The sequence below is a fragment of the Castellaniella defragrans genome, from assembly GCF_014203015.1.
Classification (GTDB): Bacteria; Pseudomonadota; Gammaproteobacteria; order Burkholderiales; family Burkholderiaceae_B; genus Castellaniella; species Castellaniella defragrans.
The window spans coordinates 1-57671 of record NZ_JACHIB010000002.1 but is presented as its reverse complement, the minus strand read 5'-3'; the positions used below and the strand labels follow the sequence as shown (position 1 = coordinate 57671).

The window sequence follows — 57671 nt, the reverse complement described above, 5'->3', positions numbered from 1 at the left end:
GGTGCAGGGCTTCCGCCCCGGCAAGGCGCCCCTGTCGGTGATCGAGCGCAGCCACGGCCCGTCGGTCCGCTACGACGTGATCAACACCCAGATCGGCAAGTCGCTGGACAAGGTCATCCAGGACGCGAACCTGCGCGTGGCCGGCACCCCCAGCCTGGAACCCAAGGTCGAAGGCGCCGAGGACGGCGTGATGGCGTTTTCCGCCACCTTCGAGGTCTATCCCGACATCCAGCTGCCGGACCTGTCCTCCCTGAAGATCACCCGCAACACCGTCGAGGTGGGCGAAGCCGAAGTGCAGAAGACCCTCGACATCCTGCGCCGCCAGCGCACGGTCTTCAAGCCGGCGGCCGACCGCGCCGCCCAGAGCGGCGACCGCGTCACCCTGGACTTCACCGGCACCATCGACGGCGTGGCCTTCGAGGGCGGCAGCGCCCAGGACTTCCCCTTCGTGCTGGGCCAGGGCCGCATGCTGCCCGAGTTCGAGGCCGCCGCCACCGGCCTGAAGGCCGGCGAGACCAAGACCTTCCCGCTGGCCTTCCCGGAAGACTACGGCAGCCCCGCCGTGGCCGGCAAGCAGGCTGAATTCACCATCACCGTGAAGGAAGTCGCCGAGCCCGAACTGCCCGAACTCGACGCCGACTTCGCCCGCGCCCTGGGCCAGGCCGAAGGCGACGTGGACGCCCTGCTGGCCGACGTGCGCGCCAACGTGGAACGCGAGGCCCAGGCCCGCGCCAAGAACCGCACCAAGGCCAGCGTCATGGACGCCCTGGCCGCCGCCTGCGACTTCGACCTGCCCAAGGCCCTGGTGGACAACGAGATCGCCAACCGCACGGCCGCCGCGCGTGAGGAACTCAAGCAGCGCGGCCTGCCCAACGCCGACAGCATCCCCATCCCGGAAGACACCTTCCGCGCGGAAGCCGAGCGCCGCGTGCGCCTGGGCCTGCTGGTGGCCGAGCTCATCAAGTCCGCCGACCTCAAGGCCAGGCCCGAGCAGGTCCGCGCCCGCATCGAGGAATTCGCCAAGAGCTACGAGCAGCCCGCCCAGGTCGTCGCCTACTACCTGTCCGACCGCCAGCGCCGCGCCGAGATCGAATCGCTGGTCCTGGAAGACAACCTTGTCGAGCACGTCCTGGCGTCCGCCCAGGTCACCGACGAAGCCGTCGATTTCGATACTCTGATGGGTGCCCGCTGACATGAACCGGTTCACCGATTTCTACGCGTCGATGTACGGCGGGGACTCGGTCGTCCCCACCGGCCTGGGCTACGTGCCCATCGTGATCGAGCAGTCCGGCCGCGGCGAACGGTCCTACGACATCTATTCGCGCCTGTTGCGCGAGCGGGTGATCTTCTTCGTGGGCCCGGTCAACGACCAGTCGGCCAACCTGGTCGTGGCGCAGCTGCTGTTCCTGGAATCGGAGAACCCCGACAAGGACATCTCGCTCTACATCAATTCCCCGGGCGGCTCGGTCTACGCCGGCATGGCGATCTTCGACACCATGCAGTTCGTCAAGCCCGAGGTCTCCACCCTGTGCACCGGCCTGGCCGCGAGCATGGGTGCGTTCCTGCTGGCCGCCGGGGCCAAGGGCAAGCGCTACGCGCTGCCCAATTCCCGCATCATGATCCACCAGCCTTCGGGCGGCGCGCAGGGCCAGGCCTCGGACATCCAGATCCAGGCCAAGGAAATCCTCAGCCTGCGCGAACGCCTGAACGGCATCCTGGCCGAGCGCACCGGCCAGGACATCGAGCGCATCGCCGTGGACACCGAACGCGACAACTTCATGTCCGCCGACGATGCGCGGGAATACGGACTGATCGACAAGGTACTGGTTTCGCGCACCGACGAAGCCAAGTGATTGGATAGCCATGACCGAAAAAAAGGGATCCAGCGAGGACAAGGCGCTGCATTGCTCCTTCTGCAACAAAAGCCAGCACGAAGTCCACAAGCTGATCGCCGGGCCTTCCGTCTTCATCTGCGATGAATGCATCAGCCTGTGCAACGACATCATCCGCGAGGAGTCCCAGGACGCGGCGCGGGCCGCCGTGCGCAAGGAACTGCCCACGCCGCAGGAAATCAAGTCCTTCCTGGACGGCTACGTCATCGGCCAGGAAACGCCCAAGCGCAACCTGGCGGTGGCGGTCTACAACCACTACAAGCGCATCCGCTACCAGGACGCCAAGGACGGCGACGTCGAGCTGTCCAAGAGCAACATCCTGCTGATCGGGCCGACCGGCTCGGGCAAGACCCTGCTCGCCCAGACCCTGGCGCGCATGCTGGACGTGCCCTTCGTGATGGCCGACGCCACCACCCTGACGGAAGCCGGCTACGTTGGCGAGGACGTCGAGAACATCATCCAGAAGCTGCTGCAGAACTGCAACTACGAAGTCGAGAAGGCCCAGCGCGCCATCGTCTACATCGACGAGATCGACAAGATCGCGCGCAAGTCCGACAACCCGTCCATCACCCGCGACGTCTCGGGCGAGGGCGTGCAGCAGGCCCTGCTGAAGCTCATCGAAGGCACGGTCGCCTCGGTGCCGCCGCAGGGCGGGCGCAAGCACCCGAACCAGGACTTCGTCCAGGTGGACACCACCAACATCCTGTTCATCGTGGGCGGCGCCTTCGACGGCCTGGAAAAGATCATCCGCGATCGCAGCGAACGCTCCGGCATCGGCTTCGCCGCCACGGTGCGCGCGCGCTCCGAGCGGGGCGTGGGCGAACTGTTCGCCGAGGTCGAACCGGAAGACCTGATCAAGTTCGGCCTGATCCCGGAACTGGTCGGCCGCCTGCCGGTGGTCGCCACCCTGGAGGAACTGAGCGAGGACACGCTGGTGCGCATCCTCACCGAGCCGCGCAACGCCGTGGTCAAGCAGTTCCAGAAGCTGTTCGAGATGGAGGACGTCGCGCTGGAAGTGACGCCCGAGGCCCTGACGGCGATCGCCCGCCGGGCCATCAAGCGCCGCACCGGCGCCCGCGGCCTGCGCTCCATCATCGAGCAGGCGCTGCTGGGCACCATGTACGAACTGCCTTCGCGCCAGGACATCAACCGCGTGGTCCTGGAAAAGGACGCCGTCGAAGGCCTGACCTCGCCGACGCTCATCAAGGGCCCCCGGCCCGACCGCCACGCCGAAGACAAGCCCCTGCGCTCGGCCGCCGCCTGAGCGCGGCCCGGACCCCGCCCTTCGTTCTTCCCGCCGGAAGGGCGGCCGGCGCCGCGCCCATCTTCCGGGCGGGGGCGTTTCGCGCCCGCCGGACGGCCGGTTCCCGTATACTGGCAGTGTGCCCCCAGCTCTTGAAAAGCGTCTGTACGGCACCATATTCATCAGCAGGCACAATACGAAAAAGGAAGCCCGCGCTTCCTTTTTCTTTCAGATTCAATAGTTTGAGGAATCAACCATGTCTGCTAGCCAGATTCTGACCCAGGAACCTGTGGAACTGCCGCTGCTGCCGCTGCGCGACGTCGTGGTCTTTCCGCACATGGTCATCCCCCTGTTCGTGGGGCGGCCGCGTTCCATCAAGGCGCTCGAGCTGGCGATGGAAGCCGGCAGCAGCGTGATGCTGGTGGCCCAGAAGTCCGCCGGCAAGGACGAGCCCACGCCCGACGACCTGTACGAGATCGGCTGCGCGGCCAACATCCTGCAGATGCTGAAGCTGCCCGACGGCACCGTCAAGGTGCTGGTCGAAGGGCTGCAGCGCGCCCGCGTCCATGAAGTCACCGACGCCGAAACGCATTTCGCGGCGCGCGTCTCGGGCATCGACGAAGACCAGTCCGACCAGGCCGAGGCCGAGGCCCTGCGCCGCGCCGTCGTGGCCCAGTTCGAGCAGTACGTCAAGCTCAACAAGAAGATCCCGCAGGAAATCCTGACCTCGCTGGCCGGGATCGAGGACGCCGGCCGCCTGGCCGACACCATCGCCGCCCATCTGCCCCTGAAGATCGAGCAGAAGCAGTCCCTGCTCGACATGCCCGGCGCCGCGCGCCGCCTGGAAGCCCTGCTCGCCCAGCTGGAATCGGAAATCGAGATCCTGCAGGTCGAGAAGCGCATCCGCGGCCGCGTCAAGAAGCAGATGGAAAAGAGCCAGCGCGACTACTACCTGAACGAGCAGGTCAAGGCCATCCAGAAGGAACTGGGCGAGGGCGAGGAAGGCGCCGACATCGAAGAGCTCGAACGCCGGATCGCGGCCGCGCACCTGCCCAAGGAAGCCCGCAAGAAGGCCGACGCCGAGCTGAAGAAGCTCAAGCTGATGTCGCCCATGTCGGCCGAGGCCACCGTGGTGCGCAACTACATCGACACGCTGCTGGGCCTGCCGTGGCGCAAGAAGAGCCGCGTCAACAACTCCCTGAAGAACGCCGAGGAAGTCCTCGACGCCGACCACTACGGCCTGGAAAAGGTCAAGGAGCGCATCGTCGAGTACCTGGCGGTGCAGCAGCGCGTGGACAAGCTCAAGGCGCCGATCCTGTGCCTGGTCGGGCCCCCGGGCGTGGGCAAGACCTCGCTGGGCCAGTCCGTGGCCCGCGCCACCAACCGCAAATTCGTGCGCATGGCGCTGGGCGGCGTGCGCGACGAGGCCGAGATCCGCGGCCACCGGCGCACCTACATCGGCTCCATGCCCGGCAAGATCCTGCAGAACATGGCCAAGGTGGGCGTGCGCAATCCGCTGTTCCTGCTCGACGAGATCGACAAGCTGGGCGCGGATTTCCGCGGCGACCCGTCCTCGGCCCTGCTCGAAGTGCTCGATCCGGAACAGAACCACACCTTCCAGGACCACTACATCGAGGTCGATTTCGACCTGTCGGACGTGATGTTCGTGGCCACCAGCAACACGCTGAACATTCCGCCGGCCCTGCTGGACCGGATGGAAGTCATCCGCCTGTCGGGCTACACGGAAGACGAGAAGGTCCACATCGCCTTCGATCACCTGCTGCCCAAGCTGATGAAGAACAACGGCGTCAAGGAAGGCGAGCTGAGCATCTCCGAAAACGCGGTCCGCGACATCGTGCGCTACTACACGCGCGAGGCCGGGGTGCGCGCGCTGGAACGCGAGATCTCCAAGATCTGCCGCAAGGCCGTCAAGCGCCTGCTGAGCGCCGGTGCCGAGGGCCGTGAGCTGAAGCATGCCGACGGCCAGGCCGCGATCGTGGTGGATTCCTCCAACCTGAACGACTTCCTGGGGGTGCGCCGCTTCAATTTCGGCGTGGCCGAAAAGGAAGACAAGATCGGCCAGGTCACCGGCCTGGCCTGGACGGAAGTCGGCGGCGACCTGCTGACCATCGAGGCGGCGGACATGCCGGGCAAGGGCGTGGTCCTGCGTACGGGTTCGCTGGGCGACGTGATGAAGGAATCGGTCGAGGCCGCCCGCACGGTGGTGCGCGCCCGCGCCCGCAAGTGGGGTATCGCCGATCAGGCCTTCGAGAAGCGCGACCTGCACATCCACTTCCCGGAAGGCGCCACGCCCAAGGACGGCCCCTCGGCCGGGGCCGCCATCACCACGGCCATGGTGTCGGCGCTGACCGGCATCCCGGTGCGCGCCGACGTGGCCATGACGGGCGAGATCACCCTGCGTGGCGAGATCCTGGAAATCGGCGGCCTGAAGGAAAAGCTGCTGGCGGCGCATCGCGGCGGCATCAAGACCGTGATGATCCCGGAGGAAAACGTCAAGGACCTGGCGGAAATCCCGGACAACGTGAAAAACCACCTGGAGATCATCCCGGTGCGCTGGATCGACCGGGTGCTGGAAGTCGCCCTGCAGCGCATGCCCGTGCCCCTGTCGGACGAGGAAGTCGCCCGCCTGGCGGCCGAGGCGGTCGCCGCCGCCAAGCCGGCGGAAGCCGGCGGCAGCGGGGTGATGAAGCACTGAGGCGAACCTGGCCCCGGGCCGGTCCCCGTTCGGACCGGCCCGAGCCCGGCGGATCGGAACGGCTTCCCCTCCGTGCGCGGCGCGGTTCAGCGGCCGCAGAAGGGCCGGCGAAACGACCAAGGGCTCCCCGAAAGGGAGCCCTTGCCGCTTCTGGCCCGGATGAGCGCAGGGGAGCGCCGGCGTTTTTCAGTGCAGCGCGGTGGTGCGGATCAGGCCGACGGCGATGCCTTCGATGGCGAAGTCGTCGCCCGGACCCACGTCGATGGGCTGGAAGTCGGGGTTTTCGGGCAGCAGCCGGATGCGGCGGCCCTGGTGGTCCAGCCGCTTGACGGTGACGTCGTCGCCCAGGCGGGCCACCACGATCTGGCCATGGCGCGCCTGGGGCGTGCTGCGCACGGCCAGCAGGTCGCCATCGAGGATGCCGGCGTCGCGCATGCTGCTGCCGCGCACGCGCAGCAGGTAGTCGGGCGCGGACTCGAACAGGTGGGGGGCCAGCGGGATTTCGCGTTCGATGTGTTCGGCCGCCAGGATGGGGCTGCCGGCGGCGACGCGGCCGACCAGCGGCACCAGGCGGCTGTCGGACGGCGCGAGCCAGACCGGGGCGCCGGGCAGGGGGCCGGGCAATGCGCCAGGCGGCGCGCCGGACGGGGCATGGAGCCCGTGGGCCGGGCCGGCGCCGGCGGGGATGCCGTCCGGCGCGGGGCGGATAGCGGCGGGCGCGCCCGCCGGATCGACGTCGGGGCTGCGGGCCTGCTCCGTGAGCTGGATGCCGCGCGAGGTGGCCGCCGACAGGCGGATGTAGCCCTTGCGCTCCAGCGCGCGCAGGTGGTCTTCGGCCGCGTTGGCCGAGCGGAACCCCAGCTGGCGGGCGATTTCGGCCCGGGTGGGAGGGCGGCCGGCCTGCTGGATGGATTGCCGGATGAGGTCCAGGATCTGGGACTGCCGGGCGGTGAGTTTCAGGGCCATGACGCGCTACTGGATGGAAACACAGCCCGTATTGTGACCGAAGGGCGCGCGCCGCGCAAGCGGCAGGACGGCCGTCCTGAAACGGCGGCGGGGCCCCGCAAGAGGCCCCGTCGTGCGCCCTATCGCGGCGCGGGCGGGCGGGTCAGTGCCCGATCACGCCTTGATCATGCCTTGATCACGCGGGCGATCGCCTCGGCCACGTAGTCGATGTTGCCGCTGTTCAGGGCGGCCACGCAGATGCGGCCGCTGCCCACGGCGTAGATGCCGAATTCCTCGCGCAGGCGCTCCACCTGGTCCTTGGTGAGGCCGGAGTACGAGAACATGCCGCGCTGCGCCTTGACGAAGCTGAAGTCCTGGCTCACGCCCTGGGCCTGGATCTTTTCGACCAGCTGGTGGCGCATGGCGCGGATGCGGTCGCGCATGCTGGCCAGTTCCTCGGCCCACAGCGCGTACAGCTCGGGCGTGTTCAGCACGGTCGAGACCAGGGCGCCGCCGTGGGTGGGCGGATTGGAGTAGTTGGTGCGGATGACGCGCTTCAACTGGCTGAGCACGCGCGTGCTTTCCTCGTCGCCGCCGGTGACCAGCGTCAGGGCGCCGACGCGCTCGCCGTACAGCGAGAAGGACTTGGAGAACGAGGAGCTGATGAACATGGTCATGCCCAGGTCCGCGAACAGGCGCACCACGGCGGCGTCTTCCTCGATGCCGGCGCCGAAGCCCTGGTAGGCGATGTCCAGGAAGGGCACCAGCTGGCCGGCCTGCAGCGTGCGGGCGATGTCCTGCCATTGTTCCAGGGTGGGATCGACGCCCGTGGGATTGTGGCAGCAGGCGTGCAGCACCACGATGGTGCCGGCGGGCAGGGCGCGCAGCGAGGCCAGCATGCCGTCGAAATTCAGCCCATGGGTGGCGGCGTCGTAGTAGTCGTAGCTGACGACCGGGAAGCCGGCGGCGGCGAACAGGGCCTGGTGGTTGGCCCAGCTGGGGTTGCTGATGGCGACCTGGGCGTTCGGCAGGATCTGCTTGAGGAAGTCGGCGCCGACCTTCAGCGCGCCGGTGCCGCCCAGGGTCTGGACCGTCAGCGAGCGGTGCTCGGCGATCAGGGGCGAGCCGGCGCCCAGGAGCAGGGCGCGGGCGCCGTTGTTGTAGCCGGGAATGCCGTCGATCGGCAGGTAGTTGCGCGGCTCGGCCTGCTCGAACAGGCGGGCCTCGGCCTGGCGGACGGCCTTCAGCAGCGGGATGCGGCCCGCGTCGTCGTAGTAGACGCCGACGCCGAGATTGACCTTGGTGGGCCGGGTGTCGGCCTTGAATTGTTCGTTCAGGCCCAGGATGGGGTCGCGCGGAGCGAGTTCGACGGATGCGAAGATGGAGGACATGGGATTCCGTAGGGACAAGGGGAAAGGTCTGGAGACGCCATGCACCGGTCCGCCCGTCCGCCGGCCATCCCGGCAAGGAGCGCGTCGGACGTGGGGAGACTGATGCAAAGGATTCCTTGGTCGCGAAGGCCAACGATGAGATAATAAGGGGTTTACCCGAATAGTGTCCAGGCGAACCATGGAGAGCCGCGCAAATACCCCGGACCCGGTGGAGGACTCGCCGGGTTTCGTGCATTTTCCAGACAGTCCGTTTCAGCTTTTCCAGCCCTATCCGCCCGCCGGCGACCAGCCGGCCGCGATCGACACGCTGGAGGAGGGCGTGCGCGATGGGCTCATGTGCCAGACGCTCCTGGGGGTGACGGGCTCGGGCAAGACCTACACCATGGCCAACCTGATCGCCCGCACCGGGCGGCCGGCCATCGTGCTGGCGCCCAACAAGACTCTGGCCGCCCAGCTCTACGCCGAGATGCGCGAATTCTTCCCGCGCAACGCGGTGGAATACTTCGTGTCCTACTACGATTACTACCAGCCCGAGGCCTACGTGCCCTCGCGCGACCTGTTCATCGAGAAGGACTCGTCCATCAACGAGCACATCGAGCAGATGCGCCTGTCGGCCACCAAGAGCCTGCTGGAGCGCCCCGACACCATCATCGTGGGCACGGTGTCCTGCATCTACGGCATCGGCAACCCGGGCGACTACCACGCCATGGTGCTGACGCTGCGCACGGGCGACCGGATCGGCCGCCAGGAAATCCTGGCGCGGCTGGTGTCCATGCAGTACGAGCGCAACGACACGGAATTCTCCCGCGGGACCTTCCGGGCGCGCGGCGAGGTGATCGACGTCTTCCCGGCCGAGCACGCCGAGCATGCCTTGCGCATCACGCTGTTCGACGACGAGATCGAGTCCCTGGACCTGTTCGATCCCCTGACGGGCAAGCCGGTGCAGAGCCTGGTGCGTTTCACGATCTTTCCCAGTTCGCACTACGTGACGCCGCGCGAGACCGTGCTGCGCGCCATCGATACGATCAAGGACGAACTGCGCGAGCGCCTGGCCGAACTGACGGCGGCGGGCCGGCTGGTCGAGGCCCAGCGGCTGGAGCAGCGCACCCGCTTCGATCTGGAGATGCTGCAGGAACTGGGATTCTGCAAGGGCATCGAGAACTATTCCCGCCACCTGTCGGGCGCCCTGCCGGGCGAGCCGCCGCCCACGCTGATCGACTACCTGCCGGCCAACGCCCTGATGTTCATCGACGAGAGCCACGTCACCATCGGCCAGCTGGGCGGCATGTACCGGGGCGACCGCTCGCGCAAGGAAACCCTGGTCCAGTTCGGCTTCCGCCTGCCATCGGCGCTGGACAACCGGCCCCTGCGGCTGGAGGAATTCGAGGCGCGCATGCCGCAGTGCGTGTTCGTCTCCGCCACGCCGGGGCCCTACGAGGCCGCGCACGCGGACCAGGTGGTCGAGCAGGTGGTGCGCCCGACCGGCCTGGTGGACCCGGAGGTCGAGCTGCGCCCGGCCGCCACCCAGGTCGACGATCTGCTGGGCGAGGCCAAGCTGCGCATCGCGCGCCACGAGCGGGTGCTGGTCACCACGCTGACCAAGCGCATGGCCGAGGACCTGACCGAATACCTGGGGGAAAACGGCCTCAAGGTGCGCTACCTGCATTCGGACATCGACACGGTGGAGCGCGTCGAGATCATCCGCGACCTGCGCCTGGGCGCCTTCGACGTGCTGGTCGGGATCAACCTGCTGCGCGAGGGCCTGGACATTCCGGAAGTCTCGCTGGTGGCGATCCTGGACGCCGACAAGGAAGGCTTTCTGCGTTCCGAGCGCAGCCTGATCCAGACGATCGGCCGCGCGGCGCGCAACCTGAACGGGCGCGCCATCCTGTATGCGGACCGGGTGACCGATTCCATGCGCCGGGCCATGGACGAGACGGCCCGCCGCCGGGAAAAGCAGCAGGCCTTCAACATCGAGCACGGCATCACGGCCCGCGGCGTCAGCAAGGCGGTGCGCGACCTGATCGACGGGGTGTCCGCGGCGGCGGCCGCGGCGCCGGTCGCGGCGGGCTACGACGAATCGGCCCTGCACGACGAAAAGTCCCTGGCGCGGGAGATCCGCCGCCTGGAGCAGCGCATGAACGAGCACGCCCGCAACCTGGAGTTCGAGCAGGCGGCCTCGGTGCGCGACGCCCTGCGCGCCCTGAAGGCCCGCGCGCTGATGGAGTGACGCCCGGCGCCCGAATGCGCCGGCGGCGCCGGGCCTGGCCTCGTCCCCGGTTTCGCGCGGACGGCGCCGGGTCTCCCGTCCGCCCGTCGCGGGCCGGCCTGTTGCGGGCCGGCCTGTTGCGGGGCCGCTTCGGAAGTGCTTCAAGTGTCAGGTTTTTTTGCGGTTTTCCACAGAAAATGCTTGCCTATTTCCGGGTTTTCCCGCACACTTTCATTCATCATGCATAAGGTACTTTTTGTCTGTACGGGCAATATCTGCCGCTCCCCCACCGCCCAGGGCGTGTTCCAGCACCTCGTCGACGAGGCCGGGCTGTCCGATGCGATCGCCGTCGATTCCGCCGCGACCCACCACTTCCACGTGGGCGAGGCGCCGGATGCGCGCGCCCAGACGGCCGCGCGCAAGCGCGGCTACGATCTGTCGGGGCTGGTGGCCCGGCAGGTCCGCGCCGATGATTTCCGCGACGCCGACCTGATCCTGGCCATGGACTGGGAAAACCTGTCCGCGCTGCAGCAGCAATGCCCCAAGGTCTACCAGCACAAGCTCATGCTGCTGATGCGCTTCTCGAACGAATTCGAGGAAGCCACGGTGCCCGATCCCTACTACGGTGGTCCCGAAGGCTTCAACAAGGTCCTGGACTACATCGAAGACTCCTGCCAGGGCGTCCTCGAACTGGTGCGCAAGCGCGCGCTGCAATACCAGGCCGCCTGAGGATCCTTCCCTTCCATGCCGGGGCGCCTGCGGGCGCCCTTCGCATTCATGGGCGCGGGCCCGCGGGCCTGCGGTTCCCGGCATGCGGTTCCGGGCGTCAAATTTCCGGCGGCGCGGCTCTGCGGGCGTGACCGTTTCCGGAGGCGAAGGCTTGGGGTGGGCCCGTGTGCGGGCAGGCTCGCGGTGCGGAGGTCCGGGGCGCGACCTCGGCCGATGACCACTGCGGACAGTGGGAATTGACAACCATCAAGTTCCGCTGATTTTCCCGATCTAAAACCGAGTATTTTAGTCGGGTAAAAGGGTACACTTGACTCAAATAGTCGGGTATTAGAGTTGCCCGGAAATTTTCCGCACCCACAGAGGACTTCACCATGCGTTTGACGACCAAGGGACGTTTCGCCGTCACGGCAATGATCGATCTGGCCCTGCGCCATCACAGCGGCCCGGTCACGCTGGCCGCCATCAGCGCGCGCCAGAACATTTCCCTGTCCTACCTGGAGCAGCTGTTCGGCAAGCTGCGCCGGCACGAGCTGGTCGACAGCGTGCGCGGCCCGGGGGGCGGCTACACGCTGGCCCGGCATGCGCGCGACGTCTCCGTGGCGGACATCATCTTCGCCGTGGACGAGCCGCTGGACGCCACCAGCTGCGGCGGCAAGGAAAACTGCGACATCGGCCGCAACGGCCACAGCGGCAAGTGCATGACCCACGACCTGTGGGCGACTTTGAGTCGTAAAATGCTGGAATACCTGGACTCGGTCTCGCTGCAGGACCTGGTCGACCAGCAGCGGCTGCGCGAATGGCAGGAATCCGGCCACATGCGCAACGGCCGCCCGACGATCCCGATCACGCCGGTGGCGGCCGACTCCCGGGTCCAGGAGCCCGTATCGGCCTGATTTCCCGGAGTTTCGATGCCACAGGACCCGCTTCCGATCTACCTGGACCATTCCGCCACCACGCCCGTCGACGCCCGCGTCCTCCAGGCCATGCTGCCCTGGCTGACCGAACGCTTCGGCAATCCGGCCTCGCGCAGCCATGCCTGGGGCTGGGACGCGGAAGAGGCCGTGGAGCGGGCCCGGGCCCAGGTCGCGGGGCTGATCCACGCCGATCCGCGCGAGATCGTCTGGACTTCCGGCGCCACCGAATCCGACAATCTGGCGATCAAGGGCGCGGCCCATTTCCATGCCGGCCGGGGCCGGCACATCGTCACGGTCCGCACCGAGCACAAGGCGGTGCTGGATCCCTGCCTGGAACTCCAGCGCCAGGGTTTCGAGATCACCTGGCTGGAGGTGGACGCCCGCGGCCTGGTGAGTCCCGAGGCCCTGGCCGCCGCGCTGCGCCCCGACACGATCCTGGTGTCGGTGATGCTGGTGAACAACGAAATCGGGATCATTCAGGACATCGCCGCGCTGGCCGCGCCGTGCCGCGAACGCGGCATCCTGTTCCATACCGACGCCGCCCAGGCCACCGGCAAGCTGCCGATCGACGTCCAGGCGCTGGGCGTGGACCTGATGTCCCTGTCGGCGCACAAGACCTACGGCCCCAAGGGCGTCGGCGCGCTGTACGTGCGCCGCAAGCCGCGCGTGCGCCTGGAGGCCCAGATCCACGGCGGCGGCCACGAACGCGGCCTGCGCTCGGGCACGCTGCCCACCCACCAGATCGTGGGCATGGGCGAGGCCTTCGCCCTGGCGGGCGAGCTGATGGACGCCGAAGTCCCCCGCATCCGCGCGCTGCGCGACCGCCTCTGGGACGGCCTGCGCGACCTGCCGGACGTCTACGTCAACGGCGACCTGGAGCGGGGCGTGGCGCACACCCTGAACATCAGCGTGGCCCACGTCGAGGGCGAGGCCCTGCTGATGTCCGTGCCGGAGCTGGCCGTCTCCTCGGGCTCGGCCTGCACTTCGGCCAGCCTGGAGCCGTCCCACGTGCTGCGCGCCCTCGGGCGCAGCGACACCCTGGCGCACAGTTCGCTGCGCCTGACGCTGGGGCGCGCCACCACGCAGGACGAAGTGGACCGCGCCGTGCGGCTGCTGCGCACCCAGATCGGGCGCCTGCGCGAGCTTTCCCCCCTGTGGGAAATGCGCCGGCAGGGCACGCTGGGCGCTTGGGCGGAGCACTGCTGATGGCGGGTCCGTCGTACGGGCCGCAGGTCCTGGAACACTACCTGCATCCGCGCAACGTCGGCTCTTTCGACGCGGCCGATCCCCGCGTGGGCACCGCGCTGGTGGGTTCGCCCGAGCTCGGCCAGATCCTGAAGCTGCAGATCCGGCTGGATGGCGCTACCATAGAGACCGCCTGCTTCCGGGCCTTCGGCTGCGGCGAGGCCATCGCGGCCGGATCGCTGGCCACCGAATGGCTGCCGGGGCGCAGCCTGGACCAGGCGCTGGCCATCGGCAGCCAGGACTTCGTCCAGGCGCTGGGTCTGGCCGCCGACAAGCTGCATTGCGCGCTGCTGGCTCAGGACGCCATCCGCGCGGCCGTGGCCGACTACGCCCGCAAGCACCCGAATCCATCGACAACCACCGTTCCTGAGGCACATCATGGGAATCACGCTGACGCAACAGGCCGCTGAACACATCCAGCGCCATCTGGACAAACGCGGCAAGGGCCTGGGCCTGCGCCTGGGGGTCAAGCCCTCGGGCTGCTCGGGCATGTCCTACCACTTGGAATACGTGGACGATCCCTCCGCCGAAGACCAGGTCTTCGAGCAGTTCGGCGCGCGCGTGTACGTGTCGCCCGACAGCCTGCCCTACCTGCAGGGCACCGAGCTGGACTACGCCCGCGAGGGCCTGAACGAGGGCTTCCGCTTCAACAACCCCAACGAAAAGGCCGCCTGCGGCTGCGGGGAATCGTTCACCGTCTGAGCGCACAGGCCGGCCGCGCCCGCCTTGCGCGGCAGGCGCGGGCCGGGACCCGGACAGGGGATCGGCCCGCGGATCGGACAGCGAAAAGGCCGGATTTCCGGCCTTTTCGTCGTGGTGCGCACAGGATGCGCCGTTCCCGCGGGACGCCGATCAGTCCTCGGGCCGCAGGTGCGGGAACAGGATCACGTCGCGGATGTTGGGGCTGTCGGTGAGCATCATCACCAGCCGGTCGATGCCGATGCCGCAGCCGCCGGTGGGGGGCATGCCGTATTCCAGGGCGCGCACGTAGTCCGCGTCGTAGTACATGGCTTCCTCGTCGCCGGCGTCCTTGGCGGCCACCTGGGCGTGGAAGCGCGCGGCCTGGTCCTCGGGATCGTTCAGCTCGGAGAAGCCGTTGGCGATCTCGCGCCCGCAGGCGAACAGCTCGAAGCGCTCCGTGATGCCGGCCTGCGTGTCGGAGGCCCGCGCCAGCGGCGAGACTTCCACCGGATAGTCGATGATGAAGGTGGGATGCCAGAGCTTCGCTTCGGCGGTTTCCTCGAACAGCGCCAGCTGCAGCGCGCCCAGACCCGCGTGGGCCAGGGCCGGGCCGTCCATGTCCGCGCCCAGGCGGCGCAGTTCGCCGCGCAGCCAGGCTTCGTCCTGCAGCTGGGCGGGCGCGTAGCCGGGCGCGTGCTTCAGGATGGCCTCGGTGATCGTCAGGCGGTCGAAGGCGCGTTCCAGGTCCAGGGGCTGGCCCTGGTAGCTCAGGCTGGCGGTGCCGCAGGCGCGCCGCGCGGTCTCGCGGATCAGGGACTCGGTGTAGTCCATCAGCCAGCGGTAGTCGGTGTACGCCGCATAGAATTCCATCATGGTGAATTCCGGATTGTGGCGCGGGCTGACGCCCTCGTTGCGGAAATTGCGGTTGATCTCGAACACCCGCTCGAAGCCGCCCACGATCAGGCGCTTCAGGTAGAGCTCGGGCGCGATGCGCAGGTACATCTGCATGTCCAGCGCGTTGTGGTGGGTGACGAAGGGCTTGGCCGCCGCGCCGCCGGGGATGGGGTGCAGCATCGGGGTCTCGACTTCCAGGAAATCGGCCTCCGACATGATCTGGCGGATCGCCGTGACGATGCGGCTGCGCGCCAGGAAGGTCTCGCGCGTGCCCTCGGTCATGATCAGGTCCACGTAGCGCTGGCGGTAGCGCAGTTCCTGGTCGGCCACGCCGTGGAACTTGTCCGGCAGGGGCCGCAGGGATTTCGACAGCAGGCGCAGCGACTGCACGCGCAGCGACAGCTCGCCCTTGCGCGTCTTGAAGACCTCGCCTTCGGCGCCGACGATGTCGCCGATGTCCCAGGCCTTGAAGGCGGCGTAGGCCTCGTCGCCCAGCACGCCCCGGTCCAGGTACAGCTGCAGGCGCCCGCTGGCGTCCTGCAGCGTGGCGAAGCTGGCCTTGCCCATGATGCGCTTGAGCATCATGCGCCCGGCGACACGAGCGCGCCGCCCCAGGGCCTGCAGGGCGTCCTCGTCCAGCGCGCCGCAGTCCCGGTGCAGGTCGGCGGCGCGGGCGTCGGGACGGAAGTCGTTGGGGTAGGCGGGGCCGGCCTGGCGCAGCGCGTCGAGTTTGGCGCGGCGCTCGGCGATCAGGCGGTTCTCGTCGGGGGCTTGGACTGGGGTGTCGTTCTGCGAGGTCATGTCGTGCAATGAGTGGGAGAGGACGAGGGCGGCCGGGAAGGCCCGGCCGCGGCGGCCGGAGGCGTCCCGTGCGCGCCGCGGGCTAGACGCCCTGCTTGAGGCTGGCCGTGATGAAGGGGTCCAGGTCGCCGTCCAGGACCTTCTGGGTGTTGGAGATCTCGACGCCGGTGCGCAGGTCCTTGATGCGGCTCTGGTCCAGGACGTAGGAGCGGATCTGGTGGCCCCAGCCCACGTCGCTCTTGGCGTCTTCCAGCTTCTGCTGCTCGGCCATGCGCTTGCGCATTTCGAGTTCGTAGAGGCGCGACTTCAGCATCTGCATGGCTTCGGCGCGGTTGCGGTGCTGGGAGCGGTCGTTCTGGCACTGCACGACGATGCCGGTGGGCTGGTGCGTGATGCGCACGGCCGAGTCGGTCTTGTTGATGTGCTGGCCGCCGGCGCCGCTGGCGCGGTAGGTGTCGATGCGCAGGTCCGCCGGGTTGATGTCGATCTCGAAGGAGTCGTCGATCTCCGGATAGACGAAGACGCTGGCGAAGGAGGTGTGCCGGCCGTTGGACGAATCGAAGGGGCTCTTGCGCACCAGGCGGTGCACGCCGGTCTCGGTGCGCAGCAGGCCGTAGGCGTATTCGCCCTCGAACTTGATGGTGGCCGACTTGATGCCGGCGACTTCGCCCTCGGATTCTTCCAGGATCTCGGTCTTGAAGTCCTTGCGCTCGCCGTAGTGCAGGTACTGGCGCAGCAGCATGGAGGCCCAGTCCTGGGCCTCGGTGCCGCCGGCGCCGGCCTGGATGTCGACGAAGCAGTTCAGGGGATCGGCCGGGTTGTTGAACATGCGGCGGAATTCGAGCTCTTCCAGGCGCTCGCCCAGGGCGGCGCAGTCCTGCTCGATGGCGAGCAGGGTGGCGTCGTCGTCATCGGCGCTGGCCAGCTCGAACAGGTCGCGCGCGTCGTTCAGGCCGCGTTCCAGGTCGGCCAGGGTGTGGACGACGGTTTCCAGGGATTTCTTTTCGCGGCCCAGGTCCTGGGCGTGCTGCGGATCGTTCCAGACGTCCGGGTTTTCCAGTTCGGCGTTGACGACGAGCAGGCGTTCGGCCTTGGCATCGTAGTCAAAGATACCTCCGCAGCAGACCCTGGCGCTCGGTGTAGTCGTCGATGCGGGCGATGATCTGGTTCTGGCGTTCGGCTTCCATGGAGGTGTCCTGTGTGGGGCGCGCGCAGGAGCGTCCGGTGTCTGGTTCCAGGGCCGGGCGCGCGCATTAAAATGCGGGTCAATCCGCCATTTTAGCGCGCTCCGGGCAGGGGCGCCGGAGGGCGGCGCAGCGCCAAACCAGAAGGAGGCCCCCGCCATGCAAGCACCGGAACCGGACCGCCGCGTACCCGCTCCCGCCGGCCCGCGCGGGCTCAAGCCCGCGGACACCGCGCCGCCGTGGTGGCAAGAACCCCTGCGCGGGCTGTCGCCGGCGTATTTCGGCCTGGTGATGGCCACCGGCATCGTTTCGCTGGCCTCGGACATGATGGGCCATCCGCGGCTGGCGCGGGCGCTGTTCGCCCTGAACGCGGTCCAGTACGTGGCGCTGTGGCTGGCCTACCTGCTGCGCGCGTGGCGGTTCCCCCGGCGCTTCTTCGGCGACATGATCGACCACGCCAAGGGGCCGGGCTATTTCACGATGGTGGCGGCCACCGGCATCCTCTCCAGCCAGTTCGTCCTGCTGCGCGACGACCTCGCCACGGGCTTCGCCCTGTGGGTGCTGGCCGTGGTCCTGTGGGTGGGGCTGACCTACACGATCTTCACCGCCTTCACGGTGAAAAAGGACAAGCCGCCGCTGGACCGCAGCATCAGCGGCGCCTGGCTGCTGGCGGTGGTGGCGACCCAGGCGCTGGCGGTGTCCAGCGCGCTGCTGGCGGCCCGCAGCGGACAGCCCTTCCGCCTGGAGCTGAACCTGATGGCGCTGTCGATGTGGCTGTGGGGCGGGATGCTGTACATCTGGATGATGTCGCTGATCTTCTACCGCTACAGCTTCTTTCCCTTCTCGCCGGGCGACCTGTCGCCGCCGTACTGGATCAACATGGGCGCCATGGCGATCTCCACCCTGGCCGGCTCGCTGCTGATCCTGAACGCGCCCCAGGCGCCGTACCTGGTGTCGCTGCTGCCCTTCCTGAAGGGCTTCACGGTGTTCTACTGGGCCACCGGGACCTGGTGGATCCCGATGCTGCTGCTGCTGGGGATCTGGCGCTACGTCTTCCAGCGCTTTCCGTTCAGCTACGATCCGCTGTACTGGGGCGCGATCTTCCCGCTGGGCATGTACGCCGCCTGCACCTGGCAGATGAATCATGCGATGGGCTTCGACTTCCTGGGCTTCCTGCCCCCCGCGTTCCTGTACGCGGCCTGGCTGGGCTGGCTGCTGACCTTCGCCGCGATGGTCCGCCGCCTGCTGCGCCTGGCGCGGGGGCGGCCGGCCCCGGGTTGAGGCCGGCCGCGTTCCGGTCCCGGGGCCGGCCGCGGGCCGGATCAGGCGGTGCCGATCAGGCGGTGCCGTCGAGCCGGGCGCAGTCGGCCGTCAGCTCGTCCAGGGCGGCGTCGTCCAGCAGGCGGGCCGCCATGGGCAGCAGTTCCTCGTCGGCGCGCGTCAGCCAGGCCAGGTAGTCGCCGGTCCAGGCGGCGAGGGCTTCATGGGCGTCGCGGACTTCATGGGCGTCGCGGGTATCACGGGCTTCACGGGCATCAAGGGCTTCACGGGCGGCGAGGGCGTCGCGGGCATCACGGCCGGCCGCATCGGCACGCCCTTCCAGGACGGGGCGGACGGCCTGGCGCCAGCGCCGGTCCAGGTCGGCGCGGCCCCGCGCCAGGCCGCCGGTCATGCCCTTCAGGCACACGGCGTCGGATCCCGCCATCGATTCGATCAGGGCGGGAAACAGGCGCTGCTCCAGGATGTCGTGCGCGATGCGCGCGGGGCCTTCGATCCAGGCGATGGCGGCGCGCGGGTCGGACGCCTCCGCGCCGGCGAGCGCCTGGAGGCGCCGGCGGGTCCCGGCATGGACGGCCAGCAGCCGGGCGAGCGGATCCGGAGAGGACGGACTGGACATGGGGAAGGGGGTTCCAGGGTGGCGGATGCCCTATCGTAGCGCCGCGGCCCGCTTCCGTTCCAGCCGCGGTCCCTTCTTTATATTCCCATAAGAAATAAAGAAATGGTGAATGAATCGTTGTTGCTCATTAAGCTGGATCGTTAAAGTATCGAACATCCTTGATACCGATTTCTTTCCCGCCGGCCGCGCATATGAATCTCTCTTTCCAACAGGTTGAAAAGCATTTCGGCGACCTGCGGGTGGTCGAACACTTCGAGCGCGACATCGCGCCGGGCGAGCTGGTGGCGCTGGTCGGGCCGTCGGGCTGCGGCAAGTCCACCCTGTTGCACATGGCTGCGGGCCTGGAAAAGCCTTCGTCCGGCCAGGTGCTGGCCGACGGGCGGCCGGTGCGCAAGCCCGATCCCAGCCGCATGCTGATGTTCCAGGAAAACGCGCTGTACCCCTGGCTGACCCTGGTGCAGAACGTGGCCATGGCTCTGGAGCTGCAGAAGGTCGGCCGCGCCGAGGCGCAGCGCCAGGCGCGGCTGTGGCTGGAGAAGGTCCGCCTCAAGGGCTTCGAGGACTATTTCCCGCACCAGGTCTCGGGCGGCATGCGCCAGCGCTGCGCCCTGGCGCGCGCCTTCATCACGCACCCCGAGGTGCTGCTGCTCGACGAGCCCTTCGGCGCGCTGGACGCGCTCACCCGCATGACGCTGCAGGACGCCCTGCGCACCCTGATCCGCGAAACACGGCCCACGGTGCTGCTGGTGACCCACGACGTGGACGAGGCGCTGTTCCTGGCCGACCGCATCCTGGTGTTCAGCGCCCGGCCGTCGCGCGTGCTGAAGGAATTCCACCTGTCGGACACCGACAAGACCCACGACCTGTCGAACTTCGCCGCCATGCGCCGGGAAATCCTGGGCCTGCTGGGCATCGTCGACGACACCGAACACGCATCTTCCATTTCCGAGGAACTCGCAGCATGAAAATTCGTTTCCTGATTCCCCTGCTCGCCGCGCTGACGCTGGCGTCCCAGGCGCAGGCCGCCGAACCCTTCAAGGTCGGCTACATCCGCGTCATGGACGACGCCCAGGCCATCGCCGCCTACGAGGGCAAGTTCTACGAGAAGCAGGGCCTGGACGTGCAGCTGATCGAGTTCAAGTCGGGCACCGATCTGATCAAGGCCATCGTCGGCGGTCAGCTCGACACCGGCGTGCTGGGCTTCACCAACGCGGCCTCCTGGTCCTCGCGCGGCGCGGACCTGAAAGTGGTGGCCGGCGCGCAGCGCGGCTTCCACGCGCTGGTGGTGCGCGAGGACACGGGCATCAAGGACGTGGCCGGCCTGAAGGGCCACACCCTGGCTTCCCAGAAAGAAGGCAGCACGGCCGATACGGTGCTGCGCGGCGTGGTGCTGAAGAACGCCGGCCTGGCGCCCGAGGACGTGACGGTGATGGGCGTGAGCCCGCAGGTGGCCGTGCAGTCCCTGGTCGGCAAGCGCGTGGACGCCGCCTTCCTGTTCGAGCCCCAGGCCAGCATCGCCCAGTTGATCGCGCCGGTCAAGCAGATCTACGAGGTCGGCGAAGTCTGGCCCTTCCCCTGCATGGTGACGATCACCTCGGGCGAGACCCTGAGGAACAGGAAGGACCTGGTCTGGAAGTCGCTGGATGCCCAGCGCGAGGCCATCGATCTGCTGCAGAGCAAGCCCGACGAGGCCGCCAAGCTGATCGCCGGCTACTTCATCGCCGAGCCGACCCTGAAGACCCTGGAGCATGGCGACCTGCCGCGCGAGCAGATCATCAGCAAGGCGATCCAGACCCAGACCTTCAATGCCGCGCTGACGCCGCAGGATCTGGCGCGCATGCAGGAAGTGGCCGACATCATGCAGGCCCAGGGCGCGCTCAAGACCCAGGACGGCAAGCCCTACGAGGTGAAGTCCATCGTCGACCTGGACTGGCAGCAGACCCGCAAGCTCTGATGCGCCGGACGGCGGGGTGCGCGATAATGGCACCCCGCCCGTAGGCTCCTCCACGCGGCGCGGCGGTGCGCCGCCGCGCATGAACGAGCCTGAAACTTCTCGATGGCCGGGCAGGGAAACGCTGGATGGGCCGAGCGGCGGGCGGATGCCGCGGCTCGTGGATTCGTCCAGCGCTTCCCCGATCCCGGCCATGCCGTGTCTGGAATCCATGAGCAAAAAACGACGCCTCTCCCCGGCCGCGCGCAAGCTGGCCATGCTGATCGCCATCGCCGCCATCCTGCTGTTCTGGCAGATGGCCGCCTGGACCCTGCCGGACTTCCTGATGCCCGGCGTGCCCAAGGTGCTGGAGCGCGTGTGGCACGACATCCAGACCGCCGAATTCCGCGCCATCCTGGCCGGCAGCATGGGGCGGCTGGGCGTCGGCTACGGCTTCGCGCTGCTGTTCGGCATCGGCTTCGGCCTCGCGGGGGGGCTGCTGGTGTTCTTCCGCGAAGTCCTGAAGTCCGCCATCATCGTGCTGCAGTCGATCCCCTCGATCGCCTGGGTGCCGCTGTTCCTGATCCTGATGGGCTTCGGCAATGTGCCCATCATCGTGGTGATCGCGCTGGCCGCGTTCTTCCCGGCGGCCCTGTCGGTCATGAACGCGACCGAAAGCGTGCTGCAGACCCACGTGTCGGCGGCCCGGGTCATGGGCGCCAATCCCTGGGACATGCTGCGGCGCGTCTACCTGCCCGCCGTCATGCCCGAGCTCATCACCGGCGCCCAGCTGGCCTTCGGCAACGCCTGGCGGGCGCTGATCTCGGCCGAGATGCTGATCGGCTTCGGCCAGGGGCTGGGCCGCTCGCTGGCCTATGCGGGCGAGACGGCCGACATGGTGGGCGTGATGGCCAACATCCTGACCATCGCCATCCTGGCCACGCTGATCGACCAGGTGTTCCTGGAAAACATCAAGCGCAAGGTGCTGCGCTATCAATACGTGTGAGGCCCGGCCGGCGGCCGGGAGGGGCGAAGCCATGAAGGAAGCTGCGAATCCATTCCCGCGGACCGGTCCATTCCCGCGGACCGGTCTGCCGAGGGGGCCGCTGGCGGGCCTGATGACGGGGCTGCTGGCGAGCCTGGTGGCCGGGGCGCTGGCGCTGCCGCGGGCCGGCCTGGCGGCATCCGCCGGGGATGCGCCGGCGGCCGCCGCGGCGGCGGGCGAGGGCTGGGTCCTGGGCGTGGCGGCGGTGCCGGCGCCCCAGGCGCCGGGCGCCAAGGTCCGCACCCCGGCCCGCATCGAGGTCCTGGCGGGGCGGGCGGAGCAGGGCGGCGGCACCCTGCGGGCCGTGGCGGCCGGGCAGGCCGCGCGGCAGGTCGCCGAGGGCGCGCTGGATGCCTGGGTGGGGGTGTGGTCCGGCGACGATGCCGTGCCGCCGGCGGGCGTGCGCGCCGCGGCGCTGGCCTGGTCGGCCAGCCCCATGGCCATCATGCGCACCGATACCGACATCCGTGCATGGTCCGACCTGAGCGGCCGGACCGTGTGCCTGAGCGCCGACGGCCGCGCCTCCGGCGAACTGTCGGCGCGTTTCGGCGCGATCGAGCAGCTTTACCCCTCCGCGGCCGACGCGCTGCTGGCGCTGCGGATCGGCCAGTGCGACGCGGCCGTGCAGGACGAGGATTTCCTCAAGGCGCTGCTGGCGTTTCCCGAGTGGAAGAAATTCTCGGCGCAGCTGGCGCCCTATCGGACGCTGACGCTCACCCGCCTGACGCGCGATGGTCTGGCGGCGCCGCGCGAGGCGGCCATGCGGCAGGCCACGTCGCCGGAGCGGCTGCGCGCGCTGGCGCGCCTGCAGGCCCGGGACATAGCGTTCGAGGTGTATCTGGATCAGACGGTGCCGGACTGCCACTGAGTCCGGGACGGGCGGCGGGCGATGCCGGAGGATCGCCGGGCGCGGAGGACGCGGACCCGGTCCGGCGGTTGCGCCGGAGAAGGGGCGCGGGCGGGATCAGTGGCGGCGGCGGGGAGCCGGCGCGCTGCTGGCGCCGGGACCGCGGTTCAGGTGGCGGAAGGTGATGCGGCCCTTGGTGAGGTCGTAGGGCGACATTTCCAGGGTGACCTGGTCGCCCGCCAGGATGCGGATGTGGTGCTTGCGCATCTTGCCGCCGGTGTAGGCGATGACCGGGTGCCCGTTGTCCAGCGTCACGCGGAAACGGGAATCCGGCAGGACTTCCGTCACGGATCCGTGCATTTCGAGCAGTTCTTCTTTGGCCATGGTGGTGCGCTCCGGTGTAGGGACAAAAAATCAGCGGGCACGCGGTGCGCCGGGGGCGCGGCATGCGGACGGGGTCGCGGGGGCGATCGGAATCCGGGCAGGGGCGTAAAACCCCCGAAGGGACGGCGGGAAAATCCCGCGTAGACCGGCAAAAAAGCTGCCAGAATTGAAAACCGCTGATTATCAAGTACTTATAATCATAGTGCTTGAGGCATCTTATGTCAAGAATTCATCAGGGAATTCATCAGGGATTCGTCAAGAATCCATGACGGGGATTTCGGGTGCATGGCGCGGCGTTTCGCCTGCGCGGTGGGACGCGGAGCCGGCGCGCCGGGCGGTGCGGGTAGCGGTGCGGGTAGAATTCCGGCTGAGTTCCTGTTTCCCGATCCGCATGAATGAACGAATGAGCCCCGGCACAGCGGCCCTGTTGCTGATTCCCCCCCTGTTGTGGGCGGGCAACGCCGTCGTCGGCCGGGCGGTGGCCCAGATGGTGCCTCCCCTGACCCTCAATTTCCTGCGCTGGGCGGTGGCCCTGCTGCTGCTCCTGCCCGTGGGCTATCGGGTGCTGCGCGCGGGCAGCGCCGTCTGGCGGGAATGGCGGCGCTACGCCGTGCTGGGCCTGCTGGGCGTGGGGCTCTACAACTCGTTGCAGTACCTTGCGCTGCATACCTCGACGCCGGTGAACGTGACGCTGGTGGCGGCCAGCATGCCGGTGTGGATGCTGATCGTGGGCCGCGTGTTCCACGGCGTGGCGATCCGGCCGGCCCAGGTGGCGGGCTCGGTGCTGTCGCTGGCGGGGGTGGCCGTGGTGCTGTCCCAGGGAAACTGGGAACAGCTGCTGACGCTGCACTTCGTCGCCGGGGACCTGCTGATGGTGCTGGCCACCATCGTCTGGGCCTTCTACAGCTGGCAGCTGACGCGGGTGCCGGCCGACGCGCCGGTGCGGGCCCATTGGGCCGGCTTCCTGCTGGGGCAGGTGGTCTACGGCGTGGCCTGGTCGGGCCTGTTCGCGGCGCTCGAATGGGGGCTGACGGACTGGCGGATCGACTGGGGCTGGCCGCTGGCGCTGACCGTGGCCTTCGTCGCCGTCGGCCCGGCGGTGATCGCTTTCCGCTGCTGGGGCGCCGGCGTGCAGCGCGTCGGCCCCACCCTGGCGGGCTTCTTCAACAACCTGACGCCGCTGATCGCCGCCCTGCTGTCGCTGGGGCTGCTGGGCGAGCACCCGCGGATTTTCCACGCGCTGGCCTTCGCCCTGATCATCGGCGGCATCGTCCTGTCCTCGCGGCAGCCGCGCGAGTGAGCGCGCCATGAGCCTGGATGCGCGGGGAGACGGGCCGCCGCCGCTGCTGTCCTACGGCAGCCTGGCGGCTAGCATGTTCGTGGTCGGCGCCTGCGTGGCCCTGAGCAAGCCGCTGGCGGCCGTGTTTCCCGTGTTCCTGCTGGGCTGGCTGCGCTTCGGCATCGGCGGCGCCGGCATGCTGCACTGGCTGCGCCGGCCGGCCGCGGAGCCCGCGCCCACCGCGCGCGTGCGCCTGCTGGTGTTCCTGGAAGCCTTCATCGGCAGCTTCCTCTTCACGGTCTTCATGGTGCTGGGCGTCAGCCTCAGCGGCGCCGTGGCGGCCGGGGTCGTGATGTCGGCCATCCCGGCCGCGATCGCGCTGCTCAGCCGCGTCGTGCTGCGCGAGGCGATCCGTCCGCGCGTGCTGGCGGCCATCGCCTGCGCCGTCTCCGGCATCGCCCTGCTGGCGCTGGCGCGGCCCGGGCCGGCGCAGGCGGCGGGCGGTCCGGCCGGCAGCGGGGAGGACCTCTGGCTGGGCTACGCGCTGCTGGGCGGCGCGGTGCTGTGCGAGGCCTGCTATGCCGTGATCGGCAAGCGCCTGACGGCGGTCCTGTCGTCGCGGCGCATCAGCGCCCTGATGAACCTGTGGGGTTTCGCGCTGATGCTGCCGGCGGGCGCCTGGGCCGCCTGGCGGTTCGACTTCGGCGCGGTGTCCTGGACGGTGTGGGGGCTGCTGCTGTTCTACGGCCTGGCGTCGAGCTGGACCATCTGGCTGTGGATGACCGGCCTGCGCCGCGTGCCGGCCTCGCGCGCGGGGGTGTTCACCGTGATGCTGCCGGTCGGGTCGGCCTGCGTCGGGGTCTGGATGCTGGACGAGCCCTTCGGCGTGCCGCAGGCCCTGGCCTTCGGCCTGGCCCTGGCGGGCCTGCTGCTGGCCGCGTGGCCGACGCGCTCCGGCGCCGCGCCGGGCTGAACGGCGCGGCCGCGGTCCGGGGGGCCGGCCGCGGCTGCGCGGCTATTCGACTGCGCGGCTTGCGGCGGGGCGGCCGCGGCGCGCGGCGATCCCCGGGCCGCCCTCAGGCCGCGTCCCGCGCGTCCTCGATCAGCAGCTGCACGCTGCTGCGCCCTCCCCAGGTATTGCAGTCCAGCCGGTAGACGGCCTCGATGGCGTCGGGCAGGAGGTCGGCGTGATTGAACCAGATGGCGTCCAGGCGCAGGCCGTCGCGCTCCAGGAACAGTTTCAGGTGCCTGTCCTTCAGCAGGCGCTGGTGCAGGACGCGGAAGCGGTCCTGGAACAGGGGCGGCGGGAATCCGGCGCCCCAGATCTGGTCGGCCAGCAGGCCGGCGGTTTCCACGGTCAGGTAGTCCGGTTCCAGCGAACCGTCGGTGTCCAGGCGCGGCTCGAAGGATTCGCGCCCGCCCAGGGTGCGCACGGCGGCGTCGAACTGCCGCGAAAAATCGTCGAAGGCCGCCGTGCGCAGCGTCAGGCCGGCCGCCATGGCGTGGCCGCCGAACTGCAGGATCGCGCCCGGCAGCCGCTTGCTGACGAGGTCCAGCGCGTCGCGCAGGTGGACTTCGGGAATCGAGCGGCCCGAGCCGCGCAGGGTGTCGCCGTCGTCCGGCGCGAAGGCCAGGGCGGGGCGCCAGTAGGTTTCCTTCAGGCGCGAGGCCACCAGGCCGATCACGCCCTGATGCCAGCCCGGCTGCCAGACGCAGACGCTGGCGGCGCGGGCCTGGGCGGTCGCGTCCAGCTGCGCCAGGGCTTCGTCGCGCATGACGGTTTCCCGGACGCGGCGTTCGCGGTTGATCTCGTCCAGCGCCCGGGCCAGTTCCAGGGCGCGGCCGGGATCGTCCTCCAGCAGGCAGTGGATGCCCAGGCTCATGTCGGCCATGCGGCCGGCGGCGTTGATGCGCGGCCCCAGGGCGAAGCCCAGGTCGTCCGTGCCGGCCCGCGCCGGATCGCGGCCGGCGACCTCGAACAGGGCCGCCAGCCCGGCCTGCATGCGCCCCTGGCGGATGCGCCGCAGCCCCTGGCCGACCAGCAGCCGGTTGTTGGCGTCCAGGCGCACCACGTCGGCCACCGTGCCCAGGGCCACCAGGTCGGCGTAGGCTTCGAGCTTCGGGCCGCCCTTGGGGGACAGGACGCCGCGCGCGCGCAGCGCGGCGCGCAGGGCCAGCATGACGTAGAAGATCACGCCCACGCCGGCCAGGTGCTTGGAGGGAAAGCCGCAGCCGGCCTGGTTCGGATTGACGATGACCAGGGCGTCGGGCAGGTCGGGGCCGGGCAGGTGGTGGTCGGTGACGATGACCTCGATTCCCGCGTCGCGCGCGGCGGCGACGCCTTCGATGCTGGCGATGCCGTTGTCCACCGTCACCAGCAGGTCCGGCTTGCCGGCCGGATGGCGGCAGGCCAGCTCGACCACCGCCGGGGACAGGCCGTAGCCGGTCTCGAAACGGTTGGGGACCAGGAAATCGACCCGCGCGCCCATCTCGCGCAGGGCGCGCACGGCCACGGCGCAGGCGGTGGCGCCGTCGCAGTCGTAGTCGGCCACGATCAGCAGCCGCCGTCCGGCCTGGATCGCGTCGGCCAGCAGCTCGCCGGCCTGATCGACGCAGCCGAGCCGGGCGGGGGGGATGAGGGCGGCCCATTCGGTGGGGCCGGCCTGTTCCAGGCCGCGGGCGGCCCACAGGCGGGCCAGCAGAGGGTGGGCGCCGGCCGCCGCCAGGGCCCGGGTGCGGGCCGGGTCGGCGGTGCGCGCGAGGATCAGCGGGCGCACCACCAGCGCCTCCAGTCGTGCGGACGCAGGCGCCGCAGCCAGCCGCCGCGCGCATCCAGTTCCACGGTGCGTTCGCGCCCGGTCAGCACCAGCGTGGGCGCGGCGCCGGCCAGGGGAGCGAAGCAGCGCCGCTCCAGGTCCGCCAGCGCCTCGATCCAGCCGCCCCAGTCCTGGGCCGCGGCATGGGCCTGCAGCGCGGTCTCGATGCGCAGATCATCCGGCAGCGGGCGGCTCAGCTGGCTGCGGCGCGCGCCGCCGTACAGCCACAGGCTGTTGACCGGCGCCAGGCCTTGCGCCTGGCGCTGCTGGTTGACCGGATGTTCGTACCAGGCCATCTGCAGGCCGTTGACCAGGCGGCGCCAGGGCCGCGCCGCCGGGTCCTGCGGCCACCAGTCGTTGACGGCGCTGACGGCGACCAGCGCCGGGCTGGCGCAGGCCAGGCGGACCGGTTCTGGCCAGTGGACCCGCCAGGTATCGGGAGTGTCGGGCGTCAGCCCGATGCCGCTGTCGGCGATCAGTTCGCGGGCGGCTTCCATCAGGGCGGCGGACTGCTCGGCCGTGATCGCCAGCGTGTCGGCCGGCAGCAGGGCCGCGCCGTCGCGCGAAGGCGCCATGTGGATCAGCTCGGCCAGCCAGACGGGCTCGTCGTCCGCCCCGGGCAGGCGCAGCGGCCCCAGTCCTGCGCTAATATGCTCGTCTTGTGCCGGCGTGAATCCGCTTGCGCGAAGCAGCCAGTGTTCCAGCGGCGTGCACCAGGCGTCCGAGGCCGGACAGGCCGCCGTCTTCGGCGTGCCCAGGCCCAGCCAGCGGGCCAGGGTGGGGGCGCGTTGCGCCAGGTGGGGCGCCAGTTCGGCGGCGACTTCGGGTTCGGGCAATGCCCCGGGGATCACGATGTGCATGGCGGAATTGTAGGGTATCAATCGGACGAGGATGGCGATACGCATGGCGTATGAATGGTGGATAGGGGCGCGCTACGCGGGCCTGGCCCGCGCGGGGCGGGGCGGACGCCGCGGCGACCGCTTCGTGTCCTTCGTGGCGGCGAGTTCCATGGCCGGCATCGGCCTGGGGGTGGCGGCCCTGATCATCGTCCTGTCGGTGATGAACGGCTTCCAGACCCAGGTGCGCGACCGCATGCTGTCGGTGCTGCCGCACATCGAACTCTACGTGCCCGGCTCGGATCACGCGCAGGTGCTGGAGCATTGGCGGGACCTGGCCGACGCCGCCCGCCGGGACCCGGCCGTGCGGGGCGCGGCGCCGTTCGTCGCGGCCCAGGGCATGCTGGCGCGCGGCCAGGGCCTGAGCGGCGTGCAGGTGCGCGGCATCGATCCGGCCATCGAGCCCGAGGTCTCCGACCTGGCCGGCCAGATGGCTTCGGGCAAGCTCGACAGCCTGGCGCCCGGCTCCTTCAACATGGTGGTGGGCAGCCAGATCGCCCAGTCCCTGGGGCTGATGGTGGGCGACACGGTGCTGCTGCTGGCGCCGCAGGGTTCGATCTCGCCGGCCGGCTTCACGCCGCGCATGCGTCAGTTCACGGTGTCGGGAATCTTTTCCTCCGGCTACTACGAATACGATGCCTCGCTGGTGTTCATCGACGTGCGGGACGCCGCCCGGGTGTTCCGCGACAGCGGCGTGAGCGGCGTGCGTCTGCGCATCGCCGACATGCAGCGCGCCCCCCAGGTGGCCCATTCCCTGCTGGAGCGGATGCCGGCGGGCGTGCGGGCCATGGACTGGACCCAGAACAACCGCACCTGGTTCGCCGCCGTGCAGACCGAGAAGCGCATGATGTTCCTGATCCTGACCCTGATCGTGGCGGTGGCGGCCTTCAACCTGCTGTCCTCGCTGGTGATGGCGGTCAAGGACAAGCGCTCCGACATCGCCATCCTGCGCACCCTGGGCGCCACCCCGGCCGAGATCGCGCGCATCTTCCTCATCCAGGGCGCCCTGATCGGCGTGGTGGGCACGCTGGTAGGCATGGCGCTGGGCACGCTGGTGGCCTACAACATCGGCGTGATCGTGCCCTGGATCGAGCATGCGCTGGGCATCCAGTTCCTGCCCCAGCAGATCTATTTCATCAGCGAGCTGCCGTCCAATCCCCAGGTGGGCGACATCGCCGTGATCGGCGGAACCTCCCTGGTCCTGTCGCTGCTGGCCACGCTGTATCCCAGCTGGCGGGCCTCCCGCCTGCAACCCGCCCGAGTGCTGCGCCATGACTGATTCCGCCGCCCCCGACGCCGTGCTGCGCGCCGAGCACCTGGCCAAGACCTACGACGAGGGCGCCGGGCGGGTCGAGGTCCTGCGCGATGTCAGCCTGGCGGTCCACGCCCACGAGATGGTCGCCGTCGTCGGCGCCTCGGGCTCGGGCAAGAGCACGCTGCTGCACGTGCTGGGTCTGCTGGACGAGCCCGACGCGGGGCGGCTGTGGATCGCCGGGCAGGCCGCCACGGGGCTGGACGAGCGGCGCCGCAGCCGCCTGCGCAACCAGGCCCTGGGCTTCGTCTACCAGTTCCATCACCTGCTGCCGGAATTCACCGCGCTGGACAATGTCGCCATGCCCCTGATCGTGCGCCGCTGCTCGCGGGCGCAGGCCCGGGCGCAGGCCGCCGGGATCCTGGACCAGGTCGGCCTGGCGGACCGGGCCATGCATTTCCCCGGCCAGCTCTCGGGCGGCGAGCGCCAGCGCGTGGCCCTGGCGCGGGCATTGGTGACGCAGCCGGCCTGCGTGCTGGCCGACGAACCCACCGGCAACCTGGACCGGCACACGGCCGACGCCATGTTCGCGCTGCTGGCGCGCGTCAACCGGGAACTGGGCACGGCCTTCGTCATCGTCACCCACGATCCGGCGCTGGCGGCCCTGGCGCACCGGCGCTTCCACATGCAGGCGGGGCGGCTGGATGAGGCCGGACATGGCGCAGTCCCTGCGGACTGCGCCATGCCTGACGAATCCGAGCCGCTTGCAAGCGGCGAGGTGGATAGGGCCGGACATGGCGCAGTCCCTGCGGACTGCGCCATGCCTGACGAATCCGAGCCGCTTGCAAGCGGCGAGGTGGATAGGGCCGGGTAGGCCGCGGGCCTGGACGGGCCGGGTCAGGCGCATGCTGCATCCGGTCGCCCGCGGCGCTGCCGCGGTGCGGCCCGGGGCGGCCGCTTCCGGCCATGCCCGGTCGCCCGGCGGTTTGACCGGCGCCGGGCCGCAGGCCCGCTACCCGAACGGAGAGCCCATGCTGATCGACACCCATTGCCACCTGGACGCCGCGGAATTCGACGCGGACCGGCCCGCCGTGATCGAGCGCGCGCGGCGCGCGGGCGTCCGGGGCATCGTGATCCCGGCCGTGGCGCGCGCCAACTTTGCGGCCGTCCGGGACCTGGCGCATGCCACTCCGGGCGCCTGCTACGCCCTGGGCATCCACCCGCTGTACGTGGAGCGCTCGGCCGAGGCGGACCTGGACGCGCTGGATGCCGCCCTGGCGGCGGCGCGCGACGATCCCAGGCTGGTGGCGGTCGGCGAGATCGGGCTGGATTTCTTCGTCGAGGAAGCCAGGGCGCCGGAACGGCGCGAGCGCCAGGAACGGTTCTACACGCGCCAGCTGGACCTGGCGCGGCGCCACGGCCTGCCGGTGCTGCTGCACGTGCGCCGGTCGCAGGACGTGCTGCTCAAGCATCTGCGCCGCCGCCCGCCGATCGGCGGCATCGCCCATGCCTTCAACGGCAGCTTCCAGCAGGCCGGGCAGTTCATCGCGCAGGGCTTCGCCCTGGGGCTGGGCGGGGCCATGACCTTCGAGCGCGCCCGGCAGATCCGCCGTCTGGCCGCGCAGTTGCCGGCCGAGACCCTGGTGCTGGAGACCGACGCGCCCGACATTCCCCCCGCCTGGCTGGGGCGCGGCGCCGACGGCCGGCCGCGGCCCGCGCGCAACGAGCCGGCGCAGACGGCCGGCATCGCCCGCGTCCTGGCCGGGCTGCGCGGTCTTGATGCCGAGGCGCTGATCGCGCAGTGCGCCGTCAATGCCCGCCGGGTGCTGCCCCGGCTGGCGCGCGCCCTGGGTGAGGCGGATGGCGCGTAGCTATTCGTGCTGAAGAATATTGACGAGCGTACCGAGCGGGTCCCTGACGTAGAACCGGCGGACGCCCCACGGCTCGTTGGCGGGACCGTATTCCACCCGGATCCCGCCTTTCCGCACGCGTTGCAAGGCCTCATCGAGGTCATCCACCTCGATGGACAGGTCCGGTACGGGCGTGTCGGAACCGCCCTGGCTTGCGAAGCTGACCTGGACCGTCATCTTGCCGGGGCCTGTGTATGTGCGGAGCCAGCCGTGGTCCATGGCGAGTTCGAGATCCAGAATGTCCCGGTAGAACGCATCCACCGCGGCGGGTTCGGGTGTCGGGATGTTGGCGACGATTCGTTTGACCTTCATGGGATCTCCAGATGTGCGGGTTGCCAATCCGACAGCTTATTGAAGCCGGACGCTTTTCCACAAGCGGGTCTTGCCAGGCACTACGTGGTTTCCCCCCTGGACCGGAATGCGCGTGAGGCGTTCCGGCGGCCCGTTCACCCCATAAGCTGAAAGAGGATTCGTTTTCGGGGGAAGGCATGCTCGGGCGCGCGATGACGGCGGCGGGACTGGGCGGCGTGCTCGGCGCCCATCGGCTGGCCGATCTGCCGGGGGGCGGTGCGCTGGCGCTGGTTTCCTGCATGGCGGGGCTGGCGGCATGGGCGGCGTGGCGGGCCGGTCGTGGGACCGTCCGGAACGGCGGTGCGATGCGGCGCGTGGGGGCGTGCTGGGCGGAGCGGCCAGGTGCGGCCGATCATCGCGCCGGTCCGATGGAATCGGCCTGGAGGCGCGGTTCGGGTCCGGGGCGCGGCGTCCTGCTGCGCGCGTCGATCCTGTGCCTGCTGAGCGCCTGGGCCGGTTTCGTCTTCACCGTGCTGTGCGCCCAGGCGCGGCTGGCACAGGCGCTGGCCGACGGCAACGTGGACCGCGTGTCGCGGGTGACGCTGCGCGTCGACAGCCTGCCCCGGCTGCGGCCAGACCTCGTGGCTTTCGAGGCCGTGGTGCTGGACGCGCATCCCGGCGGCGTGCCGGAGCGCGTGCGGGTGCGCTGGCCGGCCGCCGGCTGGCGCGGCCCCTATGCGCCCGCGCGGCCGCCCGATCCTCCGTTTCCCGAAGTGCGTCCCGGCCAGGTCTGGCGCATGGCCCTGGTGCTGCGGCCGGTGCGCGCCGCGCAGAATCGGCATGCCTTCGATGCCGAGGCCCATGCCTTTGCCGCCGGCATCCGTGCGCAGGGCACGGTGCGAGGCACACCGGAATGGCTGCGCGACGAGGACTGGGCGGGCCTGTCCGTGATCGCCGGGCGCGCGCGCCATGCGGTGCGCGAGGCCATGGCGCCACATCTGCAGGGCCTGCGCTACGGGCCGGTGCTGCGGGCGCTGGCCATCGGCGACCAGGACGGAGTGGACGATGCCGACTGGGCCGTCTTCAACCGCACCGGCATCACCCACCTGGTCTCCATCAGCGGTTCGCACATCACCCTGCTGGCCGGCGCGGGCGGGCTGGCGGTGTATGGCCTGTGGCGCCGTCTGCGCTGGCGCGGGCGCTGCCTGGCCGAGCGCTGGCCCGCCCGGCGGGCGGGCGCCCTCGCGGCGCTGCTGGTCGCCTGGCTGTACTGCCTGCTGGCGGGCTGGGGCGTGCCCGCGCGGCGCACCTTCATGATGCTGGCCGTGGTGGCGGGCGCCCAGACCCTGCAGCTGCGCGTCAGCGGTTCACGGGTGCTGGCCCTGGCGGCCGCGGCGGTCGTGCTGACGGATCCCTGGGCGGTGCTGGCGGGCGGATTCTGGCTCTCGTTCCTGGCCGTGGCCGTGCTGCTGGCCGTCAGTGCGCGGGCGGAGAATGCCGGCGAGGACGGAGCGGCCGGGGAGCGGCTGCTCGGGGATGACCGGACGGGGAACGAGCCGGTCGGGAATGAGCCGGTCGGGAACGAGCCGGCGGGGAATGAATCATCTGGGAACGAGCCGATCAGGAATGGGCGGGCTGGGGGTGAGCAGGCTGGCGATGAGCAGGCTGGCGATGAACAGGCTGGCGATGAACAGGCTGGGGGCGGGCAGGCCGGGAATAGGGCGGCGGCCGTGCCTCGTTCGGCGCCTGGCGCCCGCCCGGCCGAGCGGCGGCGCGACCGCTGGCTGCGCGGCCTGATGCTCGCGGCGCGCCTGCAGTGGGCGATCACCTGGGCCCTGGCGCCGCCGCTGGCCTGGACCTTTCACGAGGTCTCGCTGGTGTCCCCGCTGGCCAACGCCTACGCCATCCCCGTCATCGAACTGCTGGTCACGCCCCTGTCGTTGCTGCTGGCCGGCGTGGCGCTGGTGCCGGGGCTGGACGCCGTGGCCGCCGGCCTGGCCTGGCTCGCGCATGGCACGCTGGTCCTGATGATGCGGCCGACCGAATGGCTGGCCGCCTTGCCGGCCTGGCCCGTGCCGGCCGGTCCGGCGTGGCTGTATCTGCTGGCGCTGGCCGGGGCGGCGGTGGCGCTCTGGCCGGGGGGTGGATCGGGCGGCCGGCCGTCCGGAGAGCGCATGGCGGGTCCTTTCGGCGAGCCGGCAGAGGCGGGACGAACGGCTTTCGCCGTTCCGGGCCGGGGCGGGGATGGGGAGACGATGGCTGCATCCCATTACGGCGCGGCCGCGCATTGGACCGCTCCATCGCGCCGCCGCGCCCGGGGTTGGGCCGATCCATTGCGCCGCCGCCGCGCCTGGGCCTGGCTGGCCTTGCTGCCCATGCTGCTGTGGCCGCCGGCCCGTCCAGCCGATGGCGAGTGGGACCTGCGTGCGCTGGACGTGGGGCAGGGCAGCGCCTTGCTGGTCCGCACGGCGCGGCACACGCTGCTGTTCGACGCCGGCGCGCGCCACGCGCGGGATGCGGACGAGGGTGTCCGCACGATCGTCCCCGCCTTGAAGGCCCTGGGCGTGCGCCGCCTGGACGCGCTGGTCGTGTCCCATGCCGATCTGGATCATGCCGGCGGAGTCCGCAGCGTGCTGGCGGCGGTGCCGGTGGCGCAGGCTTTCGCTTCCTTCGACCTGGATGCCTGGCTGCGCGCCGAGACCCGCAAGCTGGGCGCCGCCGACACGCCCTTGCCGCGGGCGGCGGCTCCCTGCCGCTTCGGCGATCGCTGGCGCCTGGACGGCGTCGAATTTGAATTCCTCTGGCCGCTGGACGTGCGCGCGCGCCGCCCGGGCGCGGAAGCCAACGCCGGCAGCTGCGTGTTGCGGGTGCGCGGCGCGCATCACAGCCTGCTGCTGACGGGCGACATCGAGATCCGTGCCGAGACGGCCCTGGTCGAACGCGGACTGACGCCGGCGGACGTGGTCGTAGCGGCGCACCACGGCTCGCGCACCTCGTCGTCGGCCGCCTTCGTCGGGGCCGCCGCCGCGCGCCACGTGATCTTCCAGGCCGGCGCCTGGAACCGGCACGGCCATCCGGACACCGGCGTGCTGGAGCGCTGGCGCCGGGCGGGTGCCACCCTGTGGCGCACCGATCTGCAAGGCGGGATCGATGCCCGGTCGCGCGCCGAGGGGCTCACGCTGTCCAGCGTCCTGGAGTCGTCCCGCCGTCATTGGCACGGGCGGGAAGTCTTCCACGGGATGGGCGCTGCGCTGCGCGACGAGCCGCGGCCAGGCGGTCAGGCTGCGGTTCAGTTCTTCGGTCCCGGAACGAGGGACGTTTCGATCTGCAAGCCGGGGTAAATGCCTGGTCGCGCGGCACCGGCCTGTCGTTGTACAGTGTCCTGGAGTCGTCCCGTCGTTAAGGGCATGGACGGCGCCTGTAGTGGTTTTCGCGGTCTTGCGTCTTGGCGCCGGATCGGCGATGATCCGGCAGCCGTCCACAAGACGACTGTGGTCCTTTCGAGAATGTCCGAGCTCATCCGCCCGGCCACGGGAATCCGTTCAGCGGATTTTCCAGGCACCGGCCCGGATTCGGGGATTCTCCTGCGGGCTTGTGAAAAATCCAAAAGATTTTTGCGACCATGACACAGACACCTCTGAAGTTCTACGTGCCCGAGCCCTCGGGGCGTCCCGGTCAGGAAACCGACTTTTCCTATCTGCGCCTGCAACCCGCCGGGGCCGCGCGCAAGCCTCCCATCGACATCGCGCCCTACGACACCCGTGACCTGGCCATGGGGCTGATCCGCGTGCTCGACGACGAGGGCAACGCCCAGGGTCCCTGGGCCGAAGACCCGCCCGATGACGAACTGCTGCGCCGCGGCCTGCGCGCCATGGTCAAGACGCGCATCTTCGATGCCCGCATGGTCATCGCCCAGCGCCAGAAGAAGACCTCGTTCTACATGCAATGCCTGGGCGAGGAAGCCATCGCCATCGGCCAGTCGCTGGCGCTGCGCGAAGGCGACATGCATTTTCCGTCCTACCGCCAGCAGGGCCTGCTCATCGCGCAGGACTACCCCCTGTTCGACATGATGTGCCAGATCTTTTCCAACGACCAGGATCCGCTCAAGGGCCGCCAGCTGCCGGTGCTGTATTCGGTGCCGGAAAAAGGCTTCTTCACGCTGTCGGGCAACCTGGGCACGCAGATGCCCCAGGCGGTGGGCTGGGCCATGGCCTCGGCCATCAAGGGCGACACCCGCATCGCCTGCGGCTGGATCGGCGACGGCGCCACGGCCGAGTCCGACTACCAGACGGCGCTGCTGTTCGCGCACGTGTACCGGGCGCCGGTGATCCTCAACGTGATCAACAACCAGTGGGCGATCTCCACCTTCCAGTCCGTCGCGGGCGGCGAGGGCATCACGCTGGCGGCGCGCGGCATCGGCTCGAATCTCGCCTCGCTGCGGGTGGATGGCAACGATTTCCTGGCCGTCCACGCCGTGTCCCGCTGGGCCGCCGAACGGGCGCGCAGCAACCACGGCGCCACGCTGATCGAATGGGTCAGCTACCGGGCCGGGCCGCACTCCACGTCCGACGATCCCTCCAAGTACCGGCCGGCCGACGACTGGTCGCGCTTCCCGCTGGGGGACCCGATCACGCGCCTGAAGGAACACATGCTCAAGCGCGGCATCTGGTCCGAGCAGGAACACCAGGAACTGCAGAAGGCCTGCGAGGCCGAGGTCGTGGCCGCCCAGAAGAAGGCCGAGGCCCACGGCACGCTGGCCACCGGGCGCACCAGCAGCGTGGCGACCATGTTCGAGGACGTGTACAAGGACATGCCGGTCCACCTGCGCCGGCAGCGCCAGGAACTGGGAGTGTGAGCATGGCACAGGAAAAAACCAAGACCCGTCCCATGACGATGATCCAGGCCCTGCGCTCGGCCATGGACGTCATGCTGGAGCGGGACGAGAACATCGTCGTCTTTGGCGAGGACGTCGGCTATTTCGGCGGCGTGTTCCGCTGCACCGAAGGCCTGCAGGCCAAGTATGGCCCCTCGCGCGTATTCGATGCGCCGATTTCCGAAAGCGGCATCGTCGCGGCGGCCATCGGCATGGGGGCCTACGGCCTGCGCCCGGTGGTCGAGATCCAGTTCGCCGACTACTTCTACCCGGCGGCCGACCAGATCTTCTCCGAGGCGGCGCGCCTGCGCTATCGCTCGGCGGGCGGCTACACCGCGCCGCTGACCATCCGCATGCCCTGCGGCGGCGGGATCTTCGGCGGCCAGACCCACAGCCAGAGCCCCGAGGCCCTGTTCACGCACGTGGCCGGCCTGCGCACCGTCATGCCCTCCAACCCCTACGACGCCAAGGGCCTGCTGATCAGCTCCATCGAGAACGACGACCCGGTCATCTTCCTGGAGCCCAAGCGCCTGTACAACGGCCCCTTCGACGGCCACCACGACCAGCCCGTCGTGCCCTGGTCCAAGCATCCGCTGGGCAACGTGCCCGAAGGCTACTACACCGTGCCGCTGGACTCGGCTTCGCTTTACCGCGAAGGCCGCGAGCTGACCGTGCTGACCTACGGCACCATGGTGTACGTGGCCGAGGTCGCCGCGCGCGAGGCCGGCATCGACGCCGACATCCTCGACCTGCGCAGCCTCTGGCCGCTGGACCTGGACGCGATCCTGGCCTCGGTGCGCAAGACCGGCCGCTGCGTGGTGCTGCACGAGGCCACCCGCACCAGCGGGTTCGGCGCCGAGCTGTGCGCCCTGGTCCAGGAGCATTGTTTCTATCATCTCGAGGCCCCGATCGAACGCATCACGGGGTGGGACACGCCGTATCCCCATTCGCACGAATGGGCTTATTTCCCCGGCCCCAAGCGGGTCGCGGAGGCGTTCAAGCGCGTGTTCCGGGAGGCATAATGGGTATTCACATCATCAAGATGCCGGACATCGGCGAAGGCATCGCGGAAGTCGAACTCGTCGAATGGCACGTCCAGGCGGGCGACGCCGTCGTCGAAGACCAGGTCCTGGCCGACGTCATGACCGACAAGGCCACCGTCCAGGTGCCGTCCCCGGTGCACGGGCGCGTCGTGTCGCTGGGCGGCCAGGTCGGCGACGTCATGGCGGTGGGCTCCGAGCTCATCCGCCTGGAGGTCGAGGGCGAGGGCAACGAGCACATGGTCGGGGCGACGTCGCGGGCGGCCGCGGCGCCCGCCGCGGCCGCGACCGCATCTGCACCCGCGGCGCCGGCACCGGCGCCCCAGCCCGAACAACCCCGGCCCGGACCCGAGTCCGAAGCACCCGTCGCGGCCGCCGCGCCCCGCAACGGCGATCGCGCCAAGGCCGGCGCGGCGCCGTCCGCCGCCGCGCCGGCTCCCGCCGCGCGCGGCGCACAGGCGCCGCATGCCGCCTCGCACGCGCCGTCGCGCCCCGAAGGCCAGCGCCCGCTGGCCTCGCCGGCCGTGCGCCGCCGCGCCTGGGACCTGGGCATCACCCTGCAGTACGTGCCGGGCACCGGCCCCGCCGGCCGGATCACGCACGGCGACCTGGACGCCTGGCTGGCGCGCGACCGCAACGCGACCTCGAACCGCACCACCGGCACGCTCTACGCCTCCCAGGACGAGGAAACCCAGATCCCCGTCATCGGCCTGCGGCGCAAGATCGCCCAGAAGATGCAGGAATCCAAGCGCCGCATTCCGCACTTCACCTACGTCGAGGAAATCGACGTGACCGAGCTGGAATCGCTGCGCGCGCGCCTGAACGCCCTGCACAGCGCCGAACGCGGCAAGCTGACCCTGCTGCCGTTCCTGGCGCGCGCCATGGTGCTGGCCCTGCGCGAGTTTCCGCAGATCAACGCCCGTTACGACGACGACGCGGGCGTGGTGACGCAGTACGGGGCGGTGCACCTGGGCGTGGCGGCGCAGACGCCGTCGGGCCTGATGGTGCCGGTGCTGCATCACGCCGAGACCCTGGACCTCTGGTCGTGCGCGGCGGAAGTCGCGCGCCTGGCCGAGGCCGCCCGCCAGGGCAAGGCGGCGCGCGACGAGCTGAGCGGCTCGACCATCACCCTGACCAGCCTGGGGGCGCTCGGGGGCATCGTGTCCACGCCGGTCATCAACCATCCGGAAGTCGCCATCGTCGGCGTCAACCGCGTGGTCGAGCGGCCGGTGTTCCAGGAGGGCCGGGTCGTGGCGCGCAAGCTCATGAACCTGTCCTCGTCCTTCGATCATCGCGTGGTCGACGGCATGCATGCCGCCGAGTTCATCCAGTGCATCCGGCGTTACCTGGAGTGCCCGGCGCTCTTGTTCGTGGAGTAAGCAGCATGTCCAATCCCATCCATACCACCTTGCTCATCATCGGCGGCGGCCCCGGCGGCTACGTGGCGGCCATCCGCGCCGGCCAGCTGGGCATTCCCACCGTGCTGGTCGAAGGCGCCGCCCTGGGCGGCACCTGCCTGAACATCGGTTGCATCCCGTCCAAGGCGCTGATCCACGTGGCCGAGCAGTTCCACGCGCTGCAGGGCTACGCCGGCGATTCGCCGCTGGGCATCCGCGCCCAGTCGCCCGAACTCGACCTGGCGCGCAGCGTCGCCTGGAAGGACGGCATCGTCAAGAAGCTGACCGCCGGCGTGGGCGCGCTGCTGAAGAAGCACAAGGTCACGGTCGTCCAGGGCTGGGCGCGCATCGTCGATGGCAAGACCGTGGACGTCGATCCCGTCGTCCGCGGCAAGGCCGGCGCGCCGCAGCGCATCCGCTGCGAGCACCTGCTGCTCGCCACGGGGTCCGAACCCGCCGCGCTGCCCTTCATGCCCTTCGGCGGCCCGGTGATTTCCTCCACCGAGGCGCTGTCGCCCAGGAAACTGCCGAAGTCCCTGGCCATCGTCGGCGCGGGCTACATCGGCCTGGAGCTGGGCACGGTCTACCGCAAGCTCGGCGTGAAGGTCGACGTGATCGAGGCGCAGGACCGCATCCTGCCCGTCTACGACGCCGACCTGGTCAAGCCGGTGCACGCCGCGCTGAAATCCCTGGGCGTGGGCCTGCACCTGCAGACCCAGGTCCTGGGCCTGGCGGAGGACGGCAAGGGCCTGCGGGTCCAGTCGGGCAAGACCGAGGACGTGCTGCCCGCGCAGCAGGTGCTGGTGGCCGTCGGACGCAAGCCCCGCAGCCGGGGCTTCGGCCTCAGTTCCCTGATGCTCGACATGGACGGCCAGGCGGTGCGCGTGGACGACCGCTGCCGCACGTCCATGACCGGGGTCTGGGCCATCGGCGACCTGACGGGCGAGCCCATGCTGGCGCACCGCGCCATGGCGCAGGGCGAATGCGTGGCCGAGCAGATCGCCGGCCACACGCGGCGCTTCATGCCGGCGGCCATTCCGGCCGTGTGCTTCACCGATCCGGAGGTCGTCACGGCGGGCCTGTCGCCGCAGCAGGCGGCCCAGGCCGGCATCGACGCCATCGACGCGTCCTTCCCCCTGGCGGCCAACGGCCGGGCGATGACGCTGGAATCGACCGACGGCTTCGTGCGGGTGGTGGCGCGGCGCGACAACCACCTGATCCTGGGCTGGCAGGCCGTGGGGCGGGGCGTGTCGGAATTCGCCGCCGCCTTCGGCCAGTCCATCGAGATGGGCGCCCGGCTGGAGGACGTGGGCCACACGATCCACGCCCATCCGACCCAGGGCGAGGCGATCCAGGAAGCGGCCCTGCGGGCGCTGGGGCAGGCGCTGCACGTCTGAGCGCGCCGCGGGCGGGGGCGGGGGCTTCTCCTCGCCCCGTCCATCGCCATGTTTAAATAAGGGCGTCCGTCCGACACGAGGTGCCCCCATGTCTTCCGCTTCCCCAGCCCCGCACTCCCGAACCCCAACGGCCGACGAGCCCCGCCTGGATTTCGTCGCCTGCGCCAGTCCGGCGGGCCTGCATCGCATGGCGTATTGGGAATGGGGCGATCCGGACAACGACCGGGTCCTGGTCTGCGTGCACGGGCTGACCCGCACCGGGCGGGACTTCGATGCGCTGGCGCGCGCGCTGAGCCGCGAATACCGCGTGGCCTGCCCCGACGTGGTGGGGCGGGGGCGCTCGGACTGGCTGATCGATCCGGCCGGCTATGCGATTCCCCAGTACGTGGCCGACCTGACGACGCTGGTCGCCCGCCTGCGGCCGGCGCGCCTGGATTGGGTCGGCACGTCGATGGGCGGGCTGATCGGGCTGGGCCTGGCGGGGATGGCGGCCGTGTCGCCCGCCCTGCGTCCCGCCCGCGGCGCGCTGGGGCTGGGCACGGCGCCCGACGTGCCGCTGGGCCGGATGGTCTTCAACGACATCGGCCCCACGCTGAACTTCGACGGCCTGGCGCGGATCGGCACGTACGTCGGCCAGGACCTGAGTTTCGCGCGCTACGAGCAGGCGGTGGACTACGTCCGGACGGTGTCCGCCGCCTTCGGACCGCATGACGAGGCCGGCTGGGATGCGCTCACCCGGTACGTGTTCCCCGAGCGGGACGGCCGGTGGGTCAAGCATTACGACCTGCGCCTGGCCCAGCCCTTCGCCCTGCAGACCCCCGAGGCCACGGCCGCCGCCGAGGCCCTGCTGTGGCAGGCCTGGGACCGCCTGCCCGTGCCGGCCCTGATCCTGCGCGGCGCGCAGTCCGACATCCTGACGCCGGAGACCGCGCAGCGGATGCTGGAACGCAATCCCCGCGCCCGCCTGGTGGAATTCGACGGGGTGGGGCATGCGCCCACCCTGCGCGCCGACGCGCAGATCGCCGCGGTGCGCGATTTCCTGCTCGCTGCCTCGTGCTGAATCCGGGCGGTCCGCCGGCCGCCCGCACCGCGCCTCCGCGCACCGGAACCATGCCGCTGAACGTCGATCTGCACAGCCATTCCTCCTGCTCCGACGGGGTCCTGCCGCCCGCGCAGGTGGCCGCGCGCGCCCGCGAGCAGGGGGTGGACTGGTGGTCGCTGAGCGACCACGACGAGACCTCCGGCCTGGCCGAGGCCGCCGCCGCGGCGCGCGAACTGGGCCTGGGCTTCATCCCCGGCGTGGAGATTTCCGTGACGTTCTGCGGACTCACGGTCCACGTCCTGGGCCTGAACATCGATCCGGAGCAGCCCGACCTGCGCGCGGGCCTGGCCGGCATCCGCCGCAGCCGCTTCGAGCGCGCCGGGGAAATCGCCGAGCGGCTGCAGGACTGCGGCATCGCCGGCGCCTACGAGGGCGCCCTGCGGCAGGTGGACAATCCGGACCTGATCGGGCGCGTGCATTTCGCCCGCCATCTGCTGGAGCAGGGGCATTGCAGGACCCTGCAGCAGGCCTTCGACCGCTACCTGGGCGACGGCAAGCGGGCCTTCGTGCCGATGCGCTGGCCCAGCCTGGAAGCGGCGGTGGCCTGGATCCGCGCGGCCGGCGGCAAGGCGGTGATCGCCCACCCCGGACGCTACCGCTATACGCTGCAGCAGTTCGACGCGCTGTTCGAGGCATTCAAGTCGCTGGGCGGCGTCGGCCTGGAGGTCGTCTCCAGCGGCCACACGCCCGCCCAGTGCAACCGTTACGCCCGCGTGGCGCAGGCCTACGGCTTCGAGGCGTCGCGCGGCTCGGATTTCCACGCGCCGGGCATCCCCCGCGCGGAACTGGGCCGCGTGCCGCCGCTGCCGGAATACCTGACGCCGGTGTGGCGCGACTGGATCTAGTGGAGTGATGCGATGAACAAGGCTTTCGTCAAGGAGTCCGAAGGCGACGAGGACGACGACCTGCCCGAATCCCGGGCGCTGCCCGCCGGGACCAAGAACTACATGACGGTGGCCGGCTACCGGGCGCTGAACGACGAGCTGATGCACCTGATGAACGTCGAGCGCCCCGAGGTGGTGTCCGTCGTGTCGTGGGCCGCGTCCAACGGCGACCGCTCGGAGAACGGCGACTACCTGTACGGCAAGAAACGGCTGCGAGAGATCGACCGGCGCATCCGCTACCTGACGCGCCGCCTGGAGTCGGCCGAGGTCGTCGACCCGGCCCAGCAGCCCAACCGCGACCAGGTTTTCTTCGGCGCGACCGTGCATTACTGCGACAGCCGCGGCGAGGAATTCACCGTCACCATCGTCGGCGTGGACGAGGCCGAGCCCCTGGCCGGCCGGATCAGCTGGGTCTCGCCCGTGGCCCGCGCCCTGATCAAGGCGCGCGAAGGCGATACCGTGACCCTGCGCACGCCCTCGGGGATCGAGGAGCTCGACATACTGGACATCCGCTATCCGGATCCCTGATCGCGGCTGTCGATCGCGGCTAAAATAGGCGGTTTCCCATGCCCCCGAGCCGTCCCGCCGTGACTACCGTACTGATCTTCCCCGGTTCATCCGTCCTGTCCGACTTCCGCCGGGAACGCCTGCTGCGCGCCCTGGCCGCCCGGGATCTGCCGGTGGCCGACGTCCGCGCGCAGGCCTGCCATTTCGTCGGCCTCGACGGCGAACCGGACGAGGCGGGACGGGCGCGCCTGCGGGCGCTGCTCGACGACGGCCGGGCGTCCGAGGCCTTGCCGGACGGGCGGCACGTGGCGCGTTTCCTGGTGATCCCGCGCCTGGGCACGATTTCCCCCTGGGCCAGCAAGGCGACCGACATCGCCCGCCATTGCGGCCTGCCGCAGGTGCGCCGCATCGAGCGCGGGGTGCGCTATGCCGTGGTGCCCGAACGCGGCCTGCTGGGCGCGCGCGCGCTGGATGCGGACCAGCTGGCCGCCGTGGCCGCCAGCGTGCACGACCGCATGACCGAGACCGTGGTGGCGGACGACTTCGACGGCCAGGCGCTGTTCGCGTCCCTGGAAGGCCGCCCCGTCCAGGCCGTGCCGGTGATGGCCGAGGGCCGCGCCGCCCTGGAAGCCTGCAACGCGCGCCTGGGCCTGGCCCTGTCGGACGACGAGATCGACTACCTGCTGCGCGCCTACCGCGACCTGGGGCGCGATCCCACCGACGTCGAGCTGATGATGTTCGCCCAGGCCAACAGCGAGCACTGCCGCCACAAGATCTTCAACGCCCACTGGACGGTGGACGGCCAGGCCCAGCCGCACACGCTGTTCGACATGATCCGCGCCACCCACGCGGCCCAGCCCGAAGGCACGATCGTCGCCTATTCGGACAACGCCGCCATCATGGCCGGCGGGCCGGCGCGGATCTTCCACGCGGGCGGCGCCGGCGACACCGTCTACCGGCGCCACGACGTCGTGGCCCACACGCTGATGAAGGTCGAGACCCACAACCATCCCACGGCCATCGCGCCCTTCCCGGGCGCGGCGACCGGCGCGGGCGGCGAGATCCGCGACGAGGGCGCGACCGGGCGCGGCTCCAAGCCCAAGGCCGGCCTGACCGGCTTCACCGTGTCGAACCTGCGTGTGGACGGCGCCGCCGAGCCCTGGGAAGACGCGGGCGGCGCGCCCGGGCGCATCGCCACGCCGCTGGACATCATGATCGAAGGCCCCATCGGCGGGGCAGCGTTCAACAACGAATTCGGCCGGCCGAACCTGCTCGGCTATTTCCGCAGCTTCGAGCAGACGGCCGGCGGCACGCGCTGGGGCTACCACAAGCCCATCATGCTGGCCGGCGGCCTGGGGCAGATCGACGCGCGGCTCGCGCACAAGGACCCGCTGCCGCCGGGCGCGCTGCTGGTGCAGCTGGGCGGGCCGGGCATGCGCATCGGCATGGGCGGCGGCGCGGCCTCCAGCATGGGGGCGGGCAGCAACCAGGCCGAACTCGACTTCGATTCCGTGCAGCGCGGCAACCCGGAAATGCAGCGCCGCGCCCAGGAAGTCATCGACCGCTGCTGGCAGCAGGGCGAAGCCAACCCCATCCTGGCGATCCACGACGTCGGCGCGGGCGGCCTGTCCAACGCCTTCCCGGAGCTGGTCAACGACGCCGGGCGCGGCGCGGAATTTGAATTGCGGCGCGTGCCGCTGGAAGAATCCGGCCTGTCGCCCGCCGAGATCTGGAGCAACGAATCCCAGGAACGCTACGTCCTGGCCCTCCGTCCGGAAGACCTGGACCGCTTCGCGCGCATCGCCGAGCGCGAGCGCTGCCCTTACGCGGTGGTCGGCGTCGCCACCGAGGAACGCCGCCTGCGCGTCACCCTGGACGAGGGCCTGCCGGGCCTGGACCGTCCGGCGGGCGAAACGGCCCCGGCCGGGCTGCGGCCCGTGGACGTGCCGGTGGACGTGATCCTGGGCAAGCCGCCGCGCATGCAGCGCAGCGCCGCGCGCGCCGCCGTGGCGGGCGAGCCGCTGGATCTCGGCGGCATCGAGCTGCCCGAGGCGGTCGAGCGGGTGCTGCGCCATCCCACCGTGGCGAACAAGTCCTTCCTGATCACCATCGGCGACCGCACCGTGGGCGGCCTGACGGCCCGCGACCAGATGGTCGGCCCCTGGCAGGTCCCGGTGGCCGACTGCGCCGTCACCCTGCGCGACCACGAAGGCGTGGCGGGCGAGGCCATGGCCCTGGGCGAACGCAGCCCGATCGCGGTCCTGAACCCGGCCGCCTCCGGCCGCATGGCCGTGGCCGAGGCCCTGACGAACCTTGCCGCCGCCGGCGTCGCCCGCCTGGAAGACGTCAAGCTCTCGGCCAACTGGATGGCCGCCTGCGGCGCGCCCGGCCAGGACGCGGCCCTGTACGACACCGTGTCCGCCGTCAGCGACTGGTGCCAGAGCCTGGGCCTGTCGATCCCGGTGGGCAAGGACTCCCTGTCCATGCGCACCGCCTGGCGCGACGAGGCGGGCGACCACCAGGTCGTGTCGCCGGTGTCGCTGGTGGTCACGGCCTTCGCGCCGGTAGCCGACGTGCGCGCCACCCTGACGCCGCAGCTGCGCGATGCGGCCGAAGGCTCCGTGCTGCTGCTGATCGACCTGGGCGAAGGGCGCCAGCGCCTGGGCGGCTCGGTGCTGGCCCACGCCTACGGCGCCATCGGCACGGACACCCCGGACCTGCACGACGCGGCCCTGCTGCGCGCGGCCTTCCTGGCGCTGCGCGAGCTGGCGGCCAAGGGCTGGATCCTGGCGTGCCACGACCGCTCCGATGGCGGCCTGCTGGCGGCGGCGGCCGAAATGGCCTTCGCCGGGCGCCTGGGCGTGTCGCTGAACCTGGACATGCTGACCATCGATCCGCACACGGCCGACGCCGGCGACTACAAGATCCGCGCCGACCAGGTGGCCGTCCAGCACCACGAACGCAATCTGGCGGCCCTGTTCAACGAGGAAGCCGGCTGGCTGCTGCAGGTGCCGCGCGCGCACCGCGACGAGGTCCTGCGCCACCTGCGCCAGGCGGGCCTGTCGCACTGCACCCACGTGGTGGGCATGCCCAACGCGCGCCGGGAGCTGCAGGTCTTCCGCGACGGTTCCATCATCTACCAGCGCCCCCTGGCCGAACTCGGCCAGGCCTGGAGCGAGACCACGCGGCGCATCATGGCGCGGCGCGACCATCCCGACTGCGCCCAGGCCGAATACGAGGCCTGGCTCGACGTCGAGGATCCGGGCCTGTCGCCGCGGGTGGACTTCGATCCCCAGCACGACGTGGCCGCGCCCTTCATCGCCACCGGCGCGCGGCCGCGCATCGCCGTCCTGCGCGAGCAGGGCTGCAACAGCCAGGTCGAGATGGCCTGGGCCTTCGACACCGCCGGCTTCGAGGCCGTGGACGTGCACATGACCGACCTGCTGGCAGGCCGCATCCGCCTGGACGGCATGAGCGGCCTGGTGGCGGTGGGCGGCTTCAGCTACGGCGACGTGCTGGGCGCGGGCGAGGGCTGGGCGCGCACCATCCGCTTCAACGCGGCGCTGGCCGACCAGTTCGGCGCCTTCTTCGCCCGCCCGGACAGCTTCGCGCTGGGCGTGTGCAACGGCTGCCAGATGATGGCGGCGCTGGCCGACTTCATCCCGGGCGCGGACGCCTGGCCGCGTTTCACGCGCAACGTGTCCGAGAAATACGAGGCGCGCCTGTCGCTGGTTGAGGTCCTGGATTCGCCGTCGATCTTCTTTGCCGGCATGGCCGGCGCGCGCGTGCCCATCGCCGTCGCGCACGGCGAAGGCTATGCCGATTTCAGCCGCCAGGGCGATGCCGCCCGGGTGGTCGAGGCCATGGCCTTCATCGACAACCGGGGCGCGCGTACGCAAGCCTATCCGGCCAACCCCAACGGCAGCCCGGCCGGCCTGACGGCGGTCACCACGACCGACGGCCGCTACACCGTCATGATGCCGCACCCCGAACGCGTCACGCGCAACGTCATGATGTCCTGGCGCCCCGAACGCTGGGGCGCGGCCGACCGCGGCGGGGACGACGCCGCGCACGGCGGCTATACACCGTGGATGCGCATGTTCCGCAACGCGCGGGCCTGGCTGGCCTGACACGGCGCGGTCACGGTCTCACTGCGCGGCCACGGTTCCGGGCTCGGGGCGGAGCGGGGCGGGAAAACCCTTTGCTGGGACGCTATAATCGATCTTTGTGCGGAGTTCATCCATGCGTCTGATCAAGAAAGCCCTGACCTTCGACGACGTCCTCCTGGTCCCGGCCTATTCCCAGGTCCTGCCGCGCGACACGCGCCTCGTCACGCAGCTGACCCGGGGCATCCAGCTCAACATCCCGCTCGTGTCCGCCGCCATGGACACCGTCACCGAGTCGCGCCTGGCCATCGCCATGGCCCAGGAAGGCGGCATCGGCATCGTCCACAAGAACCTCAGCGCCGACGAGCAGGCGCGCGAGGTCGCGCGGGTCAAGCGCCATGAATTCGGCATCGTGATCGATCCGGTCACCGTCACCCCCACGATGAAAGTGCGCGACGCCATCGCGCTGCAGCGCCAGCACGGCATCTCCGGCCTGCCGGTGGTCGAAGGCGGCAAGCTGGTGGGCATCGTCACCAACCGCGACCTGCGCTTCGAGGACCGCCTGGACGTGTCCCTGCGCGAAGTCATGACGCCGCAGGAACGCCTGGTCACCCTGACCGAAGGCGCCACCCTGGAAGAGGCCCAGGCCCTGATGCACCGCCACCGCCTGGAGCGCGTGCTGATCGTCAACGACAAGTTCCAGCTGCGCGGCCTGGCCACGGTCAAGGACATCGTCAAGAACACCGAACATCCCCTGGCCAGCAAGGACGCCCAGGGCCAGCTGCGCGTCGGCGCCGCCGTCGGCGTGGGCGAGGGCACGGACGAGCGCGTGGAAAAACTCGCCGCCGCCGGCGTGGACGTGATCGTGGTCGACACCGCCCACGGCCATTCGGCCGGCGTGATCGACCGCGTCCGCTGGGTCAAGAAGCACTACCCCAACATCCAGGTCGTCGGCGGCAACATCGCCACCGCGGCCGCCGCGCGCGCACTGGTCGAGGCCGGCGCCGACGCGGTCAAGGTCGGCATCGGCCCGGGCTCCATCTGCACCACCCGCGTCGTGGCCGGCGTGGGCGTGCCGCAGATCACCGCGATCGCCGACGTGGCCCAGGCCCTGGAAGGCACGGGCGTGCCCCTGATCGCCGACGGCGGCATCCGCTATTCCGGCGACGTGGCCAAGGCCCTGGCCGCCGGCGCGTCCACCTGCATGATGGGCGGCATGTTCGCCGGCACCGAGGAAGCCCCTGGCGAGGTCGTGCTGTTCCAGGGGCGCTCGTACAAGTCCTACCGCGGCATGGGCAGCCTGGGCGCCATGGCGGACGGCTCGGCCGACCGCTATTTCCAGGACCCCAACAACAACGTCGACAAGCTGGTGCCCGAAGGCATCGAGGCGCGCGTGCCCTACAAGGGCAGCGTCATCGCCATCATCTACCAGCTGGTGGGCGGCGTGCGTGCCTCCATGGGCTACTGCGGCTGCGCCACGATCCAGGACCTGCACGCCCAGGCCGAATTCGTCGAGATCACCGCCGCCGGGGTGCGCGAATCGCACGTCCACGACGTGCAGATCACCAAGGAAGCCCCCAACTACCGGGCGGACTGATCCGGTGGCGGCCAGCGATCCCATCCCCGGCGCCCTGGGCGAGCCTGCCGCGCGGGCACCCGCGCGCATCGGCGACGAACTGGCGCAGGCCATGCGGGCCTGGCGCCGGGATTTCCACCGGTATCCCGAACTGGGCCACCAGGAACACCGCACCGCGGCCCGTGTCACCGAACTGCTGCGTTCCTGGGGCATCGCCGTGCACGAAGGCTATGGCGGCACCACCGGCGTGATCGGCGTGCTGGACGGCCGCCTGGGCGCGGGGCCCACTCTGGGCCTGCGCGCCGACATGGACGCCCTGCCCATGCCCGACGCGGGCGCGCACGACCATCGTTCGGTCCACGACGGCGTCGCGCACGCCTGCGGCCATGACGGCCACACCGCCATCCTGCTGGGCGCCGCCTGCCACCTGGCGGCGAATCCCGATTTCGCCGGCCGCGTCGTCTTCATCTTCCAGCCGGCCGAAGAGCCCCTGACGGGCGCCCGGGCGCTGGTGGACGCGGGCCTGTTCCGCGACTTCCCCTGCGACGAGGTCTACGGCCTGCACAACAACAACTGCATCGGACCGGGGCAGGCGGGCGTGCGCACCGGCGCCATCCTGTCGGCCTGCGACCTGTTCGAGATCCACATCCGCGGGGTGGGCGGCCACGCCGCCATGCCGCACCAGGCCAACGACCCCATCGTCGCCGGCGCGGCGCTGGTGCAATCCCTGCAGTCCGTCGTCAGCCGCAACGTCAGCCCCTTCGACACCGCCGTGCTGAGCGTCTGCCAGTTCCAGGCCGGCAGCGCCATCAACGTCATCGCCGACCACGCCGTGCTGCGCGGCACCGTGCGCACCCTGTCGCGCGAGGCCCAGGCCCGTGTGCTGGAGCGCCTGCGCGGCCTGTGCGAAGGCACGGCGTGCGGCTATGGCTGCGAAGTCGAATTCCGCCATCTGCTCAGTTCCCCGCCCACGGTCAACCAGGCCGGCCCGGTGGAGCACGTCAAGCGCGCGGCGGCCGCCGTGCTGGGGACCGGTCAAGTCGTCGATCCCGTCACGCCGCTCATGGCGTCCGAGGACTTCGCCTACCTGCTGGACCATCGCCCGGGCGCGTATTTCTTCCTGGGACATGACGGCCTGACCTGCCACCATCCCGAATTCGACTTCGATGACGCGCTGCTCGCGCAGGGCGCGGCGATCTTCGCCACCCTGGTGTATCAGCGGCTGGCGGGCTGAAAGCCGGGAGCGCATGGGCGGCATGCCGCCGCCCGGATCGGGGAGCTGCTTACCGCTGTTCCCGGGGCTGCCCGGCCGAAGCCGGGCGTCGCAGCCGCAGGATCGGAACGGCGCCCGCCAACAGGCCCAGCGTGCCCAGCACCAGGGCGAATTCCAGCGATGCGCCGAACCAGGCGTGCGTCAGGCTGAAGAAGATCGGACCGATCAGCTGGCCCAGGGCGAACGAGGCCGTCATCGCCGCCATCTGGCGCTTGGCGCCGGCCTGGCCGACCGCGGCCTGGGCCTCCTGCAGGCCCACCATCGTGATCACCATGAAGGTGCTGCCCACGCAGCAGGCCGCCAGCAGGATCGCCGGCAGCGCATGCCATATCGCGGGCAGCAGCACGCCCACCGCCATCACCACCTGGGCGCCGGCCCAGATCTGCGGCCGGGTGCAGCGGCGCGCCAGGCGGCTGGCCATCACCGTGGACACCGCGCCCGCCAGGCCGAAAACCGGCCAGGCCAGGCTGAACAGCCAGGGGTCCGGCACCAGCAGCCGTGCCTGGGCCGGCAGGAACGTGGCCGGCAGGATGTAGCCGAAGCCGTAGACCCCGTAGCACAGGATCAGGCCCCAGTGCAGGGGCGGGGCGGCGTGGGCCGAAGCATCGCCGGCCTGCCGGGCGGCGGCCGTCGGGGCGGCCAGCGGCCTGCCCGAAGGCGGCTCGCCGGAAGCCGCCGCGCGCGCCGCGGCTGGGTCCGGCGCGCTCGTCGCGGCTGGGTCCGACGCGGTCGTCGCGGGCGGGGGCGGCGCGGCGGCGTCCACCGTCCGCCACAGCATCGACGCGCCCATCAGGCCGCCCAGCGCCGCCGCCGCCAGCCAGAGCCAGGCCTGCGAGGCCGTCGTCCCCGCCAGGGTCAGGCCCATGCAGGCCAGTCCGGCGAACGCGATGCCGCAGCCCACGCCCGCGAACACCACGCCGCTGCGTTCCGTCTGTCCCGTGGCGTTCAGGCGCGCGATGCACAGGGCGGACGTGCCGATCAGCACCCAGGCGCTGGCCACCCCGGCCAGCAGCCGCCACGCCAGCCAGCCCAGCCAGTGGCTGTCCAGCCCCATTGCCGCCGTCATCAGCACCACCAGCCACAGGCCGAGCCGCAGCAGGGTCGCGGGCGGCCAGCTCAGGTGCGTGACCAGCAGCGCGCCCAGCAGGTAGCCCAGATAGTTCGCGCTGGCCAGCCAGCTGCCCTGGGCCAGGCTCAGTCCCAGGTCGGCCTGCATCATCGGCAGCACGGGCGTGAATGCGAAACGGCCGATGCCCATGGCCACGGCCAGGGCCAGCAGTCCGGCCAGGGGCAGGGGAATGCGAGAGGGGCGGGATGCCATGTTGTGTCGTCTCCTTCAGGCTTGTACTGTAACCGGCCCGCGCCGATCGGACCAAGGCGTGCGGGCGCCGCCGGGCGTCCGGATGCCGCCGGGGCCCGCTCGCGCACGGCCGGCCCCCTGCCGATGCGGCTTCCCGGATCGCTTTGCCGCGCCAGGACACCCGGGGCGCGCCTGGGTTACATTAACGCCTTGAACAGCCCTCCCGATCGCCCATCCATCATGCACCACCAGCGCATCCTCATCCTGGACTACGGTTCACAGGTCACCCAGCTCATCGCCCGCCGCGTGCGCGACACCGGCGTCTATTGCGAAATCCACCCGGGCGACGTGGGCGACGACTTCATCCGCGAACAGCAGGAACAGGGCCTGAAGGGCATCATCCTGTCGGGCAGCCACGCCTCCGCCTACGCCGAGGAATCCCTGAAAGTCCCCGCCGCCGTCTTCCAGGCCGGCGTACCGGTGCTCGGCATCTGCTACGGCATGCAGTCCATGGCGCTGCAGCTGGGCGGCCAGGTCGAATTTTCCGACCATCGTGAATTCGGCTACGCCGAAGTCCGCGCCCACGGCCACACCCGCCTGCTGACCGGCCTGCAGGACTTCGAGACCGCCGAAGGCCACGGCATGCTGAAAGTCTGGATGAGCCACGGCGACCGCGTCACGGCCCTGCCGCCGGGCTTCAAGCGCATGGCTTCCACGCCTTCGTGCGAGATCGCCGGCATGGCCGACGAGGAACGCGGTTTCTACGCCGTCCAGTTTCACCCCGAAGTCACCCACACCGTCCAGGGCCAGGCCATCCTGGAGCGCTTCGTCACCGAGATCTGCGGCTGCTCGCGCGACTGGAACATGCCCGACTACGTGGCCGAAGCCGTCGCCCGCATCCGCGAGCAGGTCGGTTCCGACGAAGTCATCCTGGGCCTGTCCGGCGGCGTCGATTCCTCCGTCGCCGCCGCCCTGATCCACAAGGCCATCGGCGACCAGCTCACCTGCGTCTTCGTCGACCACGGCCTGCTGCGCCTGAACGAAGCCAGGCAGGTCATGGACACCATGGCGCGGCACCTGGGCATCCGCGTCATCCACGTCGATGCCGGCGAACAGTTCATGGGCAAGCTGGCCGGCGTCGCCGATCCCGAGGCCAAGCGCAAGATCATCGGCCGCGAATTCGTCGAAGTCTTCCAGGCCGAATCGGCCAAGCTCAAGTCCGCCCGCTGGCTGGCCCAGGGCACCATCTACCCCGACGTCATCGAATCGGCCGCCTCCAAGACCGGCAAGGCCGTCGCCATCAAGTCCCACCACAACGTCGGCGGCCTGCCCGAGACCCTGAACCTGAAGCTGCTGGAGCCCCTGCGCGAGCTGTTCAAGGACGAAGTCCGCCACCTGGGCCTGGCCCTGGGCCTGCCGCCCGAAATGGTCTTCCGCCACCCGTTCCCCGGCCCCGGCCTGGGCGTGCGCATCCTGGGCGAGGTCAAGCGCGAATACGCCGACCTGCTGCGCCGCGCCGACGACATCTTCATCACCGAACTGCGCAACACCATCGAGCCCGAATCCGGCAAGTCCTGGTACGACCTGACGTCCCAGGCCTTCACGGTGTTCCTGCCGGTGAAGTCCGTGGGCGTGATGGGCGACGGCCGCACCTACGACTACGTCGTGGCCCTGCGCGCCGTGCAGACCACCGACTTCATGACGGCGGACTGGGCGGAACTGCCTTATGCGTTGCTGAAGAAGGTGTCCTCGCGCATCATCAACGAGGTGCGGGGGATCAATCGGGTGACGTACGATGTGTCGAGCAAGCCGCCGGCTACGATTGAGTGGGAATGATCCCGCGTCCGGCATAGACCGGCACCAAAGAGCACGAAACCACCTCTAAGCCCGCGTAACTGCGGGCTTTTTCTATTCTGAGTCCGGCACCGTCTGGCAAATTTTCGCATCGCCAAGCACCCCGTTTGTATGGCATGGTAGGTGGTACTATCTGAACCTGATGCCATGTTTGGCGCTCGATACCATGCTGTTTATGACAGGGTTGTCATGGTATTGAATTTAGATAACGCATTGATCTATAAAGATTTTTTGTGGGAAATGCGGGCGTCTCTGAGCATGGTATTTTGACATGGAGAATTGCACGAACCATGCTGACTGATACCAAGCTGCGCAACCTCAAGCCAAAGGACAAGCTCTACAAGGTGAATGACCGTGATGGCCTCTACGTGGCGGTCACTCCGGCGGGTTCGATTTCGTTCCGCTACAACTACTCAATTCACGGCAGGCAGGAGACGATCACCTTCGGACGCTACGGTCTCGGCGGCATCTCTCTCGCAGAAGCGCGCGAGCGGCTGGGGGAGGCAAAGAAGCTGATCGCAGCCGGCAAGTCACCTGCCAAGGAGAAGGCGCGCGATAAAGCCCGTGTCAAGGGCGCTGAGACGTTCGGAGCCTGGGCGGAAAAGTGGCTGCGGGGCTATCAGATGGCGGACTCCACCCGCGATATGCGTCGTTCGGTGTACGAGCGTGAGTTGAAGCCGAAATTCGGCAATCAGAAGCTGATCGAGATCACCCACGAAGATTTGAGGGCACTAACCGATGCCATTGTCGAGCGAGGTGCGCCAGCGACTGCGGTGCATTCCCGCGAGATCGTGTTGCAGGTTTATCGTTGGGCCATTGAGCGTGGTCAGAAGGTGGAGAACCCGGCAGAACTGGTGCGACCGACGACCATCGCCAAATTCGAGCCGCGTGACCGTGCGTTGACACCCGATGAAATCGGCTTGATGTACCAGTACATGGAGCGGATCGGCACGACACCATCCATCCGGGCAGCCGCCAAGCTGTTGCTTCTAACGATGGTGCGCAAAAGCGAGTTGACCAACGCTACCTGGAGCGAAATCAATTTCAGTGAGGCGCTTTGGACAATCCCCAAGGAGCGGATGAAGCGGCGCAATCCGCACTTGGTATTCCTATCCCGGCAGGCGCTGGACATCTTCATCGCCCTCAAGACTTTTGCCGGCGGATCGGACTATGTGCTTCCGTCGCGGTATGACTCGGACCTACCCATGAGCAGCGCCACACTCAACCAGGTGCTGACGTTGACTTACCGACTGGCGCAGAAGGAGGGGAAATCACTAGCCAAGTTTGGACCGCATGACTTGCGTCGTACGGCCAGCACGCTGCTGCATGAGGCCGGCTACAACACGGATTGGATCGAGAAGTGCCTGGCGCACGAGCAGAGAGGCGTCAGGGCCGTCTACAACAAAGCCGAGTACCGCGAGCAGCGGACGGCGATGCTACAGGATTGGGCGGACATGATTGACGAATGGACGCTCAGGAAGCCAGGTCGGAACGAATGAGAGCATGGAGCACTTTCCTGCCTCATGCGATTTTAGCCGCTAAAAAACGGCATGGCCTTCGGCGGACAGCCTCGGCATGACGGCCAAGTTCCACCCGCCTCGCAGAGCAGGACTCCCGTTGAGCACCGCCAGGTGCGAATAAGGGATAGTGAAGGGAGATAACCGGCTCGCCGGTTAGCTAACTTCACCTATCCTGCCCGGCTGACGCCGTTGGATACACCAAGGAAAATCCACATCGATCCCTGTGTAAAGCTCTGCAATTGGCTCTGCGTACGGCGTGCATTGACGATCCTTGTGTTTTCATTGGATTTCGCCGGATTTCCCTCGAATTTTCCATGAGAAATACAGAGATTTCCTGCGCTTTCACCAATGCGAACCCAAGGGCTACCGAGCGGTGTTCACCGCCCAGAGCGCTTCGGCTGTTTCAGGTGAAAGCTATTGGGGATAGAAGCAATTGCCTTGGACACTGCTTGGCGCGTCAGTGGCCGTTGGCCCTTGCCTAGAAGCTGTTCTGCGATTTCCGACTGATTGAGGCCCCAACGATGGAGCATCAGTATTCTCTTCTTGGTGTCTGACAGCTTGGAGTCCACCATCAGCCGCGCCAGGTTGCGCAGCTCAGCTATGTCGGCAGGCTGTAAGGTCTGACCTAGCATGTAGTGAAAAAAGTAGTCGTCAACCAGCGGGTCACCGGATGCTGCGGCATGGGGCGTGGACCGCTTTGCGCATTGCCGGTTAAGCCTGGCCAATTCGAGATCGAATTGTGCGACTGATCGCTTCGCTTGCCGGTAGGCTGGGTTCCAAGCGCCACTCGGCAATCTGGGTCGATGGTCCAGGCAGTATTGGCTGCTCAGCCGAAGCTCTTCCTCTAGATCGTTGGCCTTCGGGGTGTCGCTCCCGTCAGCGTACAAAGTAAGTTCGGTAAGTGATCCGCAGAACCGGCAAAAACCCTGGCGACGCTCGCCATTCAGACGTGTGGTGCGCACTCGGGACTTTGCTGGCCGTTTGCAGGCGCAGTCCTCCACCAGCTCAATCAGCGTTTCCAGCGTCGCCACAAACCGCTGATCCCTAGCGGATTGTCTGTCCGCAGTTTTGACGAACTGGCGCAGCAACTGCCGCTGCACACGAACCATCGCGTCAAGCCCCACCAACCGAATGATTCCGCTGAGGCTCACCCCTGTTCCTGCGCCAGGGACGTGACTCAAGTAGCGTTGTGGCAGCGTCGTGGTGTACGCGGCCACGGCGGGATCGATCAGCTCCTGTATCAGCCGAACGATGGGATAGCGCTTCGAATACTTGGAGTACGGGTGCCAGCGATCCTGAAGCTGACCGATCGCTTCCGAGACAGTGGGATCGCATCCGTCCCAAATTGTTATGGTCGACTCATTTTTCACGTCAACCATTTTAGCCAATCATTAGGTCGATGCAATCCCGCATTGCGAGGCATGATCAGGCAAATATTCGAAGGTGCCTGATGGAGGTCAATGCATGCAAGCAACGACAAACAGAACGCTCATCAATAAGAAAAAGCTACTCGCCATGATCCCGCTGTGCGAGCGCACGATTTACAACTTGGAGCAGCGGGGAGAATTCCCGCGCCGCATTGCGCTAACCAGCCGAAATGTCGTGTGGGACTTGGCTGACGTTGAGGAATGGATCGAGGCCCGCAAGTGTTCGGGTATCCAAGCTCGCCGCCCTGGATTGGGGGCTTAATCGTGGCCATTGATTTAAGGGCCGCGTTCGACAACGAGCCGCCTTTACTGGACTTTGTATGGCCAGGTTTTCTCGCGGGAACCGTGGGAGCGCTAGTAGCCCCAGGAGCTACGGGCAAGAGCTTCTGGGCATTGGAAGCTGCAATGTCCATCGCGTGCGCAGTCGCAGGTGGGGACCTGGTAGGGATTGCCCCTGAGCGCGCTGGACGCGTGGTCTATTTCGCGGGGGAAGACCCGGAAGTCGCGTTGGTACGGCGAATTCATGCGATAGGCCTGCACCTGAATCAGCAGGCACGCGAAGCTATCGCGGAGAACCTCACTCTTGAGCCGATCATGGGCAAGCGCTTGAACGTGATGGATGAACGGCACCTTGCCCGTGTCATTGAATTTTGCGCGGGTGCTCGACTGATCGTACTGGATACCCTGAGCCGAATTCACGACAAGGACGAGAACAGCAACGGTGACATGGCGAGGCTTGTCGCCACGCTTGAGCACGTCGCGGCCAGCACCGGCGCATCGGTTCTGTACTTACACCATGTGAGCAAGGGCAGCGCCCGCGAAGGGCAAACCGATCAGCAGCAGGCTGCGCGAGGCGCATCCGCTCTAATCGACAATGCCCGCTGGTGTGGTTTCGTCGCCAAGATGAGTGAAGACGAGGCGAAGCGTTTGAGCGACCGCGACTATGACCGACGCCCCATCGGCAACGACCGGCGCGGTTTCTTCGTCCGGTTTGGTGTCAGCAAGCAGAACTATGACGCGACCGCACTCGAGCGATGGTACCAACGCCACGATGGCGGCGTCCTTGTTCCGGTGCAACTGGTGGAGGTGAAGAAGGAGAACGTCCTGCATGTCGTAAACGGGAGTGACGATGAGCTGTGGTAATGCCGTTACACCCACCAGTACCAGCGCGCAGGCGCGAGTAATGCTCTATCAACCTAGCCAGCGACCGCGCTTGCGCGAAGGCGACTGGATGGAAACCTCCTTTGGTCGCTGTCGCGTGACCGGCAGGTTAGGTCAGCGGCACGCCGATATTGTCGAGGCGGTTTTGTACTGCGCCGAACGTCGGCGCGATGTTTCTGATGGTGGTGTCGAGCTGCTGGTAGACCCGGCACGCGTGCGAAAAACGCTTTCCGATAGCCGGTACAGCTTTACTCAGATCGAAAAGCTGTTGACTGAGCTAAGAGCCGCGACGATCACAATCGAGATGCCCCAGTTCGACCGCTTAATCATCGGCGGATTGATTGACCACGTTATCCCTTCTCCCATGACACGCCCTGATCCTCTGACGGGTGGGGAGCGGAATTTGTGGAAGGTACGCCTTGGAGTTGCGCTTGTAACGCTGCTCGAACATGACTTGAGCTTGTACTATGACCCTGCCCCCATTGCTCGCTTGCAGCATGGAATCAGCCAGGCCGTCGCAAGGCACGTCTTGAGCCACAAAATAGAGCCGACAGGAGGATGGTTCCTCGATACCGTCATTGTGGCAGTAGCCGGGCAAGCATCAAGCCAAGCCATGCGCGATGCGCGGCGAAGGCTGAAGGACGAGGCAGAAGAATTACGGCAAATTGGGCTTATGCTTGACGGCGATCGCATCAAGAAAAACGGTGTGTGCAGCCCCTAAAGCGTGGCGCAGCCGCCCGATGGCGTGGCACAAGCGCCCGAATGCGTTGTCAGGCGACATGACAAACTGACCCCCTGGCGACATGGAGAACTGACCCCTTCATGATCACATCAGGAGGGATCATCCATGCAAGAAGCCGAGT

46 protein-coding genes and 1 pseudogene (1 of these 47 running past the window's edge) are annotated in these 57671 nt (G+C 69.2%); 36 read left to right on the top strand and 11 right to left on the bottom strand.

The window, feature by feature from the left end; translation table 11 throughout:
* The 4 genes from tig to lon all read left to right on the top strand — a co-directional run.
* A protein-coding gene (gene tig / locus HNR28_RS01500) for a trigger factor (protein WP_043682932.1) crosses the window boundary here: on the top strand, positions 1–1192 show its 3' portion. It extends 119 nt beyond the left edge of the window; only the last 1192 of its 1311 coding nucleotides appear in the window; its start codon lies beyond the left edge, outside the window; its stop codon occupies positions 1190–1192.
* A 1-nt stretch (position 1193) separates the two neighbouring features.
* On the top strand, positions 1194–1853 hold the full coding sequence (gene clpP / locus HNR28_RS01495) for an ATP-dependent Clp endopeptidase proteolytic subunit ClpP (protein ID WP_043682930.1): 660 nt from the start codon (positions 1194–1196) through the stop codon (positions 1851–1853).
* A 10-nt stretch (positions 1854–1863) separates the two neighbouring features.
* The gene (gene clpX / locus HNR28_RS01490; RefSeq protein ID WP_043682927.1) at positions 1864–3156 is read left to right on the top strand and encodes an ATP-dependent Clp protease ATP-binding subunit ClpX; all 1293 of its coding nucleotides are present in this window, start codon (positions 1864–1866) and stop codon (positions 3154–3156) included.
* A gap of 235 nt (positions 3157–3391) precedes the next feature.
* Complete coding sequence (lon, locus tag HNR28_RS01485) at positions 3392–5851, top strand: endopeptidase La (protein ID WP_151025399.1); 2460 nt, start codon at positions 3392–3394, stop codon at positions 5849–5851.
* A 186-nt stretch (positions 5852–6037) separates the two neighbouring features.
* Here lon and lexA read toward each other — a convergent pair whose 3' ends face one another.
* Together lexA and HNR28_RS01475 are read right to left on the bottom strand one after the other, a co-directional pair.
* Positions 6038–6817: a transcriptional repressor LexA gene (gene lexA, locus HNR28_RS01480; RefSeq protein WP_184142455.1), complete on the bottom strand. Its 780-nt coding sequence runs from the start codon at positions 6815–6817 to the stop codon at positions 6038–6040.
* Positions 6818–6981: 164 nt separating this feature from the next.
* Positions 6982–8187: an amino acid aminotransferase gene (locus HNR28_RS01475; RefSeq protein ID WP_151025031.1), complete on the bottom strand. Its 1206-nt coding sequence runs from the start codon at positions 8185–8187 to the stop codon at positions 6982–6984.
* A gap of 178 nt (positions 8188–8365) precedes the next feature.
* Here HNR28_RS01475 and uvrB point away from each other — a divergent pair, with 178 nt between their 5' ends.
* From uvrB to iscA, 6 genes are all read left to right on the top strand, one after another.
* Positions 8366–10417: an excinuclease ABC subunit UvrB gene (gene uvrB, locus HNR28_RS01470; RefSeq protein ID WP_151025030.1), complete on the top strand. Its 2052-nt coding sequence runs from the start codon at positions 8366–8368 to the stop codon at positions 10415–10417.
* A 216-nt stretch (positions 10418–10633) separates the two neighbouring features.
* Positions 10634–11125, top strand: coding sequence for a low molecular weight protein-tyrosine-phosphatase (locus HNR28_RS01465; RefSeq protein ID WP_043686878.1), 492 nt, complete (start codon positions 10634–10636; stop codon positions 11123–11125).
* Between the two features lie 371 nt (positions 11126–11496).
* On the top strand, positions 11497–12018 hold the full coding sequence (iscR, locus tag HNR28_RS01460; protein ID WP_043682914.1) for a Fe-S cluster assembly transcriptional regulator IscR: 522 nt from the start codon (positions 11497–11499) through the stop codon (positions 12016–12018).
* 15 nt (positions 12019–12033) lie between these two features.
* Entirely contained in the window at positions 12034–13245 is a 1212-nt protein-coding gene (locus HNR28_RS01455) for an IscS subfamily cysteine desulfurase (protein WP_151025029.1), read from the top strand.
* Entirely contained in the window at positions 13245–13694 is a 450-nt protein-coding gene (locus HNR28_RS01450) for an iron-sulfur cluster assembly scaffold protein (protein WP_151025028.1), read from the top strand. The genes HNR28_RS01455 and HNR28_RS01450 overlap by 1 nt, the downstream gene beginning before the upstream one ends.
* The gene (gene iscA, locus HNR28_RS01445) at positions 13663–13986 is read left to right on the top strand and encodes an iron-sulfur cluster assembly protein IscA (protein WP_043682908.1); all 324 of its coding nucleotides are present in this window, start codon (positions 13663–13665) and stop codon (positions 13984–13986) included. Before HNR28_RS01450 ends, iscA begins: the two co-directional genes overlap by 32 nt.
* Before the next feature lie 150 nt (positions 13987–14136).
* Here the strand turns inward: iscA and lysS are convergent, their stop codons facing one another.
* Positions 14137–15660: a lysine--tRNA ligase gene (gene lysS / locus HNR28_RS01440; RefSeq protein WP_151025027.1), complete on the bottom strand. Its 1524-nt coding sequence runs from the start codon at positions 15658–15660 to the stop codon at positions 14137–14139.
* Positions 15661–15742: 82 nt separating this feature from the next.
* Positions 15743–16847, bottom strand: a protein-coding gene (gene prfB / locus HNR28_RS01435; RefSeq protein ID WP_148304947.1) for a peptide chain release factor 2 whose coding sequence is annotated in 2 segments (ribosomal slippage) — positions 15743–16765 and positions 16767–16847 — 1104 coding nt in all. Because the reading frame shifts where the segments join, the coding sequence is not laid out codon by codon here.
* Between the two features lie 156 nt (positions 16848–17003).
* Between prfB and HNR28_RS01430 the strand changes: the two genes are divergently transcribed.
* Complete coding sequence (locus tag HNR28_RS01430) at positions 17004–18125, top strand: tellurite resistance/C4-dicarboxylate transporter family protein (RefSeq protein ID WP_151025026.1); 1122 nt, start codon at positions 17004–17006, stop codon at positions 18123–18125.
* Positions 18126–18180: 55 nt separating this feature from the next.
* Here the strand turns inward: HNR28_RS01430 and HNR28_RS01425 are convergent, their stop codons facing one another.
* The gene (locus tag HNR28_RS01425) at positions 18181–18741 is read right to left on the bottom strand and encodes a hypothetical protein (RefSeq protein WP_151025025.1); all 561 of its coding nucleotides are present in this window, start codon (positions 18739–18741) and stop codon (positions 18181–18183) included.
* A 191-nt stretch (positions 18742–18932) separates the two neighbouring features.
* Between HNR28_RS01425 and HNR28_RS01420 the strand changes: the two genes are divergently transcribed.
* From HNR28_RS01420 to HNR28_RS01405, 4 genes are all read left to right on the top strand, one after another.
* The gene (locus HNR28_RS01420; RefSeq protein ID WP_151025024.1) at positions 18933–19706 is read left to right on the top strand and encodes an ABC transporter ATP-binding protein; all 774 of its coding nucleotides are present in this window, start codon (positions 18933–18935) and stop codon (positions 19704–19706) included.
* The gene (locus HNR28_RS01415; protein ID WP_151025023.1) at positions 19703–20695 is read left to right on the top strand and encodes an ABC transporter substrate-binding protein; all 993 of its coding nucleotides are present in this window, start codon (positions 19703–19705) and stop codon (positions 20693–20695) included. Before HNR28_RS01420 ends, HNR28_RS01415 begins: the two co-directional genes overlap by 4 nt.
* Positions 20696–20948: 253 nt before the next feature.
* On the top strand, positions 20949–21677 hold the full coding sequence (locus HNR28_RS01410) for an ABC transporter permease (RefSeq protein WP_151025033.1): 729 nt from the start codon (positions 20949–20951) through the stop codon (positions 21675–21677).
* Between the two features lie 112 nt (positions 21678–21789).
* Positions 21790–22584 (top strand): type 2 periplasmic-binding domain-containing protein, encoded by a 795-nt coding sequence (locus tag HNR28_RS01405; RefSeq protein WP_184142452.1) that lies wholly within the window; start codon positions 21790–21792, stop codon positions 22582–22584.
* Positions 22585–22680: 96 nt separating this feature from the next.
* Here HNR28_RS01405 and infA read toward each other — a convergent pair whose 3' ends face one another.
* A complete protein-coding gene (gene infA, locus HNR28_RS01400) occupies positions 22681–22947 on the bottom strand; it encodes a translation initiation factor IF-1 (RefSeq protein ID WP_043682898.1) in 267 nt (88 codons plus the stop codon).
* Between the two features lie 391 nt (positions 22948–23338).
* On the opposite strand from infA, the gene HNR28_RS01395 reads away from it, so the two are divergent.
* Positions 23339–24247 (top strand): DMT family transporter, encoded by a 909-nt coding sequence (locus tag HNR28_RS01395; RefSeq protein ID WP_043682896.1) that lies wholly within the window; start codon positions 23339–23341, stop codon positions 24245–24247.
* A gap of 7 nt (positions 24248–24254) precedes the next feature.
* The gene (locus HNR28_RS01390; protein WP_244978157.1) at positions 24255–25199 is read left to right on the top strand and encodes a DMT family transporter; all 945 of its coding nucleotides are present in this window, start codon (positions 24255–24257) and stop codon (positions 25197–25199) included.
* Between the two features lie 103 nt (positions 25200–25302).
* Here the strand turns inward: HNR28_RS01390 and recJ are convergent, their stop codons facing one another.
* A complete protein-coding gene (gene recJ / locus HNR28_RS01385) occupies positions 25303–27006 on the bottom strand; it encodes a single-stranded-DNA-specific exonuclease RecJ (RefSeq protein WP_151025197.1) in 1704 nt (567 codons plus the stop codon).
* Positions 26991–27902, bottom strand: coding sequence for a hypothetical protein (locus tag HNR28_RS01380; protein WP_170288508.1), 912 nt, complete (start codon positions 27900–27902; stop codon positions 26991–26993). The genes recJ and HNR28_RS01380 overlap by 16 nt, the downstream gene beginning before the upstream one ends.
* A 43-nt stretch (positions 27903–27945) precedes the next feature.
* Between HNR28_RS01380 and HNR28_RS01375 the strand changes: the two genes are divergently transcribed.
* From HNR28_RS01375 to HNR28_RS01365, 3 genes and pseudogenes are all read left to right on the top strand, one after another.
* Entirely contained in the window at positions 27946–29217 is a 1272-nt protein-coding gene (locus tag HNR28_RS01375; protein WP_151025199.1) for a lipoprotein-releasing ABC transporter permease subunit, read from the top strand.
* A pseudogene (locus HNR28_RS01370) lies at positions 29210–29893 on the top strand (ABC transporter ATP-binding protein); the annotation flags it as partial. The gene HNR28_RS01375 and the pseudogene HNR28_RS01370, both read left to right, overlap by 8 nt.
* A gap of 328 nt (positions 29894–30221) precedes the next feature.
* Positions 30222–31061 carry a TatD family hydrolase gene (locus tag HNR28_RS01365; protein ID WP_151025201.1) on the top strand — a complete coding sequence of 280 codons (840 nt, stop codon included), beginning with the start codon at positions 30222–30224 and terminating at the stop codon, positions 31059–31061.
* Here HNR28_RS01365 and HNR28_RS01360 read toward each other — a convergent pair whose 3' ends face one another.
* Complete coding sequence (locus HNR28_RS01360) at positions 31062–31412, bottom strand: VOC family protein (RefSeq protein WP_151025202.1); 351 nt, start codon at positions 31410–31412, stop codon at positions 31062–31064. It lies immediately after the preceding gene.
* A 176-nt stretch (positions 31413–31588) separates the two neighbouring features.
* Between HNR28_RS01360 and HNR28_RS18210 the strand changes: the two genes are divergently transcribed.
* From HNR28_RS18210 to HNR28_RS01295, 11 genes are all read left to right on the top strand, one after another.
* Positions 31589–34732, top strand: coding sequence for a ComEC/Rec2 family competence protein (locus HNR28_RS18210; protein ID WP_151025203.1), 3144 nt, complete (start codon positions 31589–31591; stop codon positions 34730–34732).
* 281 nt (positions 34733–35013) lie between these two features.
* Positions 35014–36246, top strand: coding sequence for a 3-methyl-2-oxobutanoate dehydrogenase (2-methylpropanoyl-transferring) subunit alpha (locus HNR28_RS01340; protein WP_151025204.1), 1233 nt, complete (start codon positions 35014–35016; stop codon positions 36244–36246).
* 2 nt (positions 36247–36248) lie between these two features.
* Entirely contained in the window at positions 36249–37286 is a 1038-nt protein-coding gene (locus HNR28_RS01335) for an alpha-ketoacid dehydrogenase subunit beta (protein ID WP_043682876.1), read from the top strand.
* Positions 37286–38683, top strand: a complete 1398-nt coding sequence (locus tag HNR28_RS01330) for a dihydrolipoamide acetyltransferase family protein (RefSeq protein WP_184142449.1) — start codon at positions 37286–37288, stop codon at positions 38681–38683. Before HNR28_RS01335 ends, HNR28_RS01330 begins: the two co-directional genes overlap by 1 nt.
* Before the next feature lie 5 nt (positions 38684–38688).
* Entirely contained in the window at positions 38689–40098 is a 1410-nt protein-coding gene (lpdA, locus tag HNR28_RS01325) for a dihydrolipoyl dehydrogenase (protein WP_043682867.1), read from the top strand.
* Between the two features lie 88 nt (positions 40099–40186).
* Entirely contained in the window at positions 40187–41158 is a 972-nt protein-coding gene (locus HNR28_RS01320; protein ID WP_244978156.1) for an alpha/beta fold hydrolase, read from the top strand.
* Between the two features lie 50 nt (positions 41159–41208).
* Positions 41209–42045 carry a PHP domain-containing protein gene (locus tag HNR28_RS01315; protein ID WP_043682863.1) on the top strand — a complete coding sequence of 279 codons (837 nt, stop codon included), beginning with the start codon at positions 41209–41211 and terminating at the stop codon, positions 42043–42045.
* A gap of 12 nt (positions 42046–42057) precedes the next feature.
* Entirely contained in the window at positions 42058–42612 is a 555-nt protein-coding gene (gene greB / locus HNR28_RS01310) for a transcription elongation factor GreB (RefSeq protein WP_043682860.1), read from the top strand.
* A 59-nt stretch (positions 42613–42671) separates the two neighbouring features.
* A complete protein-coding gene (purL, locus tag HNR28_RS01305) occupies positions 42672–46721 on the top strand; it encodes a phosphoribosylformylglycinamidine synthase (protein ID WP_322789927.1) in 4050 nt (1349 codons plus the stop codon).
* A 112-nt stretch (positions 46722–46833) separates the two neighbouring features.
* Positions 46834–48294, top strand: coding sequence for an IMP dehydrogenase (guaB, locus tag HNR28_RS01300; protein WP_151025193.1), 1461 nt, complete (start codon positions 46834–46836; stop codon positions 48292–48294).
* A gap of 4 nt (positions 48295–48298) precedes the next feature.
* Entirely contained in the window at positions 48299–49507 is a 1209-nt protein-coding gene (locus tag HNR28_RS01295) for an amidohydrolase (RefSeq protein WP_249043909.1), read from the top strand.
* A gap of 49 nt (positions 49508–49556) precedes the next feature.
* Here the strand turns inward: HNR28_RS01295 and HNR28_RS01290 are convergent, their stop codons facing one another.
* The gene (locus HNR28_RS01290; protein ID WP_184142445.1) at positions 49557–50867 is read right to left on the bottom strand and encodes a YbfB/YjiJ family MFS transporter; all 1311 of its coding nucleotides are present in this window, start codon (positions 50865–50867) and stop codon (positions 49557–49559) included.
* 219 nt (positions 50868–51086) lie between these two features.
* Between HNR28_RS01290 and guaA the strand changes: the two genes are divergently transcribed.
* On the top strand, positions 51087–52682 hold the full coding sequence (guaA, locus tag HNR28_RS01285) for a glutamine-hydrolyzing GMP synthase (protein WP_043682856.1): 1596 nt from the start codon (positions 51087–51089) through the stop codon (positions 52680–52682).
* 308 nt (positions 52683–52990) lie between these two features.
* Positions 52991–54199, top strand: a complete 1209-nt coding sequence (locus HNR28_RS01280; RefSeq protein ID WP_151025421.1) for a tyrosine-type recombinase/integrase — start codon at positions 52991–52993, stop codon at positions 54197–54199.
* A gap of 398 nt (positions 54200–54597) precedes the next feature.
* Here the strand turns inward: HNR28_RS01280 and HNR28_RS01275 are convergent, their stop codons facing one another.
* Positions 54598–55599 carry a LuxR family transcriptional regulator gene (locus HNR28_RS01275; RefSeq protein WP_151025422.1) on the bottom strand — a complete coding sequence of 334 codons (1002 nt, stop codon included), beginning with the start codon at positions 55597–55599 and terminating at the stop codon, positions 54598–54600.
* 85 nt (positions 55600–55684) lie between these two features.
* Here HNR28_RS01275 and HNR28_RS01270 point away from each other — a divergent pair, with 85 nt between their 5' ends.
* The 3 genes from HNR28_RS01270 (at position 55685) to HNR28_RS01260 (ending at position 57529) form a co-directional block, all read left to right on the top strand.
* A complete protein-coding gene (locus HNR28_RS01270) occupies positions 55685–55909 on the top strand; it encodes a helix-turn-helix transcriptional regulator (protein WP_151025423.1) in 225 nt (74 codons plus the stop codon).
* Positions 55867–56790 (top strand): helicase RepA family protein, encoded by a 924-nt coding sequence (locus HNR28_RS01265; protein WP_457912207.1) that lies wholly within the window; start codon positions 55867–55869, stop codon positions 56788–56790. Before HNR28_RS01270 ends, HNR28_RS01265 begins: the two co-directional genes overlap by 43 nt.
* Positions 56791–56878: 88 nt before the next feature.
* Positions 56879–57529: an ABC transporter ATPase gene (locus HNR28_RS01260; RefSeq protein WP_244978155.1), complete on the top strand. Its 651-nt coding sequence runs from the start codon at positions 56879–56881 to the stop codon at positions 57527–57529.
* Positions 57530–57671 lie beyond the last annotated feature (142 nt).

Excerpts from the sequence above, each read along its gene's own strand:
- HNR28_RS01425 (WP_151025025.1), bottom strand. The coding sequence starts at position 18,741 with ATGTCCAGTCCGTCCTCTCCGGATCCGCTCGCCCGGCTGCTGGCCGTC.
- HNR28_RS01280 (WP_151025421.1), top strand. The coding sequence starts at position 52,991 with ATGCTGACTGATACCAAGCTGCGCAACCTCAAGCCAAAGGACAAGCTC.
- lon (WP_151025399.1), top strand. The coding sequence starts at position 3,392 with ATGTCTGCTAGCCAGATTCTGACCCAGGAACCTGTGGAACTGCCGCTG.
- HNR28_RS01390 (WP_244978157.1), top strand. The coding sequence starts at position 24,255 with ATGAGCCTGGATGCGCGGGGAGACGGGCCGCCGCCGCTGCTGTCCTAC.
- HNR28_RS01380 (WP_170288508.1), bottom strand. The coding sequence starts at position 27,902 with ATGCACATCGTGATCCCCGGGGCATTGCCCGAACCCGAAGTCGCCGCC.
- lysS (WP_151025027.1), bottom strand. The coding sequence starts at position 15,660 with ATGACCTCGCAGAACGACACCCCAGTCCAAGCCCCCGACGAGAACCGC.
- HNR28_RS01410 (WP_151025033.1), top strand. The coding sequence starts at position 20,949 with ATGCTGATCGCCATCGCCGCCATCCTGCTGTTCTGGCAGATGGCCGCC.
- HNR28_RS01335 (WP_043682876.1), top strand. The coding sequence starts at position 36,249 with ATGGCACAGGAAAAAACCAAGACCCGTCCCATGACGATGATCCAGGCC.
- HNR28_RS01475 (WP_151025031.1), bottom strand. The coding sequence starts at position 8,187 with ATGTCCTCCATCTTCGCATCCGTCGAACTCGCTCCGCGCGACCCCATC.
- guaA (WP_043682856.1), top strand. The coding sequence starts at position 51,087 with ATGCACCACCAGCGCATCCTCATCCTGGACTACGGTTCACAGGTCACC.
- HNR28_RS01375 (WP_151025199.1), top strand. The coding sequence starts at position 27,946 with ATGGCGTATGAATGGTGGATAGGGGCGCGCTACGCGGGCCTGGCCCGC.
- greB (WP_043682860.1), top strand. The coding sequence starts at position 42,058 with ATGAACAAGGCTTTCGTCAAGGAGTCCGAAGGCGACGAGGACGACGAC.
- HNR28_RS01315 (WP_043682863.1), top strand. The coding sequence starts at position 41,209 with ATGCCGCTGAACGTCGATCTGCACAGCCATTCCTCCTGCTCCGACGGG.
- HNR28_RS01455 (WP_151025029.1), top strand. The coding sequence starts at position 12,034 with ATGCCACAGGACCCGCTTCCGATCTACCTGGACCATTCCGCCACCACG.
- infA (WP_043682898.1), bottom strand. The coding sequence starts at position 22,947 with ATGGCCAAAGAAGAACTGCTCGAAATGCACGGATCCGTGACGGAAGTC.
- HNR28_RS01395 (WP_043682896.1), top strand. The coding sequence starts at position 23,339 with ATGAATGAACGAATGAGCCCCGGCACAGCGGCCCTGTTGCTGATTCCC.
- HNR28_RS01340 (WP_151025204.1), top strand. The coding sequence starts at position 35,014 with ATGACACAGACACCTCTGAAGTTCTACGTGCCCGAGCCCTCGGGGCGT.
- HNR28_RS01360 (WP_151025202.1), bottom strand. The coding sequence starts at position 31,412 with ATGAAGGTCAAACGAATCGTCGCCAACATCCCGACACCCGAACCCGCC.
- clpX (WP_043682927.1), top strand. The coding sequence starts at position 1,864 with ATGACCGAAAAAAAGGGATCCAGCGAGGACAAGGCGCTGCATTGCTCC.
- HNR28_RS01270 (WP_151025423.1), top strand. The coding sequence starts at position 55,685 with ATGCAAGCAACGACAAACAGAACGCTCATCAATAAGAAAAAGCTACTC.
- lexA (WP_184142455.1), bottom strand. The coding sequence starts at position 6,817 with ATGGCCCTGAAACTCACCGCCCGGCAGTCCCAGATCCTGGACCTCATC.
- HNR28_RS01420 (WP_151025024.1), top strand. The coding sequence starts at position 18,933 with ATGAATCTCTCTTTCCAACAGGTTGAAAAGCATTTCGGCGACCTGCGG.
- iscA (WP_043682908.1), top strand. The coding sequence starts at position 13,663 with ATGGGAATCACGCTGACGCAACAGGCCGCTGAACACATCCAGCGCCAT.
- clpP (WP_043682930.1), top strand. The coding sequence starts at position 1,194 with ATGAACCGGTTCACCGATTTCTACGCGTCGATGTACGGCGGGGACTCG.
- HNR28_RS01365 (WP_151025201.1), top strand. The coding sequence starts at position 30,222 with ATGCTGATCGACACCCATTGCCACCTGGACGCCGCGGAATTCGACGCG.
- uvrB (WP_151025030.1), top strand. The coding sequence starts at position 8,366 with ATGGAGAGCCGCGCAAATACCCCGGACCCGGTGGAGGACTCGCCGGGT.
- HNR28_RS01430 (WP_151025026.1), top strand. The coding sequence starts at position 17,004 with ATGCAAGCACCGGAACCGGACCGCCGCGTACCCGCTCCCGCCGGCCCG.
- HNR28_RS01330 (WP_184142449.1), top strand. The coding sequence starts at position 37,286 with ATGGGTATTCACATCATCAAGATGCCGGACATCGGCGAAGGCATCGCG.
- HNR28_RS01290 (WP_184142445.1), bottom strand. The coding sequence starts at position 50,867 with ATGGCATCCCGCCCCTCTCGCATTCCCCTGCCCCTGGCCGGACTGCTG.
- HNR28_RS01260 (WP_244978155.1), top strand. The coding sequence starts at position 56,879 with ATGGAAACCTCCTTTGGTCGCTGTCGCGTGACCGGCAGGTTAGGTCAG.
- guaB (WP_151025193.1), top strand. The coding sequence starts at position 46,834 with ATGCGTCTGATCAAGAAAGCCCTGACCTTCGACGACGTCCTCCTGGTC.
- iscR (WP_043682914.1), top strand. The coding sequence starts at position 11,497 with ATGCGTTTGACGACCAAGGGACGTTTCGCCGTCACGGCAATGATCGAT.
- HNR28_RS01275 (WP_151025422.1), bottom strand. The coding sequence starts at position 55,599 with ATGGTTGACGTGAAAAATGAGTCGACCATAACAATTTGGGACGGATGC.
- lpdA (WP_043682867.1), top strand. The coding sequence starts at position 38,689 with ATGTCCAATCCCATCCATACCACCTTGCTCATCATCGGCGGCGGCCCC.
- HNR28_RS01450 (WP_151025028.1), top strand. The coding sequence starts at position 13,245 with ATGGCGGGTCCGTCGTACGGGCCGCAGGTCCTGGAACACTACCTGCAT.
- HNR28_RS01320 (WP_244978156.1), top strand. The coding sequence starts at position 40,187 with ATGTCTTCCGCTTCCCCAGCCCCGCACTCCCGAACCCCAACGGCCGAC.
- HNR28_RS01405 (WP_184142452.1), top strand. The coding sequence starts at position 21,790 with ATGACGGGGCTGCTGGCGAGCCTGGTGGCCGGGGCGCTGGCGCTGCCG.
- HNR28_RS01415 (WP_151025023.1), top strand. The coding sequence starts at position 19,703 with ATGAAAATTCGTTTCCTGATTCCCCTGCTCGCCGCGCTGACGCTGGCG.
- HNR28_RS18210 (WP_151025203.1), top strand. The coding sequence starts at position 31,589 with ATGCTCGGGCGCGCGATGACGGCGGCGGGACTGGGCGGCGTGCTCGGC.